This is a genomic window from Bradyrhizobium sp. JR4.3 (genome assembly GCF_040547695.1).
Lineage (GTDB): Bacteria > Pseudomonadota > Alphaproteobacteria > Rhizobiales > Xanthobacteraceae > Bradyrhizobium > Bradyrhizobium canariense.
On sequence record NZ_JBEPQF010000004.1, the window covers coordinates 55,542 to 110,024 of the forward strand.

Here is a 54,483-nt window from a genome sequence, read left to right on the forward strand (position 1 = left end):
GGCCTTCACGACGCGCGACTTCTGATCGGGCGCAAGCCGGCCGTAGGCGTCGGTCGATTGAACCTGGACCGCCAGTGCTTCGTCGCTGAGCTCGGCGATGTCGGCTCCCGATAGGACGCGATCGGCGTTCAGCCCGACCAGGCCGGCGAGCCGCTTCACCACCACCGGATCGTCGCCCGACAGGATCTTCAGCGTGATGCCGGTTGCCGCGAGCCGCGCGATCGCGGCCGCGGCCGTCGGCTTCGGCGGATCGGCGAAGGCGCAAAACCCTTCGAAGACGAGATCGGTCTCGTCTTCGGTCTCGACCTCGCGCGTTGCGCCGGTCCACGGGCGCGAGGCGATCGCGATGCTGCGGAGCCCTTCGCTCGCGAGCTCGTGCACGCGGGCGATCGCGCGGGTCCGGGCGCCGTCAACCATCACGCACAGCTCGAGCACCGCCTCAGGCGCGCCCTTGACGATGAGCAGCGCGCCTTCTGGACCGGTCGCGAGCACGGATCCCAGCCGCCGTGAAAAGTCGAACGCCTGCCTGCCGGCGAGGGTCCAGCCCTGTGCGGCATTCGACTGGCCGGCAACCAGCGCCGCGTCGAGCGAGCCGCGATCGCCGCCGAGTTTCGCGGCGATGGCGCCGAGCCGCGCGGCGCGGGCATCGTCCTTGCCGGCGGCATCGAGGCTCTTGGCCAGCGTGATCTCGGCCGAGGTCAGCGTGCCCGTCTTGTCCGTGCACAAGACGGTCATGGCGCCAAGATCGTGGATCGCGGCGAGGCGCTTGACGATCACCTTGCGGCCGGCCATGCGCAGCGCGCCGCGCGACAGCGTCACCGTGGTGATCATCGGCAGCAGTTCCGGCGTCAGCCCGACCGCGAGCGCGACGGCAAACAGCAACGAGTCCATCACGGGGCGGCCGAACACCACGCGGACGCTGAGCACGACCAGCACCAACGCCAGTGTGGCGCGCGCGATCACGAGGCCGAATTCGCGCAAGTCGCGTTCGAACGGCGAAGGCGTCTGGGCCTCGGCAAGCGCGGAGGCCGCCGCTCCGAACACTGTGTCGCGTCCGGTCCTGACGACGAGCGCGATCGCCTCGCCGGTTTGCGCGACGGCGCCGCGAAACAGTGCATTCGACGTGTCGTCCGGGTCGGTGATGGCACCGGCGCGCTTCTGTACCGGATAGGGTTCGCCGGTGAGCGCCGCTTCGCCCGCGGTGAAGGCTGTGCACTCCAGGATGAGCGCGTCCGCGGGAATGATGTCGCCTGAACGGACGCGCAGGATGTCGCCCGGCACCAGCCGATCGACGTCGATCTCGCGGAAGTCGTTGTCACGTCTGACTTCGGCCTTGAGCGCAACCGATCGGCGGAGCACTTCCGCGGCCTGCAACGCGTGGCCTTCCTGAACAGTGTCGAGCCCGATCGAGAGCGCGAGTATCAGGACAATGATGAGCCCGCCGATATCGTCGCCGGTGAGCATCGAGACGATGCCGGCAACCAGCAGAATCAGAGACAGCGGCTCCAGCAGCCGGCGCATGATCGCGCGCGCCGCCCCCTCGACGCGTGGCCGCGCGTCGCTGTTCGGCCCAAAGCGATCGAGGCGCTCGGAGGCGTCCGCGGCGGTCAGGCCGGTGAGGCCGCAGCCCAGTCGCTTGCATAATTGATCGGGTGAAAGATGCCAGAAGCGGTCGTCGGCGTGCGCTGGACTGTCCGACAAGCAAGGCCCCCGATTCGAATTGTCTCGTCAGGCAAATGCCTCGAAATTCGGTGTAACCTGTTGACCTACCGCAATTTGGATGGCCGCGAGCGCCTGGCTTCGTTGGCATCTGCCGACTGAAACGACGTGCTGCACGGCATTGACCTCGAGCTCGACCATTGCTGCGACCGCATCATCGAAGTGGTCGACGGCCGCATCCGGGCCTAACGTCGTAGAGCCCGTCCGACAAAGCGGATTTTTAGGGGATATCAAGGGCTTGGATAGCGCATTGGGCCCCGAAAAAGCTCCGTTCTTGCTTGCTTACAGAGGCTGCATCCTTTATCCGGTTGGCTGCCTCGCGTTCGAGCGGCCCCGGCCGTGATTGGGCTGGGCGCATCTAACAGATTGCATAGGGATTACCCGCGAATGGCCAATGTTGTCGTCGTCGGCGCCCAGTGGGGCGACGAAGGAAAGGGCAAGATCGTCGACTGGTTGTCGGAGCAGGCGGACATCGTCGTCCGTTTCCAGGGCGGCCATAACGCCGGCCACACGCTGGTGATCAACGGCAAGACCTACAAGCTGGCGCTGCTGCCCTCGGGGGTGCTGCGCGAGCAGAAGCTGTCGGTGATCGGCAATGGCGTCGTTTTCGATCCCGCCGCCTTCCTCGACGAGGTCACCAAGCTGCGGTCGCAGGGTGTCGCGGTCAGCCCGGACAATCTTCGGGTCGCCGAGAATGTCACCCTGATCCTGCCGCTCCATCGCGAACTCGACGCGCATCGCGAATCCGCCAATGCGGCGACCGCGATCGGCACCACCCGCCGCGGCATCGGCCCGGCCTACGAGGACAAGGTCGGCCGCCGTGCCATCCGCCTGATGGACCTCGCGGATCTCGACACGCTGCCGCACAAGATCGACCGGCTGCTGGCGCATCACAACGCATTGCGCCGCGGCCTCGGCCTGCCGGAGTTCGACGGCAAGGAGATCCTGAATGAATTGACCGCGCTGGCACCTCAGCTGCTGCCTTATGCCGAGACCGTGTGGCGTCTGCTCGACATCGAACGGCGCGCCGGCAAGCGCATGCTGTTCGAGGGCGCGCAAGGCGCGCTGCTCGACGTCGATCACGGCACCTACCCTTACGTCACCTCGTCCAACACGGTGGCGGCGCAGGCCGCGACCGGCTCGGGACTCGGCCCCGCCGCGGTCGGCTATGTGCTCGGCCTCTGCAAGGCCTATACGACCCGCGTCGGCCAGGGCCCGTTCCCGACCGAGCAGGACAACGAGACCGGCCGCAAGATCGGCGAGCGCGGCCGCGAGTTCGGCACCAATACCGGGCGCCCGCGCCGCTGCGGCTGGTTCGATGCGGTTCTGGTCCGCCAGGCGGTCCGGACCTGCGGCATCAACGGTCTGGCGCTGACCAAGCTCGACATCCTCGACGGCTTCGACACGATCGAGGTCTGCACCGGCTACAAGCTGGACGGCAAGGAGATCGATCATTTCCCGGCGGGTGAGGGGGCCCAGGCCCGGGTCGAGCCGATCTACGAGACCATCGAGGGCTGGAAGGAGCCGACCGCCAATGCGCGGTCCTGGGCCCAGCTGCCGGCCCAGGCGATCAAATATGTCCGCCGGATCGAGGAATTGGTGGGGTGCCCGGTCGCACTGCTTTCCACGAGCCCTGAACGCGAGGATACTATCCTGGTACAAAATCCGTTTGAGGCTTAACGATCTCTTACCGGGACGCGCGTATAATTGAGTAGAAATGGCTGATTACTATCCGCTGATCGCCCGCGCTATTGCCGCCCTGGACCCCAACGCTCCCGGCGAGAGCCGTCGCGCGCTCTACGAGCGGGCGCGCACGGCGCTGATCGCGCAGCTCCGCAGCGTGCAGCCGCCGCTCTCCGAATCCGAGATCACCCGTGAGCGGCTCTCGCTGGAAGAGGCCGTCCGCAAGGTCGAATCGGAGGCTGCCCAGCGTGCCCGCGAGGCCTCGCGCCCCGGTGGCGGCACCCGCAGCAGCGGCAGCGGCGACGCCTTCCGCCGCGCCAGCACCCGCGCCACCGAGGGCAACTCGCCCGCGCCCCAAACCGCTGCCCCGCCGCGTACCCGTCCGGCTCCGCCGCCGCCGCGCGCCGACCGGCCCTCGTTCAACGTTGATGACCAGGGCGACGCCCCGCGTGCGCCGCGGGCTCCGCGTTTCGATGCGCCGCGGCCGCAGGGTCCGTCGGCGCCGCCGTCGATGCCGGAGCCTCCGCCGGCCGGACGTGATCGCGCCGGTGGGCGCCGTCCGCCCGACATGGGACCTCCGCCGCCGCTGCCACCGGCACCGGGCGTGCGCGGCTTCCGCGACATCACGGCCGACGCCAACGATCTCGGCGGCGCCGCCGCGCAGGCCAACCGCGCGGCGCGCCGGACCTACGCCAACGTGCCCTCGCCCTCGCCGGAATTCGATCGGCTCGAGCCGAGCCTGGAAAATCGCGCCGCCGGAGCGGACGCGCCGTATTCCTACGACGAATCGATCGAGGAAGCTGAGCGCTACGCGCCGCAGTCGCAGCCGCAGCGTCCGCACATCCCCGTTCTCGACCGCGAACCGAAGAAGAAGCGCGCCCGCACCGGCTCCGTGTTTCCGTTCAAGAGCGCGATCGCCGTCGGCATCGTGCTGATCCTGGTCGGTGCCGGCATCCTGTGGGGCAAGCAACTGGTCCAGACCGCGACCAACCTGTTGAAGTCTTCGCCGACGCAAGTGGTGGAGGCGCCCAAGGATTCGTCTCAGCCGCAGAGCAAGCCCAAGATCCCGGATCGCGTCGGCCAGCCCTCGGCCAGCGACCAGCCGGTCGCGCCGGTGGCGCAGAAGGTCGTGCTCTACGACGAGGATCCATCCGATCCGAAGGGCAAGCAATATGTCGGCTCGGTGGTGTGGCGGCTCGAGCCGATCAAGGCGTCGGGCAACCAGAAGGCCGACGTCGCCGTGCGCGCCGACATCGAGATCCCCGACCGCAAGTTCAAGATGACGATGTCGTTCCGCCGCAACACCGACTCCTCCCTGCCGGCGAGCCACACCGCGGAGCTGACCTTCGTGCTGCCGGCGGACTTTTCGGGCGGCGGCGTCGCCAACGTGCCGGGCATCCTGATGAAGTCGAACGAGCAGGCACGCGGCACGCCGCTCGCAGGCCTCGCGGTCAAGGTCACCGACGGCTTCTTCCTGGTCGGCCTCTCCAACGTCGACGCCGACCGCAGCCGCAACGTCCAGCTCCTGAAGGAGCGCTCCTGGTTCGACGTGCCCCTGGTCTACGCCAACCAGCGCCGCGCCATCATCGCCATCGAGAAGGGCGCTCCCGGCGAGCGCGCCTTCAACGACGCCTTCGCGCAGTGGGGCGACTAGATCTCTACTCCGTGAGACCTCGGCCTGCATGGTTCGAGACGCCCGCCTCGGCGGGCTCCTCACCATGAGGGTTTGATATCTCGCCGCGAAACGAGACCTCATCCTGAGGGCCCGCCCCTTGGGCGGGCGTCTCGAAGGATGGCCGCAGGTACGCTCTCTCTCTATTGCGCCGTGGCTTCCCGCTTGCGCGATGTCGCGGCGGCGTGCTCGCGGTCCATCACGGCGCGACAGCCGGGGCTGACCTGCGACCTGTTCCGCACCATGCAGGCGGTGATCCTGGGGATGTCGGGGATCTCACTGGAGCACAGCCGCATCGCATCGCCCGAGCACATCTGCTGCGCTTCGGACGAGAACGCGAAGCCCGGCGAGGTCGGGATTGCGATGGTGGTGGCGAGGGCGAAGAGAGTTGTGATCGTCTGATTGCGTGTCATGCAGAATGCGTCCCCGAGTTCCGTGGGCTTGAGCCACTTGATTTTTGGGGCGCCGCACGCGGCTTGACCTGCCGCATGTCTCAGCCATCACGCCGGGACCTCAATCCCGCATGTGGTTGCTCGATCTCTCGTGATGTTCGAATCGAAAAGTGCTGCGCCGCCCGAATCAAGTATGCGCCATTGTCGCGCGGCCGCAATGCCAAGCGAAAAGGAATTCGCAATTGTTGCGCGCACGTCACGCACAATGCGACTCGCGTGCGATCAGATCAACCGATCGGAGGATGCGCTCGCTGGTTCCGCATCGCTTGCGCTAAGCGCTGCGTGCTCCTCGACCGCCGTAACGCCCTTTGCCGTGAGCTCGAACAGATCGCCGTCTTTCATCACGTAACCGTCGGCGATCAGCTCGCCTATCTTGCCGTGCCGGTCGTCGGCAAAGGCGATGGATTGGCTGATGTCCCTCAGGATCGAGAGCTGTTCGTCGCGCAACATGGCTTCACTCTCCGTTCGCCGGGGATGGTTCCGGTCCTCACATGCCGTGGCTCTGAAAGACCTTGCTGCAAGACCGCGACAGTTTGGCTCGGTTGGCTTGCAGGCAATTCTGCACCGCACCGTCGTTGCCGAGGTCCTTGCGGCAGAAGCGCGAGGCGTCCCGCGAACAGGCTTGCTGCTCCTGCGGCGAACCCATATGGCCTTGTGCGAGAGCGGGCGCGTTCGACAGGCCGCTCACGGCCGTCAGCGCGATCGTCGCCAGGAAGAACAGTTTGCGGGACATCGGCGGCTCCAAATCTGACAGGTGAGTTTCAGGTCCTGTCTGAACTCGTCGCTATGCGGCTTGTTCCCAGGGCAGAGCCCGCGCCGCCGCTATTCAAGGTTCCTGCGGCGCTGCTATAACGGGGCGAAGGATGAGGGTGCCTGATGAAACGCTATCTCGTGTTTGCGCTGGTTGGCCCGTTCGTGGGCGGGTTCCTGCTGCTGCTGACGACGACCTATCAGTCCGGCTATTGGACCCAGACCAGTCTCGCTGAGGTCGGCAAGCTGTTCGCGGTGTTCTTCAAATCCCTGCAATACAGCTATCTGTTCGGCTTCCTGCCCTCGCTGATGATCGGGGCGGTCGACGACATCCTGGTCCACATCCGGCGGATCGGCCCGGTGCTGCGGATGCTGCTGGTCGGCGTGTTCGCCTTCATCCTGGCCTCGTTGACCTATAGCTCGCGCGGGCCGGACTCGGGCGCGGTGCAGTTCATCCTGTACGGCCTCGTCGGGTTCGTGCCGGCGGTGATTTCATCCTGGCTCGTGCACAGATATGTCGCGGAGCCGCAGCCGGCGGCGGCACCGACTTGAGGGCGCGACCTTCGATCACGCCGCAGCAACCTCCGCCGTGCTGGTGCGTTCCCTACAGGCCATGACCATGTCCGATGACGATATTCTTGCCCCGCGTCGATCCCATTCGGGAAGCCGCCCGGGTGCGGCCTCTTCGGGCAGCGAGGGGCGTGGGCCGATCATCGATCAGGACGGTCGTGAGATCCGGCCCGAAACACTGGAGCAGGGCTTTCGCGAGTTTCGCTTCGAGTTCGGCAAGGACAGTCCCTTCGCCGGCAACCCGTTCGGCAATCTGACGCGCGAGCAGCGGATCGCGCGGATCGAGGCGATCGCAAAGCTGCTCGACGTGGCCTTCGTGCTGCCCGGAACCAATATCCGCTATGGCATCGACGGCTTGATCGGACTGATCCCCGTCGTCGGTGACATCATCACCACCGCGATCTCGCTCTGGCTGGTGCGAGAGGCGAGGGCGCTCGGGGCGCCCTGGTACATCACCGCGCGCATGCTCGGCAATGTCGCCCTCGACGGCGTCGTCGGCATCGTCCCGTTCGCGGGCGACGCCTTTGACGTCATGTTCCGGGCCAACATGCGCAACGTGCGCCTGCTGCGCCGCTGGCTCGACAAGCAGCCGCGCATCTGACACTCCCGAAAATGCAAAAAGCGCGGCGGCCTTTCGGCCACCGCGCTTTCAGCGCACATCGGAGGTGCTTTACGAAAATTTACGCCGCGTCGGCGGCGTCGGTGCTGGCTTCCACCGGCTTGCGGTGACGGGGCAGCGGGAAGGCTTCGCTCTCATAGAGCGAGCGGATGCCGTTCTGGTCGAAGCGCGCTTCCTCGACCTGAAGATAGGCGCCGTTCAGCGAGTCCGTCGGCAACTGCTCCATCGCGAACTGCACGGCTTCGGCCGCGGTGCCGAACCGGCGATAGGTGAAGCCTGCACGCTTCTTCTTGCGGATCGCAGCGGGGAAGAGTTCGGCGGAAGTGTTGAAGTTGAACGGACGCAGTGGACGCATGGTCAAAGACCTCGTGATCTCTCTGGGGCTTTAAGCGCGTGGGGTTGGGACGGGCAGAGGCCACCATTGAGTGGGCGCCGCACATGTCATTTTCGTCCTCTAATATAGCCTGTTTTGACAAAATTGCGACCCCCGCGATGCGAGATGATGAATCGGCGCATGGCAGCTCCGCAACTCGGGAAATTGCAATAATATCAGCAGCTTGGATGGCTTATAGCTTGCCAAGGAGCAGCAGCACGAGCAGTACCACCAGGACGAGGCCGCCGATCCCCATGCCGGAATGACCCATTCCGTAGCCGTAGCCACCGATGCGGCCCGACAAGCCGCCGACGAGATAAATGATCACCAGGATGATCAGGATGGTCCCAAGCGTCATGGCATCCTCCCTGGCGGCCGCCGCAACGCCATGGCCGGCCGCACCACCAGGGAAGAAAAGCACATCGCGCCGCCGGGTTCCATGGCGGAACTTGGCGGCGCGCAAGGTTTATTTAGGCTCGAGCTTCAGCGCTGCGGAATTGATGCAGTAACGCAAGCCGGTCGGCCCCGGGCCGTCGGGGAAGACATGGCCGAGATGGCCGCTGCACTTGGCGCACAGCACCTCGGTGCGGACCATGCCGTGGCTGACGTCCCGCTCCTCGTCGATATGGCCCTCGGCGGCGGGCTGGGTGAAGCTCGGCCAGCCGCAGCCGGAATCGAACTTCGCGTCGGACTCGAACAGCACATTGCCGCAGCCGGCGCAGGTATAGGTACCGGCGCGGTGGTCGTGCTCATATTCGCCGGAGAAGGGACGCTCGGTCGCCTTCTCGCGCAGCACCGCGTATTGCATCGGCGACAACTCGTTGCGCCATTGCTGTTCGCTTTTGATGACCTTGTCGTCCGTGGTTTTCGTCTTGGTGTCGGGCATGGGTCTCCCGTTTTTTCGGTGAACTTGTTTTCGCTGATCTTGCGATCAGTTGGTGGCCTTGCTGGCGCTCACCAGCGTCGGCTTCTCGATATAGTTATCCGCGAACAGCTTTTTCAGGTTCTCGACCTTCGGAAGGTCGTTGTAGGCGATATAGGGCTGGTTCGGGTGCAGGGTCAGATAATCCTGGTGGTAGGCCTCCGCCGGATAGAACGCCTCCAGCGCGCCGACCTTGGTCGCGATCGGCTTGCTGAAGACTTTGGCGCCGTTGAGCTGGGCGATATAGGCTTCGGCCACCTTCTTCTGCTCGTCGGAAGTGGTGAAGATCGCCGAGCGATATTGCGTCCCGCTGTCGGGGCCCTGCCGGTTGAGCTGGGTCGGGTCGTGCGCCACCGAGAAGTAAATCTGTAGGATCTTGCCGTAGGAGATCTTCTTCGGGTCGTATCTGATCTCGACGGATTCCGCGTGGCCGGTCCGGCCACTCGATACGGTCTGGTAGTCGGCTGTCGCCTTGGTGCCGCCGGCGTAGCCGGAGACCGCGTTGACGACGCCCGCGGTGTGCTGGAACACGCCCTGCACGCCCCAGAAGCAGCCGCCGGCGATCACGGCGGTCTGGATCCCGCTTGCGGGCGTCGCGTCAACGGCGGGAGCGGGGATCACGACCGCATCCTCTGCGGCTCGGGTCGGCGCGGCAAAGGCCAGCGTCAGGGCGGTGGTTGCGGCGAGCAGGGACAGGACGGCAGGTCGGCGCATGGCGATCCTCTTTCCGAAGGTCTGACAGTCTAGGGCGGTTGGGGCCGGGCGAACAGCCTGCCCGGCATTTTCGGACATTCGAGATACGGGCGGACCGGGCGATTGTTACGGCCGGACGGACACGAGTCTGTGAAACGCGCCGCCTGGAGCAGCCCGGCTTGGCGAGGACCGGAACTCCGCGCTAGATGAACCGGCGCAATCGGTGATCGACCTAAAGAATGATGGCTGGAGCTGACCTGACAACATGCTGCGCGTCGCATCCCTGACCCTCATCGTCGTTCTCGCCATCCTGCCCGGCTGGAACTCGATCGCGGCGGCCGCACCGCAACCCGGCGACGACCTTGCCATTTGCCGCGACCGCCAGGCGGATGCGCAGGCGAGGGCGCAGGCCTGCGACAATTTGCTCAACGCCGACCGTGTCACCGGCAAGGACAAGGGCATCGCGCTCTCCGTGCGCGGCAACACGCTGATCAACAAGCGCGACTACGGCCACGCGATCGAGACCTTGTCCATGGCCGTCGATCTCGATCCTGACAACGTCGTCACGCTCAATTTGCGCGGCCTCGCCTATGAGCGGACGGGCCAGGACGACCATGCGATGGCGGACTACAACCTCGCGCTCCAGAAGCGCCCGACCTACGGTGTCCCCTACAACAACCGCGGCATCATCCAGTTGCGCCGGGGTGCGCTGCAAAGCGCGCTCGACGATTTCAACCTGTCGATCAAATACGCGCCCAAGTTCCTGCTCGGCTACACCAACCGCGCCCGCGTGCGCACGCTGATGCAGGATTTTGACGGCGCAATTGCTGATTTCGCGGAGGCCGAGAAGATCGAACCGGCCGCGCAGCAGATCACCGGCAACCGCTGCATCACCTACGGCATGATGGGCAAGTTCGACCAGGCCTTCGCCGACTGCAACGGCCTGATCGAGAAGCAGCCGAAGAACACGTACGCGATTAACAATCGCGCCGACGTCAACATGCTGAAAGGCGATCTCGACGCCGCGCTGAAGGACTACAACATTGCGATCCAGATCAACCCGAACAATGTGCGCGCACATTCGGGTCGCGGCCAGATCTACGAGCGCAAGAAGGATCTCGCCCAGGCCCGTGCCGACTATCGTGCGGCGGCCTATTCGCTGACGAAGTTCGACGAGCTCGACGTCGCGCGCGCCCGCGCCATCGCGCAGGAGGGATTGGCTGCGCTGACACCGCAGCCGTCGGCCGGATCCGCGGGGCGCCGTGTGGCACTTGTGATCGGCAACGGCGCCTACAAGAACGTCCACGCCTTGCCCAATCCGCCACGCGACTCGAAAATGATCGCAGCCGCGCTGCGCGATGTCGGCTTCCAGACCGTGATATCCGTCAGCGACCTCACGCGCGACAAGTTCTTCGAAGCGTTGCAGACGTTTGCGGCCGAAGCGGAGAAGGCGGATTGGGCGGTGGTCTATTACGCCGGCCACGGTTTCGAGATCGGCGGCGTCAATTATCTCGTTCCCGTCGATGCCAAGCTTGCCGCCGACAGGGACGCCGAGACCCAGGCGGTTGCGCTGGAGCAGGTGATCGCGGCGGTGGGCGCTGCGCGAAAAGTGCGTCTGGTCATGCTGGATGCCTGCCGCGACAATCCGTTCGCGCCGACCATGCAGCGCGCGCTGTCGCTCAAGCTGGTGGACAAGGGCTTTTCCAACATCGAGCCCGGCGCCGGCTTCATGGTGGTCTACGCCGCCAAGCACGGCGAGACCGCGATGGACGGCGACGGCGGCGCCGACAGCCCGTTCGCCACCGCGCTCGCCCGCGAAATCAAGGTGCCGCGCGTCGAGATCCGAAAACTGTTCGACATCGTCCGCGACGACGTCTGGCTTGTGACCAAGCATGAGCAGCAGCCGTTTTCATACGGCTCGCCGCCGGGAAGAGAGGATTTTTATTTTGTTGTGGGGAAGTGAGGTTTCGTAGGGTGGGTTAGCCCTGCAGATGCGCAAAGCGCATCTGCAGGGCGTAACCCACCACTGTTGCGATCCGAGGAGACAGAAGAGGTGGGTTACGCCTTCGGCTAACCCACCCTACGGGCCTCACACCACAATGCTCAGCCGCTTCGCCGCCCGCGTAATCCCCGTGTACAGCCACCTCGCCCGGCTCTCCTGAAACGCAAAGCTCTCGTCGAACAGCACGACGTCGTCCCATTGCGAGCCCTGCGACTTGTGCACGGTCAGCACGTAGCCGTAGTCGAACTCGTCATAGGGCTTGCGCTGCTCCCAGGCGATCGCCTCGACGCCGCCCTCGAAGCAATCAGCGCGCACCGAGACCTTGGTCACCTTGTGGCCGAGATCCTCGTCCGGCGACAGTCTCATGCTGAGAATGCGGGATTTCGAGCGCGAGGTGTTGCGCGACTTCACGCGCCACAGCCCGCCGTTGAACAGGCCCTTCTTGCGGTTGTTGCGCAGGCAGACCAGCTTGTCGCCGGCGACGGGGAAAACGTCTTCGATGTTCTGGCGCTGGCGCACCCGCATATTGTACGCGCGCCGCGTGTTGTTGCGGCCGACCAGGACCTGGTCGGCGGCCATGACGCGATCAGGATCGAGCTCCTTGCGCGACACCACCTCGCTTTCGCCGTAGCGGCCGATGTCGAGCTCGCGGCCCTCGCGGACGTCCATCGACATCCGCACGATCGGGTCGTCCTGGGCCTGACGGTGCACCTCGGTCAGCATTGCGTCCGGCTCGGTGTTGGTGAAGAAGCCGCCGCCCTGGATCGGGGGCAGCTGCGCGGGATCGCCCAGCACCAGCAGCGGGCAGTCGAACGACATCAGGTCGCGGCCCAGTTCGGCATCGACCATCGAGCATTCGTCGATCACGATCAGCTTGGCCTTGGAGGCCGGGGCGTCGTCCCACAGCTCGAAGCTCGGCTGCTCCTCGCCGGATTCGCGGGTGCGATAGATCAGCGAATGGATGGTGGAGGCTTCGTCGCACCCCTTGTTGCGCATGACCAGCGCCGCCTTGCCGGTGAAGGCGGCGAACTTCACCTCGCCATCAACGCCGTCGGCGATGTGCCGCGCCAGCGTGGTCTTGCCGGTGCCGGCATAGCCGAACAGGCGGAACACCGGCGGCGTGCCGTTACGGCCTGGTTTGGCCTTGAGCCAGTCGCCAACGGCCTTGAGCGCGGCATCCTGATGCGGGGTGAATGTGGCCATGTCTGTCTTGAGGAGGGGGCGAAACGGAGCGATTCGCCAGTCCCAAAACTAACCATTCGCACCGCCGGTTCAAGCGCGGGGCCATCGCAATTCGAGGCCGTTCTCCGCGGCCCATCCTTCGAGACGCCCGCCGTTGGCGGGCCCTCAGGATGAGGGCGGAGTGCGCGGCGGCAATTTCGAAGGGCAAAGATGCCGCTGAGCCTCATCCTGAGGAGACCGCAAAGCGGTCGTCTCGAAGGACGAGGCGCTCGCTCAGGCCTCGTCCCTACTGCCAGCCGGGAACGCCGCGCATGTCGGGCAGATGGTGAGCGATGCCCTTGTGGCAGTCGATGCAGGTCTTTTCCTTGGTGAACAGGAAGCGCTGATGGGCGACCGAGGCCCGCGGCGACTGCTTGGTGATGTCCATGGAATCGGCGCTGTGGCAGTTGCGGCATTCCAGCGAATCGTTGGATTTGAAGCGCGCCCATTCATGCGCCGCCAGCTCGAGCCGGTGATCCTGGAATTTCTCGCGGGTATCGATCGTGCCGAAGATCTTGCCCCAGACCTCCTTGGAGGCTTGCATCTTGCGGGCGATCTTGTCGGTCCAGTTGTGCGGCACGTGGCAATCCGGACAGGTCGCCCGCACGCCGGAGCGGTTGGCGAAGTGGATGGTCGACTTCAGCTCGGCATAGACGTTGTCCTTCATCTCGTGGCAGCCGGTGCAGAATTTTTCGGTGTTGGTCAATTCCAGTGCGGTGTTGAAGCCGCCCCAGAAGATCACGCCGGCCATGAAGCCCGCCAGCACCAGCACACCAAGCCCGAACACCGAGCTCGGACGGATCAGCACCTGCCAGAGCTCGCGCGCAAAGTCCAAGCTTCGTGCGACGAAACCGCCCTTGGCCTTCATTCCCTCGTCGGGCTCATCAGTGGTCGTCGTCATCGGCGGCCACCGGGGCTTGTGCGCGACAGCAGCGTGTCGATGTCGGTGAAGTCGTTGCTGACGGGCGGCGTCGCCGTGTTCTGCGGCACATGGCATTCCGTGCAGAAGAAGCGGCGCGGCGAGATCGAAGCCAGGAACTGGCCGTCGCGATCCATGAAGTGGGTGATCGAGACCATCGGCGCCTGCGATTCCGCGATGCGCGCCCGCGCATGGCAGGACAGGCACTTGTTGCCGTTGAGATCGACCTGATAGCCATCGATCGCATGCGGGATCACCGGCGGCTGCTCCGGATAGTTGCGCACCTCCCTTTCGGAGGTGTTGCGGTTCGGCAGCATCGGCGGCGCCGGCCCTTCGTCGTTGAGCGGGGTCGGGCCGCGCAAGCCTGACGTCACCGTCTGCGCGGTCAGCGAACTCGTGCCAGCCGCGATCGCGACTGCGAGCAGCGCTACTCCAAATCGTTTCATCATGACACGTTCACCCGCTCGATGCGCACGGCGCACTTCTTGTAATCGGTTTGCAGCGAGATCGGATCGGTCGCGTCCAGCGTCACCTTGTTGATCAGCTTGGATTCGTCGAACCACGGCACGAAGACGAGGCCACGCGGCGGCCGGTCGCGGCCGCGCGTCTCGACGCGGACGCGGATGAAGCCGCGGCGGGAGACCACCTTCACCTCGTCGCCGCGGCGGATCTTCGCCTCCTGCGCGTCGTCAGGATGCATGAAGCACACGGCCTCGGGGAAGGCCTTGTAGAGCTCGGGCACCCGGCGCGTCATGGTGCCGGAATGCCAATGCTCGAGCACGCGACCGGTCGACAGCCAGAACGGATATTCGTTGTCGGGGGATTCGGCCGCCGGCTCGTAAGGAAGTGCGAAGATGCGCGCCTTGCCGTCCGGATAGCCGTAGAACTGCACGTCCGTGCCCTGCTTGACGTAGGGATCGCTGCCTTCGCGGAAACGCCATTTGGTTTCTTGGCCGTTGACGACGGGCCAGCGCAGGCCGCGCTCGCGGTGATAGGCGTCGAACGGCGCGAGGTCATGACCGTGGCCGCGGCCGAAGGTGGCGTATTCCTCGAACAGGCCCTTGTGGACGTAAAAACCGAACGCCTTGGACTCGTCGTTGAGGTAGCCTTGCTCAATGTCGGAGACCGGAAACTTGTCGACCTGGCCGTTCTTGTAGAGCACGTCGAACAGCGTCTTGCCGCGCACGTCCGGCTTCTTGGCGATCAGCTCCTCCGGCCACACTTCCTCGATCTTGAAGCGTTTGGAGAATTCCATGAGCTGCCACAGATCGGACTTCGACTCGCCCGGGGCAGCGACGAGCTGATGCCAGAACTGCGTACGCCGCTCGGCATTGCCGTAGGCGCCTTCCTTCTCCACCCACATCGCGGTCGGCAGGATCAAATCGGCGGCGAGCGCAGTCACCGACGGATAGGCGTCCGAGACCACGATGAAATTGTCGGGATTGCGGAAGCCCGGATAGGTCTCCTCGTTGGCGTTGGGACCAGCCTGCAAATTGTTGTTGACCTGCACCCAATAGGCGTTGATCAGGCCGTCCTTCAGCATCCGGCTTTGCAATACGGCGTGGGCGCCGGGCTTGTCGGGTATGGTACCCTCGGGCAGCAGCCAGATGTGCTCGGCCTTGGTGCGGTGCTCCTTGTTGGTCACGACCATGTCGGCCGGCAGGCGGTGCGAGAAGGTGCCGACCTCGCGCGCGGTGCCGCAGGCCGAGGGCTGGCCGGTCAGCGAGAACGGGCTGTTGCCGGGCGAGGAGATCTTCCCGGTCAGAAGATGGATGTTGTAGACGAGATTGTTGCACCAGACGCCGCGGGTGTGCTGGTTGAAGCCCATGGTCCAGAACGAGACCACCTTGGTCTTGGGATCTGCATAGAGCTCGGCCAGCGCCTCCAGCCGGTTGAGCGGCACGCCCGACATCTCCGCCGCCTTCTCCAGCGTGTACTCGGAGACGAACTTGACGTACTCGTCGTAGCTCATCTCGGTGGAATCGTTGGCCTTCGCCGCGCCCGTCGCCTTCTTCTGCAGCGGATGCTCGGGCCTCAAACCATAACCGATGTCGGTCTGGCCGCGCCTGAAGATGGTATGCGCGGCAACGAAGTCCTTGTTGACCCGGCCGGTCTTGATGATGTGGTTGGCGATGGCGTTCAGCAGATAGAGATCGGTCTGCGGCTTGAACACCATGCCGATGTCGGCGAGATCGAACGAGCGGTGCTCGAAGGTCGAGAGTACGGCGACCTGGACATGCGGCGCGGAGAGCCGGCGGTCGGCGAGGCGCGTCCACAGGATCGGATGCATCTCCGCCATGTTCGAGCCCCACAGCACGAAGGCATCTGTGGCCTCGATGTCGTCATAGCAGCCGGCCGGCTCGTCGATGCCGAAGGTGCGCATCATGCCGGCCACGGCGGAAGCCATGCAGTGGCGCGCATTGGGATCGATGTTGTTGGTGCGGAAGCCGGCCTTGAACAGTTTTGAGGCCGCATAGCCTTCCCAGATCGTCCACTGGCCGGAGCCGAACATGGCGACGCCGTTCGGCCCGCGCTTCTTGATCGCCTCCTTCCACTTCACCTCCATGATGTCGAAGGCTTCGGTCCAGGAGATGGGCGTGAACTCGCCGTTCTTGTCGTATTTGCCCGCCGTCTTGCGCAGCATCGGCTGCGTCAGGCGATCGTGGCCGTACATGATCTTGGAGAGGAAGTAGCCCTTGACGCAGTTGAGGCCGCGATTGACCTCGGCCTTGATGTCGCCGTGGGTGGCGACGACGCGATTGTTCTTGGTCGCGACCATCACCGAGCAGCCGGTACCGCAGAAACGGCACGCGGCCTTGTCCCATTTCAGTTCGGCGACGTCGCGCTCGGCGACGAGGTTCGCGGCGAGCGCCGGTGCCGGCATGCCCGCAGCGGCGGCCGCGATGGCGGCGGCCTCGAGCTTCAGCATCTGGCGGCGGTCGAGCTTTGGCGATGTCATGACGACTCTCCCGGCCTTAAGCCGTTTCGATGGCGTGAAAGACCAGCGCCGCCGAATAGACGTCGGGCAGCGACTGGATGGTGTTGAGCAGCGTGCCGAGGCTGCCGGCATCAGGCGCTTCGGTCACGACGATGAGCTTGCCGCGCGCATCGCGGCCGTGAATCTCGCAGCCCGGAAGGGCGGTGATCGCGGCTTCCAGCTGGTCCAGGCGCTCGGGGCGCGCCTGCACGATGATGCTGGCGATCTCGCACCCGGGCGGCGAGATGACGCGCTCGGTGCTGAGCACCCGGCCGGTAATCAATGCGCGGCGGTTGAGTTTGGATTCGGCCATGATGCCTGTCTTTCGCTTCGAGGAGATCAATGCGGGGAGGGCGGCGGGCCGGGAGGGCCGGCAAACATCTGGTAGATCCAGACGCCGAGCCCGTACGAGCCCACCGTTCCGACCGCGAGGACGGGCATCACGATCGCGGTCAGGAACAGGAAAGCGAAAATCTCCATGCGCTTACGGCGCACGCGCGAAGTCGCGTCGTCTGGGGCCGACATATTCGGTCTCGTTTGGAATGTGGGGATTGGGACGGCATCCGGGCCGTTGCCTTGCCGCACTTTAGAAGCAGCAGGACCACTGACGCCTTGATCTGGATCAATCCGTCGAGTTGCGATGATGGCTGCCGCCAGACCACAAGTGCAAGTTTGGGTTGTACCCGTGCAAAGGCGATGCGACAGTTTGGCATCGAACGGGGAACCGAGTTGTGACCGCGACAGGGCTGACGGCGATCGATCTCGGACTTCGCGGCGCGGCGAGCGGCGTGTTCCTGTTGATCGTTCTCGTGGCGTTGCTGCGTCGTGCGACCGGCCAACAGGCTTTGCTGGGCATTGCGATGTGCGCAGGCGGCATATTCTATGCGATCGCGACGGCGCCCAGCCTGCCCAAAACGGCTTGGTGGTGGACGTTGCCGATCCTGTCCGCGCAGCCTGCGGTCTTCTGGCTGTGGGCGCGCGCGGCGTTCGACGACGATTTCGTGCTGAGGCGTTGGCACGGCGCCCTGTGGCTGAGCATCGTGGCTTTCGGATTTGCGATCACGCTGGCCTGGGCGAACTGGCCCGCTTTGGCCGGCGCAGGCGGGCGAGTCCTGGCTCTGGCCACCCTGGTGCTGGCCCTCGCTGCCGCGGTTCAGACGGTCAAGACCTGGCGCGCCGATCTGGTTGCGCGGCGACGCCGACTGCGGCTCGCGATGCTTGCGATCAATGTCGTGCTCATCGCGACCGTCGCGGTCGCCGGCTTCGCCGCAATTCCCGTCGCGGTTCCCGGTGCGCCCGGCAGTCTCCCGACCGCGCTCGGGCTGTTCGTGGTGGCCATGCTTGCCGGCATCGGCCTGTTCAGCGCGCCGGCGATGGCCGTCAATGACGCCACGGCCGCGATCGCATCCGGCGAGGCGGGGAAGCTAGCCCAGGTCGCCGATCGCGCCACCGCGGGGCGGGTTGTTGTCGACCCGATCCTGCTCCGGCGTCTCGACCATCTGATGACCGTGGAGCGAACCTATCGGCAGGAGGGTCTTGCCATCGGCGCGCTCGCGGCGCGGCTCGACGTTCCCGAGCATCGGCTGCGCCAAGCGATCAATGAAGGACTGGGCTATCGCAACTTCAATGCTTTCCTCAACCGCTACCGTATCGAGGACGCCAGGCTGGCGCTGTCCGACGCGACGCAACGCGAGGTCCCGGTGCTGACCATCGCGATGGATGCAGGCTTCCAGTCGATCGGACCTTTCAACCGGGCCTTCAAGGCCGAGACCGGCGTAACTCCGACCGAATTCCGGCGCGACAGCGCTGAACTCAGCCAGCCGCGCCGCGAAATCGGCTAGCCGATTTTTGGATCAGGCGAGAAGGCCCTGTGCCGATTGGCTAAACCGTCCAGCATAAATTCCCATCCAGCCGGAACGAGCCTATTCATGTCCCACTTGATCGCCGCCGCCCCTGTATCGGAGAGGCTCCATGCTCTCGACGCAGTCAGGGGTGGCGCCCTGCTGCTCGGCATCGTCCTGCACGCGACATTGTCGTTTGTGCCGGCCTCGCCCCGGTTCTGGATTATCCAGGACACCCATCCAAGCGTCGCTCTGGGCCTGCTGTCCTTTACCATCCACGTCTTCCGGATGACGACCTTCTTTCTGATGGCGGGCTTCTTTGCCCGCATGAGCGTTCAGCGCCGGGGGAGTTGGGGCTTCGTCAGGGACAGGCTGCAGCGGATCGGCCTGCCGTTGGTGATCGGCTGGCCGCTCGTGTTCATGCCGATAGTTCTGATCGTGATCTGGGCATCTCACTTTCCAAATGGCGGTCCGATCCACCCCACGTCCGGCTGGCTGCCGGCACTGCCCAAGTTTCCCCTGACCCATCTCTGGTTTCTGTATGTGCTGCTGGAGCTCTATGTCGCGACGCTCCTGCTGCGCGGCGCAATTGTCCGGCTTGATATATCAGGTACGCTACGCACAGTGTTTGACCGGGTCTTCGCGCGGATCATGCGAAATCCGCTGGCTCCCCTGGTTCTGGCAATCCCGATCGGCATCGCCTTCTGCCTCGACCCACGATGGATCAACGTGATGGGCGTGAGGACGCCGGATCAATCGCTCGTTACCAACGCGCAGGCCTGGGTCGGCTTCGGCACCGCATTCGGCGTCGGCTGGCTCCTGCATCGGCAGGTCGATCTGCTGCGGCTCATCGAGCGACGCTGGCTGACGTATGTCCTGCTCGCGCTCTTCCTGATCCTGGTCAGCTTCGCGTTGTCAGGCGTGATGCTGTCGTCGCCTGCCGCGCCGAAACTGCGGGTCAGCTTCGCCACGCTGAGGCTGATCTCCGCCATCCTCTACGCACCGGCGATTTGGGTTTCCACATTCGCGGTCCTCGGCCTCGCCCTCCGCTTCATGTCCGGCTTCAGTCCGACGTGGCGCTACCTCGCCGATACATCCTACTGGCTCTATCTGATCCACCTGCCGATCGTGATGGCGCTGCAGGTCGCGCTGTCGCAGCTCGACTGGCCCGGGCTGACCAAGTGCGGCGTTATTCTCATCATCGCGCTTCTTCCGATGCTGGCGAGCTATCATCTGCTGGTCCGCTTCACCTTCATCGGTGTGGTCCTGAATGGCCGCCGCGGCGAAAAGCGCCTTCTCCCGCAAGGCGGAATTGCGACTGCATAGACAGCGCCGCCCCACCCATTAAGATGCCCGCAACAAAAATATAAGCGGCAAGAAATCTCAAGAAAACTTGGGAGAGGCGTCATGAAGTTCGGCATCTTCTATGAGCTGCAACTGCCACGGCCCTGGGTGGCCGGTGACGAGCTCAGCCTCTACCAGAACGCGCTCTCGCAGATGGAACTCGCAGACCAGCTCGGCTACGACCACGCCTGGGTCGTCGAGCATCATTTTCTCGAAGAATACTCGCACTCGCCCTCGCCGGAATCGTTTCTCGCAGCCGCGAGCCAGCGCACCAAGAACATCCGGCTCGGCCACGGCATCCTCCAGCTCACCACCAACCACCCTGCACGTGTCGCCGAGCGCGTCGCGGTGCTCGATCTGCTCTCCAACGGCCGCTGCGAGTTCGGCATGGGCGAGAGCGCCTCCATCACCGAGCTCACGCCGTTCGGCCGCGACATGGAGACCAAGAAAGAGGTGTTCGAGGAGGCCGTCGCCGCCATCTTCCCGATGTTCAAGGACGCAGGAAGCGAGCATCACGGCAAATATTTCGACATCCCCTTGCGCAACGTCGTGCCGAAGCCGGTGCAGAAGCCGCATCCGCCATTGTGGATGGCGTGCTCGCAGCTGCCGACCATCGAGCGCGCCGGGCGCCACGGCTTTGGCGCGCTCGGCTTCCAGTTCGTCAGCGCGGATGCCGCGCATGCCTGGGTGCACGCCTATTACAACGCCATGACCAAACGTCTCGCCAAGCTCGCCGACTACGAGATCAACCCGAACATGGCGCTGGTGTCGTTCTTCATGTGCGCGAAGACGGACGAGGAGGCCCGCGCCCGCGCCGACGGCGCCACCTTCTTCCAGTTCGCATTGCGCTTCTACGGTGCCTCGCAGAATCGCCAGCGTCCCGCGCCCTACACCATCAACATGTGGGACGAGTACAACAAGTGGAAGCGCGACAATCCGGAGGCGCAGGAGGCCGCGCTGCGCGGCGGCCTGATCGGCTCGCCCGAGACGATCCGCAGGAAGCTGAAGCGCTTCCAGGGCTCGCACATCGACCAGGTCATTTTGCTCAACCAAGCGGGCAAGAACAGCCACGAGCACATCTGCGAATCGCTGGAGCTGTTCGGCCGCGAGGTGATGCCGGAATTCCAGAACGATCCGGCGCAGGCGGCCTGGAAGCAGGGCGTGATGAGCGGCGAGATCAAGCTGGAGGAAATCGACACGGAGGCCTTCACCGACCGCTACGGCAAGCTCGCGGTCAGCGTCGCGCCGGCGAAGGCGGCGGCGGGGTAGAGGCGTCTTCCAGCCTACCGTCTTTGCTGCTAGGCTTCGGCAAAACGCGGCCGGGAGAGAACGATGCGGGCCCACGGGACAGGCTCAGGTTTGGCAGCTGGCGACATCACCCCCGCGGTGCTCGCCATCGGTCGCCCGGATTTCCCTGATATCCTGATCGATACACTGCGCCGGCAGGCCGGGGTCGGTCACTGCATGGTGTTCGCGTTGAGCCGCGCGGGCGCCGCACACTGCCTGCTCGATGCCGGCAACATCCCCATCGGCGGCGATCTCGGTGCGGCCTATGCCGGGCAGTTCCACCAATCCGATCCCAACCGGGATGCGCTGTTCGAAGGCGAGGGTCGCGCGCCGCTCGTGCTGCCCGCCTTCGCGCCGCGCATGTACGGCGCCCGCTACCGAAAAATCTTCTTTGCCGATTCCGGCATCGTCGACAAATGCGCGACCGCGATCTGGACCGGCGACACCTGCTTCTATGTCAATTTCTACCGCATCACCGCCCAGGGCCGCTTCAGCGACGCCCAGCGTGCACGGCTGGAGGCCATCGCACCGGCGATCGGTGCCAGCGTCGCACGCCATTTCCAGCAGGCCGCGACCGCGCCGCTCGACCAGAACCTCGCCGCGCTGTTCGCGACGCGCGCGCCGCTTGCAGCACTGACGCCGCGCGAGCAGGAGGTCTGCCGCCACATCCTGCTCGGCTTCAGCTCAGAGGCGATCTCGCAAAAGCTCGGCATCGGCCTGCATTCGACCCTGACCTATCGCAAGCGCGCTTATGGGAAGCTCGGCATCTCCGCGCAGAACGAATTGTTTGGAATCGTGCTGCGCCTGCTCGCCGGTCCACGCGGCCTGAACTAAGGGGTACTCCAGGCCCGCGAGTCCCTGCTTCCGAGAGCAAGGCGGACACGCTGCCGCCCTCCGGGACTGTCGCTCTGTGACCCATTGTAGGCGATATAACCAGAGTCAGGTTTCAGTCTCCTTCAATCCAAATCCCCGCTTCACTCAGGGCGTTGAGAACGCGTTCAACGTCTTTGGGATCAAGTGTGCTGCTGTCACACAGCTGATTTAGTTCATCGAAGGTAATCTTGCCGTTCCGTTCGCCGATTTCGATGGCACGTCGAATGATTCCGCCACGCTCATGTTCTCTCCGCTTCAGCAGCCTCTACTATACGGGAAGAGGGACGGGTCTGGTCCATAAGCGAACATCGAAGCTTCGTCCTGCACGGCTGCTGCCGGGATAGGGCCGGATCTCCGGCCCGGTGCCAAACCCGATGCGGACATCGCCTCCGCGATCGATAAAGTTGGAACCAAATCGTAAAACCCGCCGAAGCGGAGCTCCTGTATTAGCTTTGAGATCTGCTAGCTCGATCGGAAGAGATGTCGACCACCATGTCTCGCGGCTCCCCAGCGACAGGACCTTCGCTCATCGATAGAATCGGGCTGTGGATGTCGAAAAGCCGCGTTGTCGACGGCCTCTGGATCGGATCTTTATCGGATGATCCCGAGCGAGCCCTGCAACGCGTCGAAGCCGCGCTGCGGCTGATCGAACGGTTTGCTCCACTTCACTACCGGCGCATCAAGAAGAGTCTTTTTCGAATCTGGGTGCAATTGGTTCCGCACGGCGCCGGATGCTATCAGCATTCAATAAACGCCTGCCTGCTCGACGCGCGTGTCGTCGATTCTGAAAGCACGACGGTCGAGTGGATCGCGTCCGCCATCGTACACGAGGCGACCCACGCAAGGCTCGAGAACTGGGGCATCCACTACTATGAAGCCGTCCGCCCCCGGATCGAGCGGATCTGCGCCAGAAGAGAGTTGGATTTTGCTCGGCGTCTGTCGGGCGTCGACGCGTTGCGAGAAGAGATCGCTTGGAGACTTGATTGGAGCCGTGAGGGGAGCACGCATTACACCGACCAGAATATGAGCCAGAGCATGGATCAGGGAATTGCGCAGACACTCCGTCATCTGGGAACGCCAGAATGGCTCATAACCCTCATGTTCAGGGTGAGAGATCTACGCGTTGGATTCCGCCGGTTCACGCGACGCATAGCGGGTGCTTTGGAGTAATGAACTCGGGTACGAAACGAAGGGGGGCGGGTCTGGCGGGGCGAGATGTTTCGGCCACCCTGAAAAGCTCGGCGCCAGCTGGCGCGTCCGCAAGAGACTCTCAGCAGAAATTAACGTTGCGCGACCAACATGCCCAACATGTATCCTGAGCGGATTTGTCAAATGCCTTATCTGGTTCACACCAACAGAGAGCTCGGCTTGATGCTGAGGGGTATCAAGCCGCTCGCGTATTTCATGGACATCGTTGGCCAGGAGCCAGATATTTGCATTCGATATTGGCGCATGTTCGACAGGCACGTCACTGAGGGTTGCTTGACAAGACGCGAGCTGATCGAAGCATGTCCTGACGCGCCGCAGTTCGAATATCGGAGCCTCTTCTACGCGTTGCCCGGCCATGAGTGGCGGGTTGATGCCATGCTTGCGCTCCTAAACGAACCCGGAGCCTGGTCCGATGATCGCGAACGGCGCTTTGGCGAATTGCTTGGTTACGAGAGCTGGCAGAACGACTATTGGCTGATGCATGGTCGCTCGCAGGCGGATGTCTGGTCGACGCCCGTCGTGGGCCATTCGAGTTGCGAAGACACGCCCTAAGGCCGTTTGTCCCAATCGCTGGGGACAGACGGCGGCGCTTGAAGGCATTAGCTTGGCGAGGACACAGCAAGGGAGGCCGCCTTGAGCACGGCGCCGCGCATCGACATCGACCCGGCCGCGTTCTGGGCCGACCCCTATCCGATGCTCGCCAAGATGCGCAAGGAGGCGCCGATCGCCTTCGTGCCGCAGCTCGGCTCGACGCTACTGACGAGCCGCGACGACATCTCGATCTCCGAGAAGCAGATCGACGTGTTCTCCTCGCACCAGCCTGCCGGCCTGATGAACCGGCTGATGGGCCACAACATGATGCGCAAGGACGGCGAGGCGCACCAGGTCGAGCGCCGCGCGATGTTTCCGACGGTGTCGCCGAAGACGGTGAAGGCGCACTGGGCCGCGCTGTTCCAGGCCCATGCCGATCGCATCATTGACGCGATCGAGCCCGGACGTATCGATTTCATGCGCGACTTCGCGTTGCCGTTCTCGGGCGAATGCCTGAAGTCGATTACCGGCCTCACCAATATCGGCTTTGCGGATATGGACGCCTGGTCACAGGGCATGATCGAGGGCATCGCCAACTACAGCGGTGACGCGGCCGTCGAGGCGCGTTGCCATGCGGCGACGTCGGGCATCGATGCGGCGATCGACGACATCCTGCCTGTGATGCGCAAGCATCCCGACCAGAGCCTCCTCGGCGTGCTGCTCGCGTCGGACATGGCGATGGAGAGCGTGCGCGCCAATGTCAAACTGGCGATCTCCGGCGGCCAGAACGAGCCGCGCAAGGCGATCGCCGGCACGGTGTGGGCGCTGCTGAGCCATCCCGAGCAGCTCGATCTCGTGCGCAAGGGCGAGGTGACCTGGCTGCAGGCCTTCGAGGAATATGCCCGCTGGATCTCGCCGATCGGCATGTCGCCGCGACGCATCGCAAAGCCGTGGTCGATCCGCGACGTCGCGTTCGAAACCGATGAACGCGTATTCCTCATGTTCGGCTCCGCCAATCGCGACGAGAAGCATTTCGAGCGCGCCGATCAGTTCGACGTGCGGCGTGACACGGCCAAGAGCGTCGCGTTCGGTGCTGGCCCGCATTTCTGCGCCGGTGCCTCGGCCTCCCGCGCCATGATCGCCGACGTCGCACTGCCGACATTGTTCGCCCGTGCCGGCCGGATCGAGCTTGCCGACGACGAACCGGTGCGGATCGGCGGCTGGGCGTTCCGCGGACTGCAGAATCTGCCGGTGAGGTGGCTGCATTAGTCCGGCAAGGACCGGTCCATCCGTAACGCGGCCATGATGCCATCCTGCTCCTGTTTTGCCCGACGAGTCAAGTCAAATTCGGATAAACGTAAGTCATTGTTTTCGCACGCGCCGGCTACTGTGCATGGGGTTGTTTTCGCGATTTTTAATTTCTCGGCCGGGCTGCGTGCGTTTTTCACATTCGCGTGCGGAAAAATATCCCCTGCGTTCGCTCCGCTGATTGAAAGATTAATCATGCGCTCTGCCAACTGCGCAGTGCTTGCATCGCTATTTTTCCGCGCGTCTCGACACCTCCGATCAGCCGCACCATCATTCACGAACACGAATGAAGGACGGCCGCACGCGGCCTGGAGTGTCGGATGCAACGTCGGGACTTTCTCAAACTATCCGTTGGAACTGCGGCAGCCGCCGCATTCGCTTCAAGTGCCAAAGCACAAGGCGCGGTGAAGGAAATTCGTGTCGGCTACCAGAAGACCGGCGTGCTGGTTATCACGCGTCAGCAGGCCGCCCTGGTAAAACATTTCGCGCCATTGGGCATCGACGTGAAATGGGTCGAGTTCTCGTCGGGACCTCCGATGATGGAGGCGATGAATGTCGGCAGCATCGATTTTGGCGCGGTCGGCGATTCCCCGCCGGTGGTCGCCCAAGCCGCGGGCGCGGCGATCGTCTATGCCGCCGGCCAGCCTATCACCAACGGGCAGGGCATTTTGGTGCCGAAGGATTCGCCGATCCGCGGCATCGCCGACTTGAAGGGCAAGCGCGTCGGCTTCACCAAGGGATCCAGCGCCCACAACATCGTGGTGCAGACGCTGGAGAAAGCCGGCCTCACCTACGCCGACATCACGCCGGTCTATCTGACGCCGCCGGATGCCGGGCCGGCCTTTGCCAATGGCAGTATCGAGGCCTGGGCGATCTGGGATCCGTACTTCGCGATCGGCGAGACCAAGCAGGCCGGCCGCATCCTGATCAATGCGCGCGATGTCACCAAGACCAATTCCTTCTTCATCGCCAACCGCGATTTCGCGAGGAACCACGGGGCGGTCCTGCAACAGATCATCGACGTGACGACCGCGGCTGGCAAATGGGCCGAACAGCACCGCGACGAGGTCGCCAAATCGCTCGCCGCGATCACCGGCGTTCCGTTGGACATCCAGACCCTCGCCGCCAATCGCGCGAATTTCGTGGTCGGCCCGGTCACCGACGACATCGTCACGACCCAGCAGGGCGTCGCCGACCGCTTCCACAAGCTCGGCCTGATCCCGAAGCCGATCGTGATCCGCGACATCGTCTGGCGCAACCCGGCAGCGTGATCGTGCCCACCAATTTCCCCATTTCAAAAGGTTTGAACATGAGGCGTATCGTTCAACGCGTATTCGCAGCCATCGTCATATCGATCGGCATCGTCGCTGCCGCGGTCGGAACGACGTACGGCTAGTCATCGGAGCACCTCCATGAGCAACGCCAACATCCTCTGGTTCCTGCCGACCCACGGCGACGGCCGTTATCTCGGCACCGGCACCGGCGGCCGCGAGGTCAATTTCAACTATCTGCGCCAGATCGCGCAGGCCGCCGACCAGCTCGGCTATTTCGGCGTGCTGCTGCCGACTGGGCGATCTTGCGAAGATTCCTGGATCGTCGCCTCCTCGGTCGCGCCGTTCACCGAGCGGCTGCGCTATCTCGTGGCGGTCAGGCCGGGCCTGCAATCGCCGAGCGTGGCCGCGCGCATGACAGCGACGCTCGACCGCATCACCAACGGTCGGCTTCTGGTCAACGTCGTCACCGGCGGCGATCCCGTCGAGAACAAGGGCGACGGCATCTTCCTTGCCCATGACGAGCGCTACGAGGTCACCCGCGAGTTCCTCAGCGTCTATAGCGAGCTGCTCGCCGGCAAGACCGTCAATGTCGAGGGCAAGCACATCCATGTCGAAGGCGGCAAGCTGCTGTTTCCCCCGGTGCAGTCGCCGCGTCCGCCGCTTTATTTCGGCGGCTCGTCGGATGCCGGCATCCACGTCGCCGTCGACACCGTCGACAAATATCTGACCTGGGGCGAGCCGCCGGCTTTGGTCGCGGAGAAGATCGCCAAGGTGAGGGAGGTCGCCGCCGCACGCGGCCGAAAACTATCGTTCGGCATCCGGCTCCACGTGATTGTCCGCGAGACCAATGACGCGGCCTGGCGAGCGGCCAATGAGCTGATCAAGCATGTCAGCGACGAGACCATCGCGACGGCGCAGAAGAACTTTGCGCGGATGGATTCGGTCGGCCAGCAGCGCATGGCGCAGCTCCATGGCGGCAAGCGCGACAAGCTCGAGATCGCTCCGAACCTGTGGGCCGGTGTCGGCCTCGTGCGCGGCGGCGCCGGCACGGCACTGGTCGGCGACGCCCAGACGGTCGCGGCCCGCATCAAGGAGTATCAGGACATCGGCATCGATACCTTCATCATGTCGGGCTACCCGCATCTGGAGGAAGCTTATCGTTTCGCCGAGCTGGTGTTCCCGCTGCTCTCGCTGGAGCAGCCCAGCAACGTGACCAAGCTGCACTTCAACGGCGGTCCTTTTGGTGAAACGGTCGGCAGCGACTTGCGTCCGCAGCAGAAGGTGTCGCAATCATGAGCCTGATCGACAGCGTTTCACTCCCGCGCAGTTTGCGCCTGCCGCGCGTCGACGGCCTGATCCAGTGGATCGTGCCGCTTGCCATCATCGCGATCTGGCAGGTCGCCAGCGTCACCGGCTTCGTGCCGACGCGGGTCTTGCCGGCGCCGAGCGACGTCGTGCTTGCGGGCTGGAAGCTGCTGCTCTCCGGCGAGCTCGCGCGCAACATCTGGGTCTCGTTCTGGCGCGCCTCGATCGGCTTCCTGATCGGCGGCAGCATCGGCTTTGCCTTCGGCCTCGCTAACGGCCTGTCGCAGCTGTCGGCCAAGCTCACGGACACGACGCTGCAGATGGTGCGCAACGTGCCGCATCTGGCGCTGATCCCGCTGGTCATTTTGTGGTTCGGCATCGATGAGAGCGCGAAGCTGTTCCTGGTGGCGCTCGGCGTGTTCTTCCCGATCTACCTCAACACGCTGCACGGCATCCGCACCGTCGATCCGCAGCTGATTGAGATGGGCCGCATCTACGGCATGACTGACGGCGAGCTGTTCCGCCGCGTGATCTTCCCGGGCGCGCTGCCCTCGATCTTCGTCGGCATCCGTTTTGCACTCGGCATCATGTGGCTGACCCTGATCGTCGCGGAGACCATCGCGGCGTCTTCGGGCCTAGGCTATATGGCGATGCAGGCGCGCGAGTTCATGCTGATCGACGTCGTGGTGCTCTCGATCCTGATCTACGCGCTGCTCGGCAAGCTCGCCGACAGCGCCTCCCGCGTGCTGGAGCGCCTGACGCTCTCCTGGCACCCCGCTTATTGGAAACGCTGAGCAGAAATACCGGGAATCACATGCAGACTGCCCTTCGTACCTCCCTTCCGGAAACCGAACTCGCAACCCGCGCCAATTTCGCGCCTCACGCCCGCGTCGTGCGCGAGGAGCGCCCGGTGCAGACCTCCGGCCTGCCGCTCAGCATCCGCGGCCTGCGCAAATCCTACGGCGACAACGAGGTGCTGCGCGGCATCGACCTGCACATCCCCGCCGGCCAGTTCGTCGCCATCGTTGGCAAAAGCGGCTGCGGCAAGAGCACGCTGCTGCGCCTCATCGCCGGCCTGGAGAAGTTCGACGCTGGCAGCATCTCGCTCGGCGACGCCGTGAAGCCCGAGGATATCCGCGTGATGTTCCAGGAGCCTCGGCTGTTGCCCTGGGCCCGCGTTCTCTCCAATGTCGAGGTCGGCCTCGGCCGCGATCGCGCCTCTTCCGACGCGCATTCACGCGCGGAGAAGGCGCTGACCGAGGTGGGGCTGACCGATAAGCGCGACCAGTGGCCATCGGTGCTGTCGGGCGGCCAGAAGCAGCGCGTAGCCCTTGCCCGCGCGCTGGTCTCGCGTCCCCGTGTGCTCGCCTTCGACGAGCCGCTTGGCGCGCTGGATGCGCTGACCCGTATCTCGATGCAGCGGTTGCTGGAGCGCGTCTGGCGCGACCAGGGCTTTACCGCGATCCTGGTGACCCACGATGTCGCCGAGGCGGTCGCGCTGGCCGACCGGGTGCTGGTGATCGAGGAAGGGCGGATCGCCCATGACGTCGTGGTTAACAAGGCCCGGCCCCGCGAACGCGGCTCGGCCGAGCTCGCGGGTCTCGAAGGCTCGATCCTGAGCCACCTTTTGTCGGCGGACGATCGTACCTAGATAGACAGGGACCCCGGCTCGGGGACGATGCCATGAATGTAGTGCCCCGCGATCTCATGACCCAAACTGTCGTCTCCTCCGCCGATTTCCGCGGCGCCATGCGCCATCTCACCGGCGGCGTCAGCGTCATCACCGCCGGACGGGGCAAGGACATCACCGGCATGACGGTCACCTCGGTCAGCTCGTTCTCGGTCGATCCGCCGACGCTGATCGTCAGCATCAATCGCGACGCCTCGTCCTTCCCGCTGATCCGGCGCTACGGTGCCTTCGGCGTGAACATCCTCGCGGCCGATCAGCTCGAAATCGCCGAGCGCTTTGCCGGCAAGGGCGGGCTCAAGGGTGCCGATCGTTTCGCGGGCGCCAGATGGGTGACGGCGGTCTCGGGTGTTCCGCTGCTGGTTGGCGCATTGTCCGCCGTCGATTGCGAGGTCGAGGACATCTTCGAGCGCCATTCGCACGGCATCATCATCGGCCGAGTGCGAGACGTCAAGAATTCGACTCGCAACGCTGCGTTGGCCTATTGGCACGGTCAGTATGTGGCGGTGGATCAGGACGAAGACGCCGTCAGGCTTGCGGACGTCAGCGTTCCCACCCACGTCCGCCGCGGCATTTGATCGCCGCTGGCGATGGGCCGTGCAGGCTGGCCTTTTCCGCGTCATCGCTCTAGAAGCGCTGCCTGAGCCTCCCGCCGGGACAGCAATGGAGCGCAATGATGAAACGCGTCGCGACCTGGGCCTTCTACGCGGTCGGCGCGCTCGCGATCGCCTATCTCGCGCTCTACGCCTATGCGATGTTCAGCGGCCATCCGATCGTGCCGGGCGACCCCATCCAGATATTCCGCAGGCCGGATGCGCCGAGCTATTCGTGAGGTTCGGGAGGTCTCGTAGGGTGGGCAAAGGTGCACTTGCGCCGTGGCCACCATCTTTCCGCGGCACCTGAAGTGGTGGGCACGCTTCGCTTTGCCCACCCTACGGCAGCTGTTTTCACCCCCGCAAGATCGCCAGCGCCAGCGCCTGCGCGCGCGGGACGATGCTGTCGAGCTCGAGATATTCCTCTGGCGTGTGCGCAAGCCCGCCGACCGGGCCGAGGCCGCAGATGGTCGGCGTTCCGACCGCTGCGGTGAAACCGGAATCGGCGCAGCCGCCGGAGAACTCGCCCTGGAGCGTGGTGAGGCCGGCCTGCTTTGCGGCGGCCTGATAGTTCTCGAACAGCGCCTTTGAATCGGCGCTCTGCACCACCGGCACGAACTCGCCCTTGACCGTCAGCGTCGCGCTGGTGCCTGGCACGTAAGGTGTCGCGATGATGGTCTCGATCGCCGCCATCACCCTCGCGCGGTCCGCCGGATCGACGTAGCGCAGGTCAATCTGCCCTTCCGCGTAAGGCGCCGTGGTGTTGACGGATTGCCCGCCCGAGACGAGACCGACATTGAGCGTGATGCCCTTGTCGAGATCGGTCAGCGCGTGGATATGAACGATCTTGTGCGCGAGCTCGCCGATTGCACTGACGCCGGCGGCGAAATTGGCGCCGGAATGCGCGGCTTTGCCGGTAATGGCGACATGCATGAAGATGCCGCCCTTGCGGCCGGTGACGATATTGCCGGTCGGACGGCCCGGCTCGGAATTGAACACGGCGCGCGCGGCGCGTCCTTCGCGCTCGATCACCGGCCGCGAGGAGGGCGAACCGATTTCTTCGTCCGAGGTGATCAGCAGCTTGATCGGGTGCGGGTTGCCGCCGAATTTGTGAAAGGCGGTTGCCACGAACATGTTCATGACGACGCCGGACTTCATGTCGGCAACACCAGGACCATAGGCGCGCTTGTCTTGAATCGTGAACGGACGCCGTCCGGCCTCGCCCTTGCCGAACACGGTGTCGCGATGCCCCATCAACAGCACCGGCTTCTCGTTGCTGCCGGGTTTTGCGACTTCGGCATGGATCGCATCGCCGAAAGTGGCGTGGCTTTCGCGCCGGAACGGAATGCCGTGCTCGGCGAAATGCTGCTCGAACCGCGCCCCGACCGCATCGACGCCTTCCTTGTCATAGGATCCGGAATCGATGTTCACGACATCGCGCAGCAGGTCGATCATCGCCTGCCGCTGCGTCGCCAGCCAATCCGTGATTTGAGCTTGAGACATGTTTATCCTCGCGTGGTTCTCGGTGGCGCTTATAGGGCTTTGCGGGGGCTTGACCTAGTCGGAGAATGCGGTGCGGCCATGTCGCAGTCTGCGGGTTTGATGCACGCTGCCTCCCCAACGTCGTCCTGGCGAAAGCCAGGACCCATACCGCGGAATCTGTCGACGGAGGGTGGTAGGAGTACCGAACGACGAATCTTCGCCAAACTCCCCCTTGGGGTAATGGGTCCTGGCTTTCGCCAGGACGACATTGAGAGTCTGGAGGCTGTCTGCACTTCACCAACAAAAATGCCCGAGGACCAGCCCCGGGCATTCGCAGTCTCAATGTTCGGCAGGAGCGCCTACGCCCCCACCATCGGCATGCGCGGATATTCACCCGGGGTGCCGGCTGGCGTGATCGGAATGCCGCCGTCGGAATATTCGTTGAGCTTGTTGCGCAAGGTGCGGATCGAGATGCCCAGGATGTTGGCGGCATGGGTCCGGTTGCCGAGGCAGTGCTTCAGCGTCTCCAGGATCAGGTCGCGCTCGACGTCCGCGACGGTGCGGCCGACCAGTGCCCGCGTCACCTGCTCGGCGGCCATGGTGGCATGCGCCACGGCCGGCGCGGTCTTGGCGAGGTCGAGGCGGTCGCCGTCGGGCGTGAGGATCGCATCGGCACCGATCTCGTCGCCCTGCGCCATCAGGACCGAACGGTGCATGGTGTTTTCGAGTTCGCGGACGTTGCCCTGCCAGCGGTTGGTGGAGAGCACGCGGCGCGCTTCCGCCGAGATCGGGCGCATCGGCACGCCATTGGCTTCGGCATATTTCTTCACGAAGTGCTGAGCGAGCTCGAGAATGTCGAGGGGACGCTCGCGCAGCGGCGGGATCTTCAGATTCACGACGTTGAGCCGGAACAAGAGGTCTTCGCGGAACGTGCCTTCGCGCACCGCGTCCACCAAGTTGCGGTTCGAGGTCGCGATGATGCGGATGTCCACCGGGACGGGCTTGGTGCCGCCGACACGGTCGATCACGCGCTCCTGGATGGCGCGGAGCAGTTTCGATTGCAGGCGGACGTCCATTTCCGAGATTTCGTCGAGCAGCAGCGTGCCGCCGGTTGCCTCCTCGAACTTGCCGATGCGGCGAGCGATCGCGCCGGTGAAGGCGCCCTTCTCGTGGCCGAACAGCTCGGACTCCAGCAGATGCTCGGGGATCGCGGCGCAGTTGATCGAGATGAACGGGCGCTTGGCACGGGCCGAGCGGGTGTGGACGTATCGAGCCAGCACTTCCTTGCCTGTCCCGGATTCGCCGGTGATCATCACCGAAGCGTCCGAGCCCGCGATCTGCTGCGCGAGCTTGATCACCTTGGCCATTGCCTCATCGCGATAGACCAGCTCGCGGGAATCGTTGGCGACCGCGGCCAGCACGGCTGCGATCAGTTCCGGGTCCGGTGGCAGCGGGATGTATTCCTTGGCGCCGGCGTGGATCGCGGCAACCGCGGCGCGGGCGTCGTTGGTGATGCCGCAGGCGACGATCGGCGCGTGGATGTGTTCGGCCTCGAGCCGCATCACGAGGTCGCGGATGTCGAGGGCGACGTCGACCAGCAGCAGGTCGGCGCCCTTGCCGCCGCGCAGCACGCGCATCGCCTGTTCGTTATCCTCGGCGTGGGTCACGGTGGCGCCGTTCGCCATCGCGATCTTGGTGGCGGTGGTGAGCTGGCCCTTCAATGTGCCAACGATGAGAAGCCGCATGTCAGTCTCCTGTGGTCGCGCTGCCGCGCGTCGTCGCTTTAGGCGCGTTCAGTCTTGATGATTTCGGTCATGGTCACGCCGAGCTTGTCCTCCACCAGGACGACTTCGCCGCGGGCGACCAGCTTGTTGTTGACGTAGATGTCGATGGCCTCGCCGACGCGTCGGTCGAGCTCGAGCACGGTCCCGGGTCCGAGCTTCAACAGCTCGCTGACGTCCATCTTGGAGCGGCCCAGCACCGCCGAAACCTGCACCGGCACGTCGAACACGGCCTCGAGGTCGGCGGCGGCGCGCGTCGCATATTCGTCCTCGTTGTAGCCGACGTCGGTGCCGGTAGGCGGCATCGGGCCGTTGAGGTCGGGCAGCGGGACCTGTCCGTCAGTGTCGCTCATGATTTAACTCCCCCTGCGGGACGCAACATAGCGTCCCACCATTTCGTCGATCTTGGCCGCGATGGCGGCGCGCTCCAGCACGACGCCGCCATCGGCCCATTCGATCCGGCAGTCGCCGGTGGCAATCTCCGGCTCGGCCAGAATCACCAGCCGGCCTTCGAAGCCGTTCTGCCTGGCCAGCCGCTCGATGTTCTCGCGCGCGGAATCGTAGAGCGCGTCGTTGATGCGGACGACGAGATGCGGCGTCGCGACCAGATGCGAGAAGCAGTCCTTGACCAGCGCGACGATCTCGCCGAGCGGCTCGGCGGCGACCAGATCGGCGCACAGCTTGCGCGCCACTGCGACCGCGACGTCGACCGCCTCGGTCTCCATCTTGGATTCGATGTTGCCGATGCCCGAGGCGATGCCCCGGATGGCGATGTTGATCTCTTCCATGGCGAGCGCGACACGGCGGTCGCTCTCGGCCTTGGCCTCGCGCTGGCCGGCGGCGAAGCCGTCCTGATAGGCGCGCGCCTCGGCTTCCGCGACCTTCTGGGCGATCTCGGCCGCGGTTGCGGCCTTCTCGCGCGTCCGGTCGGGCGCTGCGAAGTCGTTGTCGAACAGGAATTTTGCCGGAGCGGCCATCAATACACCAGCTCGTCGTCGGCGCGGTTCTTGGTCAGCATGATCTCGCCCTTGGCGGCGAGATCCTTGGCGAGGTTGACCAGCAGCGCCTGGGCCTCGTCGACGTCGCGCAGGCGGACCGGACCCATCGCCGCCATGTCATCCTGGAGCATTTTTGCCGCACGCGACGACATGTTGCCGAAGAAGAAATTGCGGACGTCCTCGTTGGCGCTCTTGAGCGCGACGCCGAGCTTGTCCTTGTCGACGTTGCGCATCAGGGTCTGGGCGGAGCCGGAATCCAGCTTCACGAGGTCGTCGAAGGTGAACATCAGCGCCTTGATTCGCTCGGCCGATTCGCGGTTGTCCTCCTCCAGCGAGGTGATGAAGCGGGTTTCGGTCTGGCGGTCGAAATTGTTGAAGATTTCCGCCATCACCTCGTGGGCGTCGCGTCGGCGGGTCTGTGACAAATTGGACATGAATTCGGTCCGCAGCGTCTTCTCCACGCTCTCGATCACCTCCTTCTGCACCGCCTCCATCTTCAGCATGCGGTTGACGACGTCGAGCGCGAGATCCTCGGGGAAGATGCCGAGCACGCGCGCGGCGTGTTCCGGCTTCAGCTTCGACAGCACGACCGCGATGGTCTGCGGATATTCGTTCTTGAGATAGTTGGCGAGCACCTCTTCCTGCACGTTGGAGAGCTTCTCCCACATGTTACGGCCGGCGGGGCCGCGGATTTCGTCCATGATGCCGTTGACGCGCTCGGGGGCCAAATATTGCTGGAGCAGCCGCTCGGTGGCGTCGAAATTGCCCATCAGCGCGCCGGAGGCCGACATGCGCGAGACGAATTCGAGCAGCATGTCCTCTACGGTGTCGACCTCGACGGTACCGAGCGTCGACATCTCCAGAGAAAGCTGGCGCACCTCGTCGTCGTCGAGCAGCGACCAGATCTTGCCGCCATATTGCTCGCCGAGCGCCAGCATCAGGATCGCGGCGCGCTTCGGCCCCGCCACCGCGTCGACCTTCGCGCCTCCGCGGCTGCCGGCACGCTGACCGAGCGTGGAGATCACGCTGGTGATGTCGTTGGAATTGGCGTTTTGCAGGGCAGCGGCCATGTCAGATCACTTCTCGATTATTTCGTGGGTTCGGTCAGCCATTGGCGGATGATGGCGACGGTCTCGTTGGGATTGCGCTCGGCGAGTTCGCCGACACGATGGACGGATTGGGCATGGACCTGGCCCTGGACGGTGGCGACGTCGATCGCGCTCGCGGCGCCGCTCGGCAGGAGCGGCTGGCTGGCGGGCGCGGCCTCGTCGCTCGCCGGACCGGTGAGGACGCCGGAGATGGCGGCCGCGACTTCGTCCGATGCCAGGATGCGCTTGACCAGCGGCCGGATCACCAGGAACAGCACGACCAGGCCGAGCAGCATCATCACGCCGAGCTCGACGAAGTACATGACGTCGTCCTTGGTGAACTGGAGCATGCCGAGCAAGCCGCTCGGCTCCGCGATCGGGGTGGTGGAGGGGGCGTCGGCAAAGCGCAGATTGACGACCTCGACCTGGTCGCCGCGCTTCTGGTCGAAGCCGATCGCCGAGCGCACCAGCGTGGCGATGCGGTCGAGCTGCTCCTTGGTGCGGTCCTGGTAGGCCAGATCGCCCTTGTCGTTCTTGGAGTAGATGCCGTCGACCAGCACCGCGACCGAGATGCGGTTGACCCGGCCGGCCTCGGTCACCTCGGTCTTGGTGGTGCGGGATATCTCGTAATTGTTGGTCTCTTCGCTCTTCTTGCTCTGGTCCTTGGCCGCGACGCCGCCGTTCTGCTGGTTGCCCGGCAACTCGTTGTTGACGGTGACCTGGCCGTTGTTGTCGGCGGTCATGCTCTGCTCTTCGCGGGTCTGGGTCGAGCGCAGCACGCGGCCTTCGGGATCGTACTTGTCCGAGGTCTGGGTGATCTTGTTGAAGTCGAAATCGGCGGAGAGCTGGACCCGGGCGCGCCCCGTCCCCACCACGGAGGAGACGATGTCCTCGACTTGCTTGCGCATCCGCTTCTCGAAGGCGGTGCGGCGCTCGTCGCCCATCGCCTGCTCCGGATCGGTCTGGGCGCCGTCGGCGAGCAGCTGCCCGGTCTCGTCGACGATCGAGACCCGCTGCGGCTTCAGCCCGTTCACGGCAGAGGCGACGAGGTGGCGGATGGCGCGGATCTGCTGGGCTTCCAGCGCGCCGCGGACCCGCACCACGATCGAGGCCGACGGCTCCGGCGCCTCGCGCGAGAACAGCGGGCGCTCGGGCAGCACCAAATGGACGCGGGCGGCCTGGATGCGGTCGATGGCGCGGATGGTGCGGGCTAGCTCGCCTTCCAGCGCGCGGAGATGGTTGATGTTCTGGACGAAAGAGGTGGTGCCGAGCGCATCCGACTTGTCGAACACCTCGTAGCCGACCCCGCCGCCCTTGGGCAGGCCGCCCTCGGCGAGCTTCATCCGCAGGCGGGTGACCTTGTCCTTGGGCACCATGATGATGGTGCCCTCGTTGCGCAGCTCGAACTGGATGCCCTGGCGCTCCAGGTCCTTGATGATGCCCGAGGAGTCCTCGACGCTGAGGTCGGTGAACAGCGTCGTCATCTGCGGCGTGGTGACGCGCATGATGACGAACGCAAAGAAGCCGACGAGCGCGGCGGTGACCGCGATCATCGCCCCGAACCGGGCGGCTCCGATACCCTTCAGAAAGTCCGCAAGACCTTGCAAGCAACCGCCCCGACAGATTCGGCTGCTTTCACAGGAAAGGCCGACTGGGCAATTATTGCCTAGGTGATGGTTTCGATATGGTTAACGAAGGTTAAGAGCTGCGACAAAAGTAGCGCCAAAACGAAACATGAAAAAAATCGGCCTCGCAAGGCGAGGCCGATTTTCGTCAAAAGCCGCAGATTTCCGGATTGCCTACTGGCGATATTGTTGGATACGGGTGGTGCGAAGTCCCGCCAGACCATGCTGGTCGATCGAAAACTGCCAGGAGAGGAATTCGTCAACCGTCAGGGTATAACGGCTGCAGGCCTCCTCAAGGGAGAGAAGACCGCCACGGACTGCGGCGACGACCTCGGCCTTGCGGCGGATGACCCAGCGTTTGGTGCCGGGTGCAGGCAGATCCGCAATCGTCAACGGACTACCGTCCGGCCCGATGACGTATTTTACCCTCGGGCGATGGGGTTCTGTCATGGCGTACTCACAAACTCTCAACCACTGAACTCACTCAGGAACCCTACGCCCGCCGACTTAAAAATCCGCTAAGCCTAAGGCTTCAATACAATTCTCGTTGAAAATGGCTGGAACGCAGCCGTCTCGACCGGCGGGACGGTGCGTCCGGGCGGGCCGAGGGGGGTGTTCGTAAATACTTTACTAACGAAAGAGGCCTGCGGGGGTGTCGCACGGCCCTCAACGTCGTCCTGGCGAACGCCAGGACCCATAACCCCAGCGCGAAGTTTGGCGAAGACTCGGAGTTACTTCCTCGCGCCAAAACGACTTTCGGTGGCTATGGGTCCTGGCTTTCGCCAGGACGACACAGCGGCATTCCGCCTTTAATTGCTGGCCGTCGCGATGATGCTCTTGACCTGGCTCATCGTGTAGCTGGCGCCATCGATGGTCAGCAGCGGCGGCGACTGGGTCAGGTCCACGGATGACACCGTGCCCTGCACCTGCGCGGCGATGCCGACATTGTTGTTGGCGACGTCCTTGCCCGTGGCCGAGATCGTGTACTTGCCGTCGGGCCATTGCGTGCCGTCATTGCCCATTCCGTTCCAGGTGAACGGAACGTCGGTGCCCGCGCCGGCGGTGTATTTGCCGGTGAACACGGTCTGGCCGCTGGCATTGGCGACGGTGATGTCGACGGTGGCGTCGCTGGGCACGTTGAGATGCCAGGTTGCCGACGAGTTGGTCATGCTTGCGGTCGTGCCGTCGACCAGGGCGGTCTTGCCGACGAAGCCGAGCGCCTGGGTCGCCTGCGTGGTCTGTTGCAGGGTGACGAGCTGGGACAGCGAGTCGTTGGTCTTGAGCTGCTGCTCGACGCCGGCGAACTGCACCAGCTGCTGTGTGAACTGGTTGGTGTCCAGCGGATCGAGCGGGTTTTGGTTCTGCAGCTGCGTCGTCAGCAGCGTCAGGAAGGTCTGGAAGTTGCCGGCCAGCGTCGCGCCGGTGCTCGAGCCCAGGCTTGGGTTCGACGAGGTTTTCGGCAGGTCGGTCGTGCCGGAGACGACGGACGGGGCGGTGGCGGCATTCGTGGTAGTCATGATCGAATACTCCTCACACTCTGATATCGACGCCGCTGCTCGATCCGAGCATGCGGCCGTAGCTGCGCCCGACCGGGGCTGCGGGAACTGCGTCGTCGTCGCTGACGATCAACCGGCGGGCATTGCCGCCATTGTCGTTGTTCTGGCCGGAGTTCTGCCCCGACGAGTTCTGGTCGCGCAGGCTGAAGGACAGCCCGTTGCTGCCGGTCTTGAGGCCGGCATCGTCGAGCGCGCGCTGCAATTGCGGCGCGTCCTGCCGCAGCATCTGCAGCGTCTCCGGCTTCTCGACGGTGAGATGCGAGGTGACCTGGCCGTTGCGGTCGACATTGATGCGGACGTCGATGCGGCCGAGGTCGAGCGGATCGAGGCTGATGTCGAACCGGGTCTTGCCCGCGCGCGCAGCGGCGGCAATTTCGATCGGCACGCCGCTGATCGGAATGGCCGTATTGGTGGCCGCGGTCGCCGTGAGCGTCGCGGTCGAAGCGGTCGCGGCCGAAGTCGTATTGGTCAGCGACGCCTGCACGGCCGAGGCCGCCTGCGCGCCGGTGTCGGTGGTGGGGACAGCGACCTGCGTGCCGGCATGGGCATGATTGGTTGTCGTCGCCGGTGCCGCATCGGCGGTGCGGTCGGAAGTCCCAGCCTTGGCGTCGGCCGCGTTCGCATCGATGGACGGCTTGTCCGGTTGCGGATGCGCCGTGGCGGCGGACGCTGCTGTCGCCGAGGTCTGCGCGGCGTTCGCCTTGCCGGTGTCCTGGCCGATATTGGAGACGTCGCCCGCGCCGTGCGCAAGGGCTGCGGCCTTGAACGAGGTTTTTGGCGTGCCCTGGTCGACCGCGGCGATCAGGCCGCCATTGGTCTTGGCATCGGTCGCGGTCGAATCGGTCGTCCCGGTCGCGGCATCGGCCAGCGTCGCCGAAGTGTCGGCATCGACCTTGGCACTTGCGGTCTTGGCGCTCTTGTCGCCCGGCGTCGCGGTATCGGTCTTGGGGCCGGCGATCTGCGCCGCGATGGACGCGCTGGCGGCGATGCCGGCGGCGGCAATCGTCAGCGGCGAGGAGGCGGAGCCGGCGGCCTGGTTCGTAGCCGCGTTCGGATCGGCCGGCACGGCCACGACGAGTGCGTTTGGATCGGGCACAGCGGCGGCCTGCGTCGCGTCAATCTGCGCGGCCGCGACGGCGTCAACGGCGGCAAGGCTGCCGTCGGCCTTGTCCCCCTTGGTCTCGTCGGACTTGTCCGCAGACTTGTCGGCCGATTTGGCGTCGGACGCCTCCGGCTTGTCCTTGGTCTTGCTATCAGCCTTGGCCGCATCAGCCGTCGTATCGTTCTTGGCGTCGCTCTTGGCGTCGTTCTTGGCGTCGTTCTTGATGTCGTTTTTGGCGGACGCGGAATTGTCAGCGTCGTCGCTGGCCTTGCTCTGCAAGGGCTTGTCGGTCGCCGAGCGATCGCGCGGGCTCCTGTCCGAGGCGGAGGAGGATGAATCGGTCCGGCGCGGGGAGTCCTGCGCGGAGGACGCCGCGCTGTCGCTGATCGCCTGGGTGTTGCTGTCCACCAGCGAGCCGAACGGGTCGTTGGCGGAGTTCTCTTTCGGCGCTTGCGACCGGGCAGGCTTTTGCTGCGCGCTCGGGACTTGCACGCTTGCCACGACATCTGACGTACGACCGACCACAGGCAACCCCTTGGAAACATCTTCGCCATGAGAGGGAGCAAGGAGCGGGCCATCCTCGCGCTGAGTAACTTTATTGAATGAAATCAATGGGTTGATGATTTGGCGTCCCCGCCTCAGGGCCTCTCGAAGGCCCGCCATTTCTGCCTCCCCGGCAAGAATTGCCGTAAACCTTGCGGGGTCCGTGATTGCTTCACCGGAAGGCCGCCTATATTAAAGAGACAGCTCTCAACCGCTTTCGACCGGGCAGGCCGTGCCCTTCGGGAACTCTCAGTTCCCGGGGATCGCCGATGTCCCGCCGGAAGCACCCAGCGGATCGCCCAACGCCGCCGTCCACAACGCTTTAAGGCCCATGCTCAACAGTCTGGATCTCGAAGGCCGTCCTGAGGATACCAGGGTCGTCGTTGCCATGTCGGGCGGCGTCGATTCATCGACGACGGCTGCGCTTTTGAAGGCGGAAGGCTACGACGTCGTCGGCATCACGCTGCAGCTCTACGACCATGGTGCTGCGACCCATCGCAAGGGCGCCTGCTGTGCCGGCCAGGACATCCACGACGCCCGCGATGTCGCGGCCAAGCTCGGCATTCCCCATTACGTGCTCGACTACGAGGACCGCTTTCGCGAATCCGTCATCGACAATTTCGCCGACAGCTACGCGCTCGGTGAGACGCCGGTGCCGTGCATCGAGTGCAACCGCTCGGTCAAGTTCCGCGACCTCTTGAAGACCGCGCGCGAATTGGGCGCCACCGCGCTCGCCACCGGCCATTACGTCGCCTCGCGCCGCCGCGCCGACGGCTCGCGCGCGCTGGTGTGTGCCGCCGACGCCGATCGCGACCAGAGCTACTTCCTGTTCGCGACCACGCAGGAGCAGCTCGATTATCTGCGCTTTCCGCTCGGCGACATGACCAAGCCCGAGACCCGCGAGCTGGCGCGGCGCTTTGGCCTCGCGGTTGCCGACAAGCACGACAGCCAGGACATCTGCTTCGTGCCCACCGGGCGCTACACCGACATCATCACCCGCCTGCGGCCGAACGCGATGGACCCCGGTGACATCGTCGATCTCGACGGCCGCGTGCTCGGCCGTCACAACGGCATCGCCAATTTCACCATCGGCCAGCGCCGCGGCCTCGGCATCGCAGCCGCCGCACCGCTGTTCGTGGTGCGGCTGGAGGCCGCCAACCGCCGCGTCGTCGTCGGCCCGCGCGAGGCGCTGAAGATGCACCGCATCACCTTGCGCGACGTCAACTGGATCGGCGATGGCGACATCGACCGCGCCATCGGCAATGGCCTCGAAATGTTCGTGCGCGTGCGCTCGACCCGCGCGCCCCAGCCGGCGTGGCTGCGCGGTGCGAACGGCCATTACGAAGTCGAGCTCGTCGCCGGCGAAGAGGGCGTTTCGCCGGGACAGGCCTGCGTGTTTTACGACGCACCTGGCGGCCAGGCCCGCGTGCTCGGCGGCGGCTTCATTCAAAGCGCCGCCGCGAAGGCCGCAAGCAGCACGACGAGGCCGCTCGCAGAAGCGGTCCGCGGCTAAAAAAATATATAGGGCAGGGGCATGGCAGCAGACATCTCGCGGGCCGGGGTCGAGAAGGCCTATGGCCGCTGGGCGCCGGTCTACGATCTCGTGTTCGGCAAGGTGTTCGACGCCGGCCGGCAGTCGACCATCGCGGAGGCCGACCGCATCGGCGGCCGCATCCTCGACGTCGGCGTCGGCACCGGGCTTTCGCTGTCGGATTATGCGCGCACCACAAAAATCTGCGGGGTCGACATCTCCGAGCCGATGCTGCGCAAGGCGCAATCGCGCGTGCGTGCGCTGCGCTTGAGCAATGTCGAGGTGCTCTCAGTGATGGACGCGAAGAATCTCGCCTTCCCCGGAAACTTCTTCGACGCGGTGGTCGCGCAATACGTCATCACCGCCGTGCCGGATCCGGAGGGCACGCTCGACGAGTTCGTGCGCGTGCTCAAGCCCGGCGGCGAGCTGATCCTGGTCAATCACATCGGCGCCGAAAAGGGTTTGCGCAAACTCTCCGAACTCGCGTTTGCGCCCTTGGCTCGCCGTCTCGGCTGGCGCCCGGAGTTTCCGTGGGCCCGCCTGGTCGACTGGGCCGCGAAACATGGCGGCGTTACGCTGGCGGAGCGCCGCCCGATGCCGCCGATGGGGCACTTTTCGTTGATCCGCTACCTCAAATCGTAATGTTCGGGGGTGGGAACAGGGCGCGCGCCCCGCGCGTTTCCCTCCCATGCGCACCACATCGAACATCATTCTGGCCAGCCTCCTGATCGCCGCCTCCGGCAGCGCGATCGCGCAGGCCCCGCCCGCCCCGGCGACGCCGCCGCAACAAACCGCGCCGCCATCCCCACAGCATGCGACGAATTGTACGCCGCAGGACCGCCCGAACCGCTCAGCCGACGGCACCACAACCGGCCAGTCCCGGGAACCGCTCGGCGACAAGCTGGCCAAATCGGACGGCGTGCTCTGCCCGCCCTCCGGCGTCGATCCCGAGATGCACGCCCCGGCGCCCAGCACGAACGGCGCCATGCCCGTGATCCCGCCCCCCGGCAGCCCCGGCGGGGATCCGACAGTAAGGCCGAAATAGCTTGTCGCGCCGAAGCCTTGGCGTAGGCGGAGCCTGTTCCGCATCCCCAATCTCGTCGTCATGCCCGGGCTCGTCCCGGGCATCCACGTTCTCGGCGGCAGCGAAGAAGTCCGTGGATGGCTGGGACAAGCCCGGCCATGACGGTGCGGCCGGAAATTAAGCTCAAAACAAGCCAATTCGTCTCCACCCGCGGCGATGTCCGCCGAAGCTTTCGCTAAGCGGAAGCGAAGGCGGATTGACAGCCCGCCGCCCTCTTCCTTATATGCCGCGCGTTCGCGAGATCGGCCTTGTCAGGCCCTCGCGACCCTGTGGCGGGGTAGCTCAGCTGGTTAGAGCACGGGAATCATAATCCTGGGGTCGGGGGTTCGAGTCCCTCTCCCGCTACCAAATCCAGCATAAGTCCTTGATTTCCCAGAGTTGGCCGATTGATGTTTCGCCACGAGGGATATCTCATTGATACATCCGAGCTGGTCGCTGATCAATTCTCATGACCGCACTGTGCAGCTCGTTGTGGCTGGTCGTTCTCGCCTCAAGCCGGGTCAGGACAGTTAAAAGCACATACGGAGAATATGTTCTTTGGTCGAAGGCGGTAACGCACCTCAAGGGTGCTATCGTCGGTCCGAAGCTCATCGTTCTACAAAGACGCTCGCTTCAGTGAAGCTCAGAACCGCTCCTAATTCATCTTGAGCTCAATTTCCGCGATAGTAGGGAATCAACGGCGGATTCTCGGGGTCGAGCGGTTTCATGTGTCGGTCCATCACGGTGACGTCGAGCCCCTTACCCGGAGCCGCAAACTCCTTGTCGATAAGAATAATCTGCGTTGCTTTGAGCTCGTTCGTACTCAAGTCGTAGAGCATGTCATAGAAGCTGTGAAACTGCTGTCTGTTCTCCCTCTCGCTGATGTTTTTCATCGGAGAGTCGATGATCAGCAGATTCGGAAGTGGCGCGCCGAGCTTCATCGTGAGCCTATGAAGCGCTATTGCAAAGCAACATTTGAACAATGTCTTCTTGCCGCCGCTGCTGAGCGTCGTGAAGGACGTCTCTCTTTCGTCATCAATGCCACCGCTACGAATGACGGGATAGAAATCTGCTTTCGAGATAACCACCTGATCCTTTGCAGAGATGCCCGGGACTTCAGCCCGTAACAGGCAATCGAGAAAGAGTCTCTTCAGCTCATCAAGGTTGGTCTCGTCCTCTTCCGCAGCAGCCTTGGCAGCGCGTAAGGCGACGCGGACCTTTGTTTCCTGTTCAACGATTTTCCCGAGCTGCTCGCTTTGCTCGTCGAGCAACCGCGGGAAGCGAGCAAGGCTATCAAGATTTGCGATGTTCTGCGCGATAGCCGCCCGCTCATGCTCCTTCGCCAAAACGGTCGACAGGTAGGCAGAGTCGTAGCGTGCAAGCGCTTCGTTGCGCTCGTGCTCTATCCGACGCTTGCGAAAGGCCAATTCTTCGCGTTGTCTTCGGTTCGCGGCTAGGGCGGCGTCGTGACGTTGCAAGATGTCTTTAAGTTCCGCCATCCGCTGTTTGAGGTCTCTCTCGATCAGTGCGGCTTCCTGCGGGTCGGCAACCTCGCTCACGTCGGGCTGAGCGCAGACATGACATAGCGGAGCGTGACGCTCCGGGAGTGCCTGGGTGCAACGCGGGCACGAGTTGAATTGAACGCCACTGAGCACCTCCCGTGCCGAACGAGAACGCTTGAAGCGCACCGAAAGAGTCTCAAGTTCATTGAGGTGACGCTGATCCCGATTCGCGCTGGCCGAAAGATCGGCCACGGCTTCATCGAGTTCGGCAATGGCTCTACCGAGCTCAAGCGCCGTGTCGCGGAGCTGATCAGCAGCATGATCGGTCAATTTCTCGAGGTCGGGTTGCGACCGGAGCGTCGAAATCTCATCACGGAGCTCTGCATCTCGTTCGCTTAAGACCTTCTGGCGCGCTCGAATCTCTATCTCGGTTTCGATCCCGACTTGCTTGAGCGCTCGGCGCAAGCTCTCAATAGTTGCAGCAATGCCAATGCGCTCACCCCGTAGCCGGTCAAGTTCCGCCTCAAGCTCGGCAACACGTTCATCATGAAAACCGATAATGTAGCGCAAAACATCGCGGCTTTTGAGCTGCTTGAAAGTGTCCCCGCCACGTTGCAGATGAAAGAAAGAACTGTCGATCTCGTCTTGGTCCAAATAACAGTACCATAGGAGGTCTCGGATCGAGAGCCGTGCACTGTCCGAGTCGTCCCGCTTCTTGCTTTTCCGCACTCGCGGAGGCGTTAGCCCAGACAGATGGAAAATGAGATCGGAGAGCGTTTCTACCTCTGTTCCTGGAAGGGCGATGCCAGCGGCCACTCTGGCGGGAAGTACTAATTGGATGGCGTCCGCCCCGCTCCCCCAGGAAGTAAGAACGTTATTGGCATCGCGCTCCCGCTCGATGGTCAAGGCTCCATTCTGCAGCTCCAGGGTAAGACTAGCTGCAACAAACTCGCTCTGCATCGCAGGAGAAAGCTCCACGCGCGCTCCAAGGCAATAGTCGATCATCTTCGCGATGCTGGATTTTCCGGCGCCCATCTGTCCCCAGAAGTAGGACAGATTGGTGAAGCGCTGCACGACGTCCTCTTGCCGAAAGGATAGACTTAACGCGGGAATGTTAAATTTCATGGCGAGAGCGCCTCTCCCCATTTCATATCTATGATTTCAGGTATCGTTTCGTAGACAAAATCCTTAAGGCGCGTCGCGTTCATTGAACCGACAGCCGCAACTGTAAGGTCGCTCCGGCGCGCGACGTCGACGTTGAGCGGATCTTGCCGAAGTAGGGCCGCGACCTCGCGTCCCTTATCCGTCAGGCCGATCTCAATCGTATTGCCCGTAACGCCAAGCATGACGAGACCGCGCGCATGGAGGAGGCCAAGCCAACGCCGATAGCGAGCATCCCAAGGACCATACCGAAACCGTATCATCTTGGCTTCGATCGATGTCCGCTCGCGCGGAAGGACTTGTACCTTTTCCGCGCCCTTATCCAAACGCAACAGCACGCGCTCAAGGCTCGTCGGATAACGAACCAAATAGTCTAGCTTCGCGAGTTTTGTAATGCCCTCGACCGCCTTGGCTTTCGTTTCCGGCGTCTTCTTTCTGACGTCGGCGCTTTGAAGAAGGATCAAAAGTCGCGACATATGCAACTCGTCGCGATTCTCCATTTCAGCAAGCGTTTTCACGAGGCGCAAGCTCATCCCGGCTCTCCCGAAACGAGGTCAAAGCGATCGCTCCACCAAACGCGGCACTCGCTCGTGAAGAGACCCGTCACGCCAACAAGGCAGTCATATCCATGATGTCCGATTTGCTCGGCATGGTCGATTGCCGCGGCCTTTAGCCGGTTTTGCGCCTCGATCATCATTTCCGGCCCGAAGGTGGCGCCTTCCACTCGCGTCCGAAGGTGAGCTTCACTAACGGCACCGAGGACCACTTGTTCAATCTGCGTCTGCAGTGCCGGGTAGGCCGCCGGTCGACGCATGATATCCTCCATGAGCGCGAATTTCTGTCATACGAGTACGGACGGCCCGAACGGCGCTTTCGTTTTCCGAAGTTGTGCGCTTGCGTCGGAATGCGTCGCCGATATCCCGGGCAAAAATTGTAGGGACTCGGGAAGCTGTGCGCGATCTACGGGATCGAGCTTGAGAATCACCATCGAGCATTATCTGACGCGAGGGCAGCGGCTCATCTGTTGAATTTAATCAATAAGAAGCGCGAAGGCGGCGTCTCGGCAGACGCCGAGCAGGCTGCTTAGTTGCATTCTGGACAGGTGTCGCCCGTGCCCTCAAGGACTTCGGTCAGCGCAAGGTTCGCGGCAATGACGCGAGAAATAGCACTACGCATACGCACAGTAGAACTATATCCTTGAACAGGAACTCTCCCGCCAAATTCCAGGCCATCGGATCGGTCGAAAGGCTCCACTTCACGACGCCGGGTGTCGTAAAGAAGAAAGACCACGTAATAGCGAAAGTAACCACGCCGAGGAGCGACCCCAAAGCTGAAAGAAGTGGGCTGAACGCGCCTGCTACGAGCATCGCCGCAATAACGAACTCCGCAACTCCCAAGAAGTAAGCCTCGCCTCTCAAGCCGAGCACGGACAGCCAGGAAATGAAGGGGCTGTTGGTTATGAATTGCGCGATGCCTTGTGCCGATTGGGGTGTAAACTTCTGCATTCCGAACGACACGAATATGACAACCATGACCCACCTCAGGATGCCCAGCAATCGATAAGATCCCGTGCCTCTTTCGGCAATATTGAACATTTCATTCATCAGAGCGCTCACCTCTAGTTGTCGCGCTGCGATCTTCTGCATCACAGGCTACACTCTGTACGCAGGCTTCATCGACCCGTTACGCGCGGGGCTGTTGATGAAGGGTCACAATATTGTGCAAAGCCCGTTGGGAATAAGATGTATCGCTCTGCCGCGAGACGGCTTCAAGCCCAGATTGCCGCTTCTGGTCCATGGCTGACCTAAGCGCTCGCTCTTGCGATATCCGCAAGTGACCGACTGTGTTGAAGCAAGCGCCACGGGCATGGTCGACGTGGTGGTCCTGAAACTGGCCTGCATCTGAACTCTAAACATGCGGATTACGGTCCGACGCTTACTTCGTTGGCTAGTCTGCACGAGCCGATACATCCAAAAGGCTTGCTACATCGCGGTGGCAAGAAGGCAAGGACCTCCGAGACGCTCCCACAGCAAAGGCCCGTGTCATCTCAAGGCGGATGAGAGCACCACGTCGATAAGGCGCTGACGTAGGAACGTACGGGCCATTTGCATAATGGTCGGGCTGTAGGCGTCCAACGATTTGTCCAGCGAAACCTCCAACAAGATTCGATATCGTGTCGTAAGACATCGTTTTATATGGTGTAATCGATGGGTGCTAAGCGCCTCCCCCGCTCCGCTCGGGGCTCTTCACCGCTCCAGCACAATAAGCCTTGTTACGGCAAGCACTTCCGCAATTTTGGGAAAGCGACACAGTCGTCCCACGGCGAAATCCGTACAACGGCTGTACAAATCTTGCCGGGGTTCAATGGTGGACCATTGCTGCAGCTCATTGAGCGACGGCTTCACTAGCTAATCAATCGCCCTATTGGCGTTACCGACTGTTACGAAGCGTCGCTCGCGGCTTTTTGCGGGAGGTCGGCAAATTCGGTCCGGAAGCCCGCTGATCCTCCTGAAACTTGAGCGTCGCTTGAACATGTTCGGCGAGCTTCAACGCGCTATCGGCGTTCGCAGCAAGACGAGACAGCAGCTGGGACAACACTTTGAACTCCTCGCGCGTCAACACCCCAAACAACGCGTCGTTGACTGGACGTTGCAGGGCGGCAAGGCTGATCAATTGATCCACTCCGTGTTGGGTGAGGGCAAGTTGTACCCGCCGACCATCGCCCGGATGGGGGGTCTTCTGGATCAGGCCGTCGGAAACCAGCTTGTTGATCTCGTTGGTAACGAAGGCGCCGCTTAGATACAGCCTTTCGGCGACCTGATTGACCCCCATCGGCTCCTCCGCCGTTGAATTCTTGATTGCGATGAGGATCAGATACTGGGTGGGCGACAGGCCGGCAAAGCTCGCGAACGTTTCACGGGCGGATTCCAGGCTGCGTCCGAACGCGAAATAGTCGTAGAGGAGACCGCGAAACGTGCGGTCCCCATTTTTGTCGAGCAGCTCAAGCTTCGACGCTGTCAAAAGCGCATCGACCACGGTCATTCTCCCCCGCGAACGGCATTTCGCTGGTTTTCTCTAAAAAGCATGCATGTGCCCCCGCAGCAAGGGGCTTGACATCCTCAAATAGCTTTGTCAGAAAGCTAGTTGAAAATTGTAAATCGGGCAGGACAGCGAGGTTGCCCCATGGAGGACCGTGCATTCAGGCGCGCGCTCGGCGAATTCGCCACTGGCGTTGCGGTGGTGACCGCGCGCGGCAAGGGCGAAGAGCTTATCGGCGTGACCATGAGTTCGTTCAACGCCGTCTCACTCGATCCGCCGCTCGTTCTTTTCAGTGTCGACCGCAAGGCGCGCAGCCTGCCTGCGATGCTCGATGCCAAGGGCTTTGCGGTGAACATCCTGGCGCGCGACCAGGAAAGCATCTCCAACCAGTTTGCGCGCGCCCTCTCCGACAAATGGGACCAGGTGAAGATATCGGTCGGTCATGCCGAGGCCCCGCTGATCTCAGGCGCGATGGTCCATTTCGAATGCGCGACCTACGCGAACTATGACGGAGGCGACCACGTCATCTTCGTCGTCCGCGTCGTCCGCCACACGACCCGCCCTGAGGCCGCTAAACCCCTGATCTTCTTTCGTGGTCGATATCGCGATCTCATCGATGAATCCGAGCGCGAGCCGACCTGGCCGCTTCCCATTCATTACTAAATTCGAACCGGAGGAACCGCGATGCGTAGCGCAAAAGAATATTTGTCAGGCCTGAAGGATGGCCGCACCATCTACATCAACGGAGCGTCGGTCGGCGATGTGACAACGCACCATGCCTTCCGCAATCTCGCCGGTTCGATGGCGGGTCTGTTCGACTTTGCTGGCGCTTCCGAGAATGCGGATCTGATGACTTTCACGACGGACGCCGGGCGTGCCAACCGCATCTGGCAGCTGCCGGCGACCTACGCTGATCTCGTCAAGCGACGGAAGGCGCTTGAGGCTTGGGCTGCGTTGCATGCAGGCTTCATGGGCCGCGCTCCGGATCACGTCGCATCCTGCATTTCCGGACTCTACATGGGGTTGGACGTCTTCAAGGACTACGATCCGGCCCGCGCCGGCGCGCTCGAGAGCTACTACCACCATGCGCGCGATAACGATCTCTACCTCACCTACGTCATCATCAATCCGCAGGCGGACCGTTCGAAGGGTGCGGCCGAACAGGCGGACCCGTTCCTGACCGCTGGCGTCGTCGATCGCGATGCCGAAGGCATTACGATCCGTGGTGCCAAGATGCTGGCCACCGGCGGCGTCGTTGCCGACGAGGTCTTCGTCACGACCATCCAGCCGATGCGCCCAGGTGAGGAACGCTACGCGATGTCCTTCGCGATTCCGATGAGTACGAAGGGCCTCAAGATGCTGTCACGCAAATCGTACGAAGATGCGGCGGGCGCGGTGTTCGACAATCCCCTGTCCAGCCGGTTCGACGAGAACGATTCCGTTCTTTATTTCGACGACGTGAAGGTGCCGTGGGACCGCGTCTTCGTCGAAGGTAATGTAGAAATGTGTCAGAAGCAGTTTCATGCCACGCCTTGTCACGTGTACCAGAACTATCAGGCGATGGTTCGGCTGAGCGTGAAGCTGAAGTTTCTGACGGGTCTGGCGCATCGGATCGCCGAGATGAACGGCGTCACACAGTTCCCACAGGTGCGCGAGATGCTGGGTCAACTCGCGGCGGAGACCGGCATGGTGGACGCGCTGGTCGCAGCCATGGAGGCGAAAGGCACACAGGTTGGTCCTTATTTCATCCCGGACCGGCACACGCTCTATTCCGCACAGGTGCTCACGCAACAACTGTACGCGCATGTGCTCAACACGCTGCGCGAACTCGCCGGCGGCGGCATGATCATGCTGCCCTCCTCAGTTGCCGACTTTGCCAACCCGGACATTGCGGCGTTGATCGGCAAAACGCAGCAGTCGCCGAAGGCCAACTCACATGATCGCGTGAAGTTCTACAAGCTCGCCTGGGATGCCGTGGGCTCCGAGTTCGGATCGCGTCATCAGCAATACGAGATGTTCTACTCCGGCGCGACCTTCGTCACCAAGGGACACTCCTATCGCACCTATGACTGGGCCGGCGCCGATCGGCTGGTCCAGGGCATGCTCGATTCCTACGACCTCAATGGCGTCTCATCCACCAGCAAAGCCGCCTGAATCACGGAGACCACACATGTCTGTCAACAAGAAGCACGACGAATTCCACGCGCTCGACATGAGCGTCGGTTGGGAAGTGCCGGCCGGCTACCCGGCGGGAATCCAGCAGAAGATCTTGGCGGGCGGACTCGACGAGGGCAACCGGCGCGGAACGCGCACCCGGCTGCTGCGCTTCGCGCCGGGTGCCTACACGACCTCGCCATTCTCACACAAGTACTGGGAAGAGGTCTATCTCGTCTCGGGTGACCTGATCGTCGGGAATGACGAGAAGGGGGAGGGCGGTGAGAGTTTCCGACCGAACACCTATGCCTGTCGGCCACCGCACGCCCCGCATGGGCCGTTCAAGTCCGTCAACGGATGCCTGCTTTTGGAGATGCACTACTTTGATCCGGTTTAATGCGGGTTGGCAATCGCCAACAACGTCCATTGGCCGACCAAGGGGAAGAACAGTTATGGTGTTCAAAGATATTTCCATTGCAGTTGTGCGTTGCGGGTCGTCACTTCGTTTGCTCTTCAGATTGGATCGCGGACTACCGCGGGCCAATCTTCGGCTGGTGGTCGACGGTCTCGCGGGTGCACTCGCGTTCGGAGTGGTGGCGACAACTCCAGTTGCGGCGCAGGAGAAGCCGAGTTCGGTCGGGCTGGGTATCTTCACCTTCACATCTGGTCCCGCAGCTGCCTTTGGCTTGCCAGGAAAAAATGCAGCCGACCTAATGATCGAACAGATCAATGCTGAAGGCGGTATCGCGGGCGTGCCGGTGAGTGCGACCTATGTCGACGAAGGGCAAGGAACGCAGGGCGTCATAGCCGAATATCGGCGCTTGGCCGGTGAGGCAAAGAATCAGGTGCTAATTGCGGCGTTGTCGAGCGCTAACTGCTTGGCGCTGGCCCCCCTCGCTGAACAGTTAGAGGTTCCAACCGTAGCCTGGAACTGTGATACTCACCAACTTCTGGTCGACGGAAAAAGCAAATATATGTTCCGTCCGAACGGCAACACCGTACCTGAATTCATCGCCTACGCGCTCTATGTTTTGGAGCGCAAGCCAAACATGAAGACGGTTGCCATCATCAATCCGGACTACGCCTTTGGCCATGACGCAGCCAAGATTTTCACAGCAGCGCTGAAGGCGTTGAAACCCGACGTTGAGATCGTCGCCGAACTATATCCCAAACTCGGCTCGCCAAACTATCAGACGGAAATTTCGCGCCTTACTGCCGCGCGCCCGGATGTCGTCTTTTCCAACCTCTGGGGTGCGGATCTCGAAAACTTCGTGCGCCAGGCCGCACCGCGCGGGCTTTTCACCTCCAGCCAGGTGATCCTCGCCGTCGGCGAAACTGTGCTGCAACGCGTTCCGTTGCCCGACGGTGTGATTATTGGTGTTTTGGGTGATGGCTGGTGGATGTCGCCGGATGCCAAGGCCAATCCCGAGACCGCCAAATTTGCTGAAGCATACAAGACTCGCTTTGGAGAGTATCCGGTTTCCCCATCCATTAAGATGGCCAATACCTTGGTGTACGTGAAGGAAGCCTATAAGGCCGCGATGTTGAAGAATGGCGGCAAGTGGCCGACGCGATCAGAACTCGCAAGCGCCATGCAGGGGAGCAAGGTCGCGACCCTGACTGGCACTGTGCAAACCCGCGCCGACAATGACGGGCTTGCCGACCAGATTGTCGGCGTCACTGTGAAAACGCCAGCGTATCCGTTCCCAGTAATTGGCGACATGGTCCGTTACAAGGGCGATAGCCTGATGCCGCAGGTCGGTCAGGATCCACTTGCTTGGATTTCGACGCTGACGCCGGAGTTCACGAAGACACTGCCTAAGCCGGGAAGCTACAATTAAACAACGATGGTCACCCGCTTGCTTTCTCCTATCACGTGAGGCGTAAGCCGATGTCAAATGCGATCGTTCCCTTGTTAGTGGATAGCCTTGCAAGCGCCGCGTTGATCTTCTTCGCGGCAGTTGGCCTGACCTTGGTGTTCAGTGTGCTGCGCGTCCTCAACGTAGCTCACGGGAGTCTCTATTCGATTGGAGGTTATGTCGCCGCGTCGATCTGCTTGTTCATTGCGAGCCGGCAGCTCAACCCATACCTGTCGTTTGCGGCGCTGTTCTTCAGCGCCGTCTTCGTCGCGGCGATTTTCGGTCCGTTGATCGAGCGCAGCCTGGTTCGCTGGACCTACGGGAAGTCGGAAGCCGTCCAGATACTGGTCACCTTTGGGCTGTTTCTCATTCTGGAAGATCTGCAGCGCATCATCTTTGGCGTGCAATCCTTCTACGAGGATACACCGATGCGATTGCTCGGCATTTCAAGCATTGGAGGGATCGTCTACCTGAATTACCAGATCGTGTTGATTGTGATGGCCCTGCTGGTCGTGATCGGCCTGCGGCTGCTGATCAACCACACTCGGCTCGGGCGCCTGGTTACGGCCGTCGTAACCGATCGGGAGATGGCACAGTCGATTGGCATCGACACCAACAAGATATTTATCCTGGCCTTCTCGCTCGGCGTATTCCTTGCGGCGCTGGGAGGAGCCTTGGCGACTCCCACGTCCGGCGTCGCGCCGGGACTTGGCGCTGACACTATGGTGCTCGCCTTTGCGGTGGCGGCGATCGGTGGCCTCGGACAGATCGAAGGCGCCGCAGTGGCTTCGCTGATCGTCGGCCTGGCACGCGTCCTCGCGATCTATCTGGCGCCTTCGCTGGACGCGGTCGCGCCCTATTTGGCAATGTTGGTCGTTCTCCTGATCCGCCCTTACGGCCTGTTCGGATCGATGACGGTGCGGAGAATATGATGCGCACAATCCTTACTGCGGGCGCGATCCTCACCCTCGCCGTGCTTCCAATCTTTGCCCCATGGTTGCAATTCGTGCTGACACTTGCAATCGCCAAGGGCTTGGCGGCGCTCGGTGTTGCGGTTCTCCTCCGCGGCGGACTGATCTCGATCGGTCATGCCATGTTCTTTGCCGCGAGCGCCTATAGCGTTGCATTTTTGGCACGGGCTGGCGTTAATGATTTCGGGGTGCTCTTGGTTCTCGCTGTGCTGACCGCCGCGCTAGTGGGAGCCGTGGCAGGTTCGTTCCTCGTTCGCTATCGCGCGATCTTCTTCGCGATGCTGAATCTCGCCGTCTCCATGGTATTCTACGCGCTGTGCGCCAAGCTTTACGGCGTCACCGGCGGGACTGACGGCATGCCCATCCCGATTCCCGGTATCTTCGGCATCGCAATGGCCGAGCCTGTCTTCAAGAGCGTTCTGTTCTATCTGAGCCTGATGCTGATGGTGCTGGTCGGCTTTGCTGTTCAGCGCTACCTGAACAGCCCGTTGGGTCATGCGCTGTCGGCCGTCCATACCAATGAAATCCGGCTTGAATATCTCGGGATTCCGGTCTGGGCAGTTCTCCTGGTCGCCTACGTCATTTCGGCGGCACTGGCCGGGCTCGGCGGCGCAATTGGGGGATTCGCGATCGGTCGTGTTGTGCCAGAGTTAGCATTCTGGACCGCGTCCGGGCATCTCGTGCTAATCGCAGTGCTTGGCGGGATCGGTGGCGTGCCCGGCGCATTTCTTGGCGCACTGTTCCTGGAGTTGCTTCATAGCGTAGCAGCCAGCGTGACCGACGCTTGGAATCTGATCGTAGGCATGGCGCTGATCATCGCGATCATGTTCATGCCGCAAGGACTCTATGGGCTGTTCTCGCGCAAGGAGGCGTCGAGCCTATGAAGCAGCCTATTCTCGAGGCCAAGGATCTTCACGTCAGCTTCAACGGGGTCAAGGCCGCGGATGGTGTGAGCATCGCGATTCACGAAGGTGAGTGTCTCGCGATCATCGGACCAAACGGATCTGGCAAGACGACGCTGCTCAACATCTGTACCGGCTATATCAGGCCGAGATCGGGTAGTGTGCAGCTCGACGGCCGAGATATCACCCGGCTTTCGCCGCGCGCCATCGCGCGCCGCGGCGTCGCGCGGGCCTTCCAGATTCCGCAGCTGTTCTCGGCGCAGCGCGTGATCGAGAATATGATGCTGGCGCTGGCGGCCAAC

Annotated in this window: 58 protein-coding genes and 1 tRNA gene (2 of these 59 running past the window's edge); 29 read left to right on the forward strand and 30 right to left on the reverse strand. The window is 63.2% G+C overall.

Going from position 1 to position 54,483, the window contains the following annotated elements:
* On the reverse strand, positions 1–1,701 hold the 5' portion of the coding sequence (mgtA, locus tag ABIB91_RS08825) for a magnesium-translocating P-type ATPase (protein ID WP_354160077.1). The gene continues 798 nt to the left of window position 1, outside the view; only the first 1,701 of its 2,499 coding nucleotides appear in the window; its start codon is at positions 1,699–1,701; its stop codon lies beyond the left edge, outside the window.
* A 405-nt stretch (positions 1,702–2,106) separates the two neighbouring features.
* On the opposite strand from mgtA, the gene ABIB91_RS08830 reads away from it, so the two are divergent.
* Both ABIB91_RS08830 and ABIB91_RS08835 read left to right on the forward strand, forming a co-directional pair.
* A complete protein-coding gene (locus ABIB91_RS08830; RefSeq protein WP_354160079.1) occupies positions 2,107–3,399 on the forward strand; it encodes an adenylosuccinate synthase in 1,293 nt (430 codons plus the stop codon).
* 37 nt (positions 3,400–3,436) lie between these two features.
* Positions 3,437–5,056, forward strand: coding sequence for a hypothetical protein (locus ABIB91_RS08835; RefSeq protein WP_354160081.1), 1,620 nt, complete (start codon positions 3,437–3,439; stop codon positions 5,054–5,056).
* Positions 5,057–5,217: 161 nt separating this feature from the next.
* Here ABIB91_RS08835 and ABIB91_RS08840 read toward each other — a convergent pair whose 3' ends face one another.
* From ABIB91_RS08840 to ABIB91_RS08850, 3 genes are all read right to left on the reverse strand, one after another.
* Positions 5,218–5,487, reverse strand: a complete 270-nt coding sequence (locus ABIB91_RS08840; RefSeq protein ID WP_354160083.1) for a hypothetical protein — start codon at positions 5,485–5,487, stop codon at positions 5,218–5,220.
* A 261-nt stretch (positions 5,488–5,748) separates the two neighbouring features.
* Positions 5,749–5,976, reverse strand: a complete 228-nt coding sequence (locus ABIB91_RS08845) for a hypothetical protein (RefSeq protein ID WP_354160085.1) — start codon at positions 5,974–5,976, stop codon at positions 5,749–5,751.
* Positions 5,977–6,013: 37 nt separating this feature from the next.
* Positions 6,014–6,259, reverse strand: coding sequence for a cysteine rich repeat-containing protein (locus tag ABIB91_RS08850; RefSeq protein WP_007596191.1), 246 nt, complete (start codon positions 6,257–6,259; stop codon positions 6,014–6,016).
* 143 nt (positions 6,260–6,402) lie between these two features.
* On the opposite strand from ABIB91_RS08850, the gene ABIB91_RS08855 reads away from it, so the two are divergent.
* Positions 6,403–6,828, forward strand: a complete 426-nt coding sequence (locus tag ABIB91_RS08855) for a DUF5413 family protein (protein ID WP_007596190.1) — start codon at positions 6,403–6,405, stop codon at positions 6,826–6,828.
* 61 nt (positions 6,829–6,889) lie between these two features.
* Positions 6,890–7,447, forward strand: coding sequence for a DUF4112 domain-containing protein (locus ABIB91_RS08860; protein ID WP_088941332.1), 558 nt, complete (start codon positions 6,890–6,892; stop codon positions 7,445–7,447).
* 79 nt (positions 7,448–7,526) lie between these two features.
* On the opposite strand, the gene ABIB91_RS08865 is transcribed toward ABIB91_RS08860, so the two are convergent.
* The 4 genes from ABIB91_RS08865 to msrA form a co-directional block, all read right to left on the reverse strand.
* Positions 7,527–7,820, reverse strand: coding sequence for a hypothetical protein (locus ABIB91_RS08865; RefSeq protein WP_007596188.1), 294 nt, complete (start codon positions 7,818–7,820; stop codon positions 7,527–7,529).
* 211 nt (positions 7,821–8,031) lie between these two features.
* Positions 8,032–8,196: a DUF3309 family protein gene (locus ABIB91_RS08870; protein ID WP_007596187.1), complete on the reverse strand. Its 165-nt coding sequence runs from the start codon at positions 8,194–8,196 to the stop codon at positions 8,032–8,034.
* A 108-nt stretch (positions 8,197–8,304) separates the two neighbouring features.
* Positions 8,305–8,724, reverse strand: coding sequence for a peptide-methionine (R)-S-oxide reductase MsrB (gene msrB, locus ABIB91_RS08875; protein WP_354160088.1), 420 nt, complete (start codon positions 8,722–8,724; stop codon positions 8,305–8,307).
* Positions 8,725–8,769: 45 nt separating this feature from the next.
* Entirely contained in the window at positions 8,770–9,474 is a 705-nt protein-coding gene (msrA, locus tag ABIB91_RS08880; RefSeq protein WP_354160090.1) for a peptide-methionine (S)-S-oxide reductase MsrA, read from the reverse strand.
* A gap of 244 nt (positions 9,475–9,718) precedes the next feature.
* Between msrA and ABIB91_RS08885 the strand changes: the two genes are divergently transcribed.
* Positions 9,719–11,416, forward strand: coding sequence for a caspase family protein (locus ABIB91_RS08885; RefSeq protein WP_354160092.1), 1,698 nt, complete (start codon positions 9,719–9,721; stop codon positions 11,414–11,416).
* 126 nt (positions 11,417–11,542) lie between these two features.
* On the opposite strand, the gene ABIB91_RS08890 is transcribed toward ABIB91_RS08885, so the two are convergent.
* The 6 genes from ABIB91_RS08890 to napE form a co-directional block, all read right to left on the reverse strand.
* A complete protein-coding gene (locus tag ABIB91_RS08890; RefSeq protein WP_007596183.1) occupies positions 11,543–12,658 on the reverse strand; it encodes an ATP-dependent DNA helicase in 1,116 nt (371 codons plus the stop codon).
* Between the two features lie 265 nt (positions 12,659–12,923).
* The gene (locus ABIB91_RS08895; RefSeq protein WP_354160094.1) at positions 12,924–13,577 is read right to left on the reverse strand and encodes a NapC/NirT family cytochrome c; all 654 of its coding nucleotides are present in this window, start codon (positions 13,575–13,577) and stop codon (positions 12,924–12,926) included.
* Positions 13,574–14,044 (reverse strand): nitrate reductase cytochrome c-type subunit, encoded by a 471-nt coding sequence (locus ABIB91_RS08900; protein ID WP_354160096.1) that lies wholly within the window; start codon positions 14,042–14,044, stop codon positions 13,574–13,576. Before ABIB91_RS08900 ends, ABIB91_RS08895 begins: the two co-directional genes overlap by 4 nt.
* On the reverse strand, positions 14,041–16,554 hold the full coding sequence (gene napA / locus ABIB91_RS08905; protein ID WP_354160098.1) for a nitrate reductase catalytic subunit NapA: 2,514 nt from the start codon (positions 16,552–16,554) through the stop codon (positions 14,041–14,043). Before napA ends, ABIB91_RS08900 begins: the two co-directional genes overlap by 4 nt.
* 16 nt (positions 16,555–16,570) lie before the next feature.
* Positions 16,571–16,885 (reverse strand): chaperone NapD, encoded by a 315-nt coding sequence (locus ABIB91_RS08910; RefSeq protein WP_354160100.1) that lies wholly within the window; start codon positions 16,883–16,885, stop codon positions 16,571–16,573.
* A 26-nt stretch (positions 16,886–16,911) separates the two neighbouring features.
* Positions 16,912–17,097 carry a periplasmic nitrate reductase, NapE protein gene (gene napE / locus ABIB91_RS08915; RefSeq protein WP_007596178.1) on the reverse strand — a complete coding sequence of 62 codons (186 nt, stop codon included), beginning with the start codon at positions 17,095–17,097 and terminating at the stop codon, positions 16,912–16,914.
* Between the two features lie 206 nt (positions 17,098–17,303).
* On the opposite strand from napE, the gene ABIB91_RS08920 reads away from it, so the two are divergent.
* The 4 genes from ABIB91_RS08920 to ABIB91_RS08935 all read left to right on the forward strand — a co-directional run bounded on the left by ABIB91_RS08920 (position 17,304) and on the right by ABIB91_RS08935 (position 21,878).
* Entirely contained in the window at positions 17,304–18,413 is a 1,110-nt protein-coding gene (locus tag ABIB91_RS08920) for an AraC family transcriptional regulator (protein ID WP_354160102.1), read from the forward strand.
* An 87-nt stretch (positions 18,414–18,500) separates the two neighbouring features.
* Positions 18,501–19,739 carry an acyltransferase family protein gene (locus ABIB91_RS08925; RefSeq protein WP_354253241.1) on the forward strand — a complete coding sequence of 413 codons (1,239 nt, stop codon included), beginning with the start codon at positions 18,501–18,503 and terminating at the stop codon, positions 19,737–19,739.
* Positions 19,740–19,820: 81 nt separating this feature from the next.
* Positions 19,821–21,026: an LLM class flavin-dependent oxidoreductase gene (locus tag ABIB91_RS08930; protein WP_354160106.1), complete on the forward strand. Its 1,206-nt coding sequence runs from the start codon at positions 19,821–19,823 to the stop codon at positions 21,024–21,026.
* A gap of 63 nt (positions 21,027–21,089) precedes the next feature.
* Positions 21,090–21,878, forward strand: coding sequence for a helix-turn-helix transcriptional regulator (locus ABIB91_RS08935; protein WP_354160108.1), 789 nt, complete (start codon positions 21,090–21,092; stop codon positions 21,876–21,878).
* A 112-nt stretch (positions 21,879–21,990) separates the two neighbouring features.
* On the opposite strand, the gene ABIB91_RS08940 is transcribed toward ABIB91_RS08935, so the two are convergent.
* Positions 21,991–22,179 (reverse strand): RNA polymerase sigma factor region1.1 domain-containing protein, encoded by a 189-nt coding sequence (locus ABIB91_RS08940; RefSeq protein WP_354127286.1) that lies wholly within the window; start codon positions 22,177–22,179, stop codon positions 21,991–21,993.
* A gap of 218 nt (positions 22,180–22,397) precedes the next feature.
* Between ABIB91_RS08940 and ABIB91_RS08945 the strand changes: the two genes are divergently transcribed.
* The 3 genes from ABIB91_RS08945 to ABIB91_RS08955 all read left to right on the forward strand — a co-directional run bounded on the left by ABIB91_RS08945 (position 22,398) and on the right by ABIB91_RS08955 (position 24,926).
* On the forward strand, positions 22,398–23,087 hold the full coding sequence (locus ABIB91_RS08945) for a hypothetical protein (protein WP_035993509.1): 690 nt from the start codon (positions 22,398–22,400) through the stop codon (positions 23,085–23,087).
* 129 nt (positions 23,088–23,216) lie between these two features.
* Positions 23,217–23,678, forward strand: a complete 462-nt coding sequence (locus ABIB91_RS08950) for a hypothetical protein (RefSeq protein WP_354213002.1) — start codon at positions 23,217–23,219, stop codon at positions 23,676–23,678.
* 81 nt (positions 23,679–23,759) lie between these two features.
* Entirely contained in the window at positions 23,760–24,926 is a 1,167-nt protein-coding gene (locus ABIB91_RS08955; protein WP_354160112.1) for a cytochrome P450, read from the forward strand.
* On the opposite strand, the gene ABIB91_RS08960 is transcribed toward ABIB91_RS08955, so the two are convergent.
* Positions 24,923–25,162, reverse strand: coding sequence for a hypothetical protein (locus tag ABIB91_RS08960; RefSeq protein WP_354160114.1), 240 nt, complete (start codon positions 25,160–25,162; stop codon positions 24,923–24,925). The two genes, ABIB91_RS08955 and ABIB91_RS08960, sit on opposite strands and share 4 nt — an antisense overlap.
* Before the next feature lie 123 nt (positions 25,163–25,285).
* Here ABIB91_RS08960 and ABIB91_RS08965 point away from each other — a divergent pair, with 123 nt between their 5' ends.
* The 6 genes from ABIB91_RS08965 to ABIB91_RS08990 all read left to right on the forward strand — a co-directional run bounded on the left by ABIB91_RS08965 (position 25,286) and on the right by ABIB91_RS08990 (position 30,063).
* Entirely contained in the window at positions 25,286–26,236 is a 951-nt protein-coding gene (locus ABIB91_RS08965) for a sulfonate ABC transporter substrate-binding protein (RefSeq protein ID WP_354160116.1), read from the forward strand.
* A 141-nt stretch (positions 26,237–26,377) separates the two neighbouring features.
* Positions 26,378–27,535, forward strand: coding sequence for an FMNH2-dependent alkanesulfonate monooxygenase (gene ssuD / locus ABIB91_RS08970; RefSeq protein ID WP_354160118.1), 1,158 nt, complete (start codon positions 26,378–26,380; stop codon positions 27,533–27,535).
* Complete coding sequence (gene ssuC, locus ABIB91_RS08975; protein ID WP_354160120.1) at positions 27,532–28,338, forward strand: aliphatic sulfonate ABC transporter permease SsuC; 807 nt, start codon at positions 27,532–27,534, stop codon at positions 28,336–28,338. Before ssuD ends, ssuC begins: the two co-directional genes overlap by 4 nt.
* 20 nt (positions 28,339–28,358) lie before the next feature.
* Positions 28,359–29,195: an ATP-binding cassette domain-containing protein gene (locus ABIB91_RS08980; protein ID WP_354160122.1), complete on the forward strand. Its 837-nt coding sequence runs from the start codon at positions 28,359–28,361 to the stop codon at positions 29,193–29,195.
* A 32-nt stretch (positions 29,196–29,227) separates the two neighbouring features.
* On the forward strand, positions 29,228–29,809 hold the full coding sequence (locus ABIB91_RS08985; protein ID WP_354160124.1) for a flavin reductase family protein: 582 nt from the start codon (positions 29,228–29,230) through the stop codon (positions 29,807–29,809).
* Positions 29,810–29,904: 95 nt separating this feature from the next.
* Positions 29,905–30,063, forward strand: coding sequence for a hypothetical protein (locus ABIB91_RS08990; RefSeq protein WP_018453881.1), 159 nt, complete (start codon positions 29,905–29,907; stop codon positions 30,061–30,063).
* 115 nt (positions 30,064–30,178) lie between these two features.
* Here the strand turns inward: ABIB91_RS08990 and ABIB91_RS08995 are convergent, their stop codons facing one another.
* From ABIB91_RS08995 to ABIB91_RS09035, 9 genes are all read right to left on the reverse strand, one after another.
* Positions 30,179–31,327, reverse strand: a complete 1,149-nt coding sequence (locus tag ABIB91_RS08995) for a M20 family metallopeptidase (protein WP_354160126.1) — start codon at positions 31,325–31,327, stop codon at positions 30,179–30,181.
* A 338-nt stretch (positions 31,328–31,665) separates the two neighbouring features.
* Positions 31,666–33,051, reverse strand: a complete 1,386-nt coding sequence (gene flbD, locus ABIB91_RS09000) for a sigma-54-dependent transcriptional regulator FlbD (RefSeq protein ID WP_354160128.1) — start codon at positions 33,049–33,051, stop codon at positions 31,666–31,668.
* A 38-nt stretch (positions 33,052–33,089) separates the two neighbouring features.
* Entirely contained in the window at positions 33,090–33,440 is a 351-nt protein-coding gene (fliN, locus tag ABIB91_RS09005; protein ID WP_007596160.1) for a flagellar motor switch protein FliN, read from the reverse strand.
* 3 nt (positions 33,441–33,443) lie between these two features.
* Positions 33,444–34,064, reverse strand: coding sequence for a FliH/SctL family protein (locus ABIB91_RS09010; RefSeq protein ID WP_219681649.1), 621 nt, complete (start codon positions 34,062–34,064; stop codon positions 33,444–33,446).
* A complete protein-coding gene (fliG, locus tag ABIB91_RS09015; protein WP_219681648.1) occupies positions 34,064–35,155 on the reverse strand; it encodes a flagellar motor switch protein FliG in 1,092 nt (363 codons plus the stop codon). The genes ABIB91_RS09010 and fliG overlap by 1 nt, the downstream gene beginning before the upstream one ends.
* 17 nt (positions 35,156–35,172) lie before the next feature.
* Entirely contained in the window at positions 35,173–36,780 is a 1,608-nt protein-coding gene (gene fliF, locus ABIB91_RS09020) for a flagellar basal-body MS-ring/collar protein FliF (protein ID WP_219681647.1), read from the reverse strand.
* 192 nt (positions 36,781–36,972) lie between these two features.
* On the reverse strand, positions 36,973–37,248 hold the full coding sequence (sciP, locus tag ABIB91_RS09025) for a CtrA inhibitor SciP (RefSeq protein WP_002714638.1): 276 nt from the start codon (positions 37,246–37,248) through the stop codon (positions 36,973–36,975).
* A gap of 359 nt (positions 37,249–37,607) precedes the next feature.
* Positions 37,608–38,315 carry a flagellar hook capping FlgD N-terminal domain-containing protein gene (locus ABIB91_RS09030; RefSeq protein ID WP_354160136.1) on the reverse strand — a complete coding sequence of 236 codons (708 nt, stop codon included), beginning with the start codon at positions 38,313–38,315 and terminating at the stop codon, positions 37,608–37,610.
* Between the two features lie 13 nt (positions 38,316–38,328).
* Positions 38,329–39,981, reverse strand: coding sequence for a flagellar hook-length control protein FliK (locus tag ABIB91_RS09035; protein WP_502916962.1), 1,653 nt, complete (start codon positions 39,979–39,981; stop codon positions 38,329–38,331).
* 349 nt (positions 39,982–40,330) lie between these two features.
* On the opposite strand from ABIB91_RS09035, the gene mnmA reads away from it, so the two are divergent.
* The 4 genes from mnmA (at position 40,331) to ABIB91_RS09055 (ending at position 42,962) form a co-directional block, all read left to right on the forward strand.
* Positions 40,331–41,512 carry a tRNA 2-thiouridine(34) synthase MnmA gene (gene mnmA, locus ABIB91_RS09040; protein ID WP_354160140.1) on the forward strand — a complete coding sequence of 394 codons (1,182 nt, stop codon included), beginning with the start codon at positions 40,331–40,333 and terminating at the stop codon, positions 41,510–41,512.
* Positions 41,513–41,533: 21 nt separating this feature from the next.
* Positions 41,534–42,172 carry a class I SAM-dependent methyltransferase gene (locus ABIB91_RS09045; protein ID WP_354160142.1) on the forward strand — a complete coding sequence of 213 codons (639 nt, stop codon included), beginning with the start codon at positions 41,534–41,536 and terminating at the stop codon, positions 42,170–42,172.
* Between the two features lie 46 nt (positions 42,173–42,218).
* Positions 42,219–42,575 (forward strand): hypothetical protein, encoded by a 357-nt coding sequence (locus tag ABIB91_RS09050; RefSeq protein ID WP_007596151.1) that lies wholly within the window; start codon positions 42,219–42,221, stop codon positions 42,573–42,575.
* A 310-nt stretch (positions 42,576–42,885) separates the two neighbouring features.
* A tRNA-Met gene (locus tag ABIB91_RS09055) sits at positions 42,886–42,962 on the forward strand.
* Positions 42,963–43,264: 302 nt separating this feature from the next.
* On the opposite strand, the gene ABIB91_RS09060 is transcribed toward ABIB91_RS09055, so the two are convergent.
* From ABIB91_RS09060 to ABIB91_RS09080, 5 genes are all read right to left on the reverse strand, one after another.
* Positions 43,265–45,220: a hypothetical protein gene (locus tag ABIB91_RS09060; RefSeq protein WP_354160144.1), complete on the reverse strand. Its 1,956-nt coding sequence runs from the start codon at positions 45,218–45,220 to the stop codon at positions 43,265–43,267.
* Positions 45,217–45,789 carry a hypothetical protein gene (locus ABIB91_RS09065; RefSeq protein WP_354160146.1) on the reverse strand — a complete coding sequence of 191 codons (573 nt, stop codon included), beginning with the start codon at positions 45,787–45,789 and terminating at the stop codon, positions 45,217–45,219. Before ABIB91_RS09065 ends, ABIB91_RS09060 begins: the two co-directional genes overlap by 4 nt.
* Positions 45,786–46,070: a hypothetical protein gene (locus ABIB91_RS09070; protein ID WP_354160148.1), complete on the reverse strand. Its 285-nt coding sequence runs from the start codon at positions 46,068–46,070 to the stop codon at positions 45,786–45,788. The genes ABIB91_RS09065 and ABIB91_RS09070 overlap by 4 nt, the downstream gene beginning before the upstream one ends.
* 316 nt (positions 46,071–46,386) lie before the next feature.
* A complete protein-coding gene (locus tag ABIB91_RS09075; RefSeq protein ID WP_354160527.1) occupies positions 46,387–46,860 on the reverse strand; it encodes a YkgB family protein in 474 nt (157 codons plus the stop codon).
* Positions 46,861–47,686: 826 nt separating this feature from the next.
* Positions 47,687–48,298 (reverse strand): MarR family winged helix-turn-helix transcriptional regulator, encoded by a 612-nt coding sequence (locus ABIB91_RS09080; protein ID WP_354160150.1) that lies wholly within the window; start codon positions 48,296–48,298, stop codon positions 47,687–47,689.
* A 141-nt stretch (positions 48,299–48,439) separates the two neighbouring features.
* Between ABIB91_RS09080 and ABIB91_RS09085 the strand changes: the two genes are divergently transcribed.
* The 7 genes in view from ABIB91_RS09085 to ABIB91_RS09115 are tightly spaced (at most 55 nt apart) and all read left to right on the forward strand, a layout consistent with a single transcriptional unit that may run on beyond the window.
* The gene (locus ABIB91_RS09085) at positions 48,440–48,958 is read left to right on the forward strand and encodes a flavin reductase family protein (RefSeq protein ID WP_354160152.1); all 519 of its coding nucleotides are present in this window, start codon (positions 48,440–48,442) and stop codon (positions 48,956–48,958) included.
* A 21-nt stretch (positions 48,959–48,979) separates the two neighbouring features.
* A complete protein-coding gene (locus ABIB91_RS09090; RefSeq protein ID WP_354160154.1) occupies positions 48,980–50,449 on the forward strand; it encodes a 4-hydroxyphenylacetate 3-hydroxylase family protein in 1,470 nt (489 codons plus the stop codon).
* 16 nt (positions 50,450–50,465) lie between these two features.
* Positions 50,466–50,846: a cupin gene (locus ABIB91_RS09095; RefSeq protein WP_354160156.1), complete on the forward strand. Its 381-nt coding sequence runs from the start codon at positions 50,466–50,468 to the stop codon at positions 50,844–50,846.
* A gap of 55 nt (positions 50,847–50,901) precedes the next feature.
* Positions 50,902–52,290 (forward strand): ABC transporter substrate-binding protein, encoded by a 1,389-nt coding sequence (locus tag ABIB91_RS09100; protein ID WP_354160158.1) that lies wholly within the window; start codon positions 50,902–50,904, stop codon positions 52,288–52,290.
* A gap of 50 nt (positions 52,291–52,340) precedes the next feature.
* On the forward strand, positions 52,341–53,240 hold the full coding sequence (locus tag ABIB91_RS09105) for a branched-chain amino acid ABC transporter permease (protein ID WP_354160159.1): 900 nt from the start codon (positions 52,341–52,343) through the stop codon (positions 53,238–53,240).
* On the forward strand, positions 53,240–54,163 hold the full coding sequence (locus tag ABIB91_RS09110; protein ID WP_354160161.1) for a branched-chain amino acid ABC transporter permease: 924 nt from the start codon (positions 53,240–53,242) through the stop codon (positions 54,161–54,163). The genes ABIB91_RS09105 and ABIB91_RS09110 overlap by 1 nt, the downstream gene beginning before the upstream one ends.
* A protein-coding gene (locus ABIB91_RS09115) for an ABC transporter ATP-binding protein (RefSeq protein WP_354160163.1) crosses the window boundary here: on the forward strand, positions 54,160–54,483 show its 5' portion. The gene runs 423 nt beyond the window's last position; only the first 324 of its 747 coding nucleotides appear in the window; it begins with the start codon at positions 54,160–54,162; its stop codon lies beyond the right edge, outside the window. The genes ABIB91_RS09110 and ABIB91_RS09115 overlap by 4 nt, the downstream gene beginning before the upstream one ends.

Excerpts from the sequence above, each read along its gene's own strand:
- ABIB91_RS08830 (WP_354160079.1), top strand. The coding sequence starts at position 2,107 with ATGGCCAATGTTGTCGTCGTCGGCGCCCAGTGGGGCGACGAAGGAAAG.
- ABIB91_RS08835 (WP_354160081.1), top strand. The coding sequence starts at position 3,437 with ATGGCTGATTACTATCCGCTGATCGCCCGCGCTATTGCCGCCCTGGAC.
- ABIB91_RS08840 (WP_354160083.1), bottom strand. The coding sequence starts at position 5,487 with ATGACACGCAATCAGACGATCACAACTCTCTTCGCCCTCGCCACCACC.
- ABIB91_RS08845 (WP_354160085.1), bottom strand. The coding sequence starts at position 5,976 with ATGTTGCGCGACGAACAGCTCTCGATCCTGAGGGACATCAGCCAATCC.
- ABIB91_RS08850 (WP_007596191.1), bottom strand. The coding sequence starts at position 6,259 with ATGTCCCGCAAACTGTTCTTCCTGGCGACGATCGCGCTGACGGCCGTG.
- ABIB91_RS08855 (WP_007596190.1), top strand. The coding sequence starts at position 6,403 with ATGAAACGCTATCTCGTGTTTGCGCTGGTTGGCCCGTTCGTGGGCGGG.
- ABIB91_RS08860 (WP_088941332.1), top strand. The coding sequence starts at position 6,890 with ATGACCATGTCCGATGACGATATTCTTGCCCCGCGTCGATCCCATTCG.
- ABIB91_RS08865 (WP_007596188.1), bottom strand. The coding sequence starts at position 7,820 with ATGCGTCCACTGCGTCCGTTCAACTTCAACACTTCCGCCGAACTCTTC.
- ABIB91_RS08870 (WP_007596187.1), bottom strand. The coding sequence starts at position 8,196 with ATGACGCTTGGGACCATCCTGATCATCCTGGTGATCATTTATCTCGTC.
- msrB (WP_354160088.1), bottom strand. The coding sequence starts at position 8,724 with ATGCCCGACACCAAGACGAAAACCACGGACGACAAGGTCATCAAAAGC.
- msrA (WP_354160090.1), bottom strand. The coding sequence starts at position 9,474 with ATGCGCCGACCTGCCGTCCTGTCCCTGCTCGCCGCAACCACCGCCCTG.
- ABIB91_RS08885 (WP_354160092.1), top strand. The coding sequence starts at position 9,719 with ATGCTGCGCGTCGCATCCCTGACCCTCATCGTCGTTCTCGCCATCCTG.
- ABIB91_RS08890 (WP_007596183.1), bottom strand. The coding sequence starts at position 12,658 with ATGGCCACATTCACCCCGCATCAGGATGCCGCGCTCAAGGCCGTTGGC.
- ABIB91_RS08895 (WP_354160094.1), bottom strand. The coding sequence starts at position 13,577 with ATGACGACGACCACTGATGAGCCCGACGAGGGAATGAAGGCCAAGGGC.
- ABIB91_RS08900 (WP_354160096.1), bottom strand. The coding sequence starts at position 14,044 with ATGATGAAACGATTTGGAGTAGCGCTGCTCGCAGTCGCGATCGCGGCT.
- napA (WP_354160098.1), bottom strand. The coding sequence starts at position 16,554 with ATGACATCGCCAAAGCTCGACCGCCGCCAGATGCTGAAGCTCGAGGCC.
- ABIB91_RS08910 (WP_354160100.1), bottom strand. The coding sequence starts at position 16,885 with ATGGCCGAATCCAAACTCAACCGCCGCGCATTGATTACCGGCCGGGTG.
- napE (WP_007596178.1), bottom strand. The coding sequence starts at position 17,097 with ATGTCGGCCCCAGACGACGCGACTTCGCGCGTGCGCCGTAAGCGCATG.
- ABIB91_RS08925 (WP_354253241.1), top strand. The coding sequence starts at position 18,501 with ATGTCCCACTTGATCGCCGCCGCCCCTGTATCGGAGAGGCTCCATGCT.
- ABIB91_RS08930 (WP_354160106.1), top strand. The coding sequence starts at position 19,821 with ATGAAGTTCGGCATCTTCTATGAGCTGCAACTGCCACGGCCCTGGGTG.
- ABIB91_RS08935 (WP_354160108.1), top strand. The coding sequence starts at position 21,090 with ATGCGGGCCCACGGGACAGGCTCAGGTTTGGCAGCTGGCGACATCACC.
- ABIB91_RS08945 (WP_035993509.1), top strand. The coding sequence starts at position 22,398 with ATGTCGACCACCATGTCTCGCGGCTCCCCAGCGACAGGACCTTCGCTC.
- ABIB91_RS08950 (WP_354213002.1), top strand. The coding sequence starts at position 23,217 with ATGCCCAACATGTATCCTGAGCGGATTTGTCAAATGCCTTATCTGGTT.
- ABIB91_RS08960 (WP_354160114.1), bottom strand. The coding sequence starts at position 25,162 with ATGATTAATCTTTCAATCAGCGGAGCGAACGCAGGGGATATTTTTCCG.
- ABIB91_RS08965 (WP_354160116.1), top strand. The coding sequence starts at position 25,286 with ATGCAACGTCGGGACTTTCTCAAACTATCCGTTGGAACTGCGGCAGCC.
- ssuD (WP_354160118.1), top strand. The coding sequence starts at position 26,378 with ATGAGCAACGCCAACATCCTCTGGTTCCTGCCGACCCACGGCGACGGC.
- ssuC (WP_354160120.1), top strand. The coding sequence starts at position 27,532 with ATGAGCCTGATCGACAGCGTTTCACTCCCGCGCAGTTTGCGCCTGCCG.
- ABIB91_RS08980 (WP_354160122.1), top strand. The coding sequence starts at position 28,359 with ATGCAGACTGCCCTTCGTACCTCCCTTCCGGAAACCGAACTCGCAACC.
- ABIB91_RS08985 (WP_354160124.1), top strand. The coding sequence starts at position 29,228 with ATGAATGTAGTGCCCCGCGATCTCATGACCCAAACTGTCGTCTCCTCC.
- ABIB91_RS08990 (WP_018453881.1), top strand. The coding sequence starts at position 29,905 with ATGATGAAACGCGTCGCGACCTGGGCCTTCTACGCGGTCGGCGCGCTC.
- ABIB91_RS08995 (WP_354160126.1), bottom strand. The coding sequence starts at position 31,327 with ATGTCTCAAGCTCAAATCACGGATTGGCTGGCGACGCAGCGGCAGGCG.
- flbD (WP_354160128.1), bottom strand. The coding sequence starts at position 33,051 with ATGCGGCTTCTCATCGTTGGCACATTGAAGGGCCAGCTCACCACCGCC.
- fliN (WP_007596160.1), bottom strand. The coding sequence starts at position 33,440 with ATGAGCGACACTGACGGACAGGTCCCGCTGCCCGACCTCAACGGCCCG.
- ABIB91_RS09010 (WP_219681649.1), bottom strand. The coding sequence starts at position 34,064 with ATGGCCGCTCCGGCAAAATTCCTGTTCGACAACGACTTCGCAGCGCCC.
- fliG (WP_219681648.1), bottom strand. The coding sequence starts at position 35,155 with ATGGCCGCTGCCCTGCAAAACGCCAATTCCAACGACATCACCAGCGTG.
- sciP (WP_002714638.1), bottom strand. The coding sequence starts at position 37,248 with ATGACAGAACCCCATCGCCCGAGGGTAAAATACGTCATCGGGCCGGAC.
- ABIB91_RS09030 (WP_354160136.1), bottom strand. The coding sequence starts at position 38,315 with ATGACTACCACGAATGCCGCCACCGCCCCGTCCGTCGTCTCCGGCACG.
- mnmA (WP_354160140.1), top strand. The coding sequence starts at position 40,331 with ATGCTCAACAGTCTGGATCTCGAAGGCCGTCCTGAGGATACCAGGGTC.
- ABIB91_RS09045 (WP_354160142.1), top strand. The coding sequence starts at position 41,534 with ATGGCAGCAGACATCTCGCGGGCCGGGGTCGAGAAGGCCTATGGCCGC.
- ABIB91_RS09050 (WP_007596151.1), top strand. The coding sequence starts at position 42,219 with ATGCGCACCACATCGAACATCATTCTGGCCAGCCTCCTGATCGCCGCC.
- ABIB91_RS09060 (WP_354160144.1), bottom strand. The coding sequence starts at position 45,220 with ATGAAATTTAACATTCCCGCGTTAAGTCTATCCTTTCGGCAAGAGGAC.
- ABIB91_RS09065 (WP_354160146.1), bottom strand. The coding sequence starts at position 45,789 with ATGAGCTTGCGCCTCGTGAAAACGCTTGCTGAAATGGAGAATCGCGAC.
- ABIB91_RS09070 (WP_354160148.1), bottom strand. The coding sequence starts at position 46,070 with ATGCGTCGACCGGCGGCCTACCCGGCACTGCAGACGCAGATTGAACAA.
- ABIB91_RS09075 (WP_354160527.1), bottom strand. The coding sequence starts at position 46,860 with ATGAATGAAATGTTCAATATTGCCGAAAGAGGCACGGGATCTTATCGA.
- ABIB91_RS09080 (WP_354160150.1), bottom strand. The coding sequence starts at position 48,298 with ATGACCGTGGTCGATGCGCTTTTGACAGCGTCGAAGCTTGAGCTGCTC.
- ABIB91_RS09085 (WP_354160152.1), top strand. The coding sequence starts at position 48,440 with ATGGAGGACCGTGCATTCAGGCGCGCGCTCGGCGAATTCGCCACTGGC.
- ABIB91_RS09090 (WP_354160154.1), top strand. The coding sequence starts at position 48,980 with ATGCGTAGCGCAAAAGAATATTTGTCAGGCCTGAAGGATGGCCGCACC.
- ABIB91_RS09095 (WP_354160156.1), top strand. The coding sequence starts at position 50,466 with ATGTCTGTCAACAAGAAGCACGACGAATTCCACGCGCTCGACATGAGC.
- ABIB91_RS09100 (WP_354160158.1), top strand. The coding sequence starts at position 50,902 with ATGGTGTTCAAAGATATTTCCATTGCAGTTGTGCGTTGCGGGTCGTCA.
- ABIB91_RS09105 (WP_354160159.1), top strand. The coding sequence starts at position 52,341 with ATGTCAAATGCGATCGTTCCCTTGTTAGTGGATAGCCTTGCAAGCGCC.
- ABIB91_RS09110 (WP_354160161.1), top strand. The coding sequence starts at position 53,240 with ATGCGCACAATCCTTACTGCGGGCGCGATCCTCACCCTCGCCGTGCTT.